Annotated in this window: 51 protein-coding genes; 27 read left to right on the forward strand and 24 right to left on the reverse strand. The window is 53.1% G+C overall.

Going from position 1 to position 53546, the window contains the following annotated elements; all coding sequences use genetic code 11:
* Positions 1–593: 593 nt before the first annotated feature.
* Complete coding sequence (locus EDC56_RS16205; protein WP_123713619.1) at positions 594–1541, forward strand: glucosaminidase domain-containing protein; 948 nt, start codon at positions 594–596, stop codon at positions 1539–1541.
* 17 nt (positions 1542–1558) lie between these two features.
* Here EDC56_RS16205 and EDC56_RS16210 read toward each other — a convergent pair whose 3' ends face one another.
* The 3 genes from EDC56_RS16210 to EDC56_RS16220 form a co-directional block, all read right to left on the reverse strand.
* Entirely contained in the window at positions 1559–2896 is a 1338-nt protein-coding gene (locus EDC56_RS16210) for a cytochrome P450 (protein ID WP_123713620.1), read from the reverse strand.
* A 170-nt stretch (positions 2897–3066) separates the two neighbouring features.
* Positions 3067–4056: a hypothetical protein gene (locus tag EDC56_RS16215; protein ID WP_123713621.1), complete on the reverse strand. Its 990-nt coding sequence runs from the start codon at positions 4054–4056 to the stop codon at positions 3067–3069.
* Between the two features lie 156 nt (positions 4057–4212).
* Entirely contained in the window at positions 4213–5208 is a 996-nt protein-coding gene (locus EDC56_RS16220; RefSeq protein WP_123713622.1) for a Rieske 2Fe-2S domain-containing protein, read from the reverse strand.
* Between the two features lie 326 nt (positions 5209–5534).
* Here EDC56_RS16220 and EDC56_RS16225 point away from each other — a divergent pair, with 326 nt between their 5' ends.
* The 3 genes from EDC56_RS16225 to EDC56_RS16235 all read left to right on the forward strand — a co-directional run bounded on the left by EDC56_RS16225 (position 5535) and on the right by EDC56_RS16235 (position 7849).
* Complete coding sequence (locus tag EDC56_RS16225; protein WP_123713623.1) at positions 5535–6413, forward strand: SDR family NAD(P)-dependent oxidoreductase; 879 nt, start codon at positions 5535–5537, stop codon at positions 6411–6413.
* Between the two features lie 84 nt (positions 6414–6497).
* Positions 6498–7127, forward strand: coding sequence for a TetR/AcrR family transcriptional regulator (locus tag EDC56_RS16230; protein ID WP_162844221.1), 630 nt, complete (start codon positions 6498–6500; stop codon positions 7125–7127).
* Between the two features lie 41 nt (positions 7128–7168).
* Positions 7169–7849, forward strand: coding sequence for a nitroreductase (locus tag EDC56_RS16235; protein WP_245980721.1), 681 nt, complete (start codon positions 7169–7171; stop codon positions 7847–7849).
* On the opposite strand, the gene EDC56_RS16240 is transcribed toward EDC56_RS16235, so the two are convergent.
* Together EDC56_RS16240 and EDC56_RS16245 are read right to left on the reverse strand one after the other, a co-directional pair.
* Positions 7791–9194, reverse strand: coding sequence for an MATE family efflux transporter (locus tag EDC56_RS16240; protein WP_123713625.1), 1404 nt, complete (start codon positions 9192–9194; stop codon positions 7791–7793). The genes EDC56_RS16235 and EDC56_RS16240 overlap by 59 nt on opposite strands.
* Positions 9195–9211: 17 nt before the next feature.
* A complete protein-coding gene (locus EDC56_RS16245) occupies positions 9212–10381 on the reverse strand; it encodes a ketoacyl-ACP synthase III (protein WP_245980722.1) in 1170 nt (389 codons plus the stop codon).
* Between the two features lie 81 nt (positions 10382–10462).
* Here EDC56_RS16245 and EDC56_RS16250 point away from each other — a divergent pair, with 81 nt between their 5' ends.
* Entirely contained in the window at positions 10463–11260 is a 798-nt protein-coding gene (locus tag EDC56_RS16250) for a response regulator (RefSeq protein ID WP_123713626.1), read from the forward strand.
* A 3-nt stretch (positions 11261–11263) separates the two neighbouring features.
* Here EDC56_RS16250 and hexR read toward each other — a convergent pair whose 3' ends face one another.
* Together hexR and EDC56_RS16260 are read right to left on the reverse strand one after the other, a co-directional pair.
* Positions 11264–12127 (reverse strand): transcriptional regulator HexR, encoded by an 864-nt coding sequence (gene hexR, locus EDC56_RS16255; protein ID WP_245980723.1) that lies wholly within the window; start codon positions 12125–12127, stop codon positions 11264–11266.
* Between the two features lie 293 nt (positions 12128–12420).
* Positions 12421–13860: a recombinase family protein gene (locus tag EDC56_RS16260; RefSeq protein ID WP_123713628.1), complete on the reverse strand. Its 1440-nt coding sequence runs from the start codon at positions 13858–13860 to the stop codon at positions 12421–12423.
* Positions 13861–14033: 173 nt separating this feature from the next.
* Between EDC56_RS16260 and uvrD the strand changes: the two genes are divergently transcribed.
* Both uvrD and EDC56_RS16270 read left to right on the forward strand, forming a co-directional pair.
* Complete coding sequence (gene uvrD, locus EDC56_RS16265) at positions 14034–16193, forward strand: DNA helicase II (protein ID WP_123713629.1); 2160 nt, start codon at positions 14034–14036, stop codon at positions 16191–16193.
* 85 nt (positions 16194–16278) lie between these two features.
* Positions 16279–17406 (forward strand): TRAP transporter substrate-binding protein, encoded by a 1128-nt coding sequence (locus EDC56_RS16270; RefSeq protein WP_123713630.1) that lies wholly within the window; start codon positions 16279–16281, stop codon positions 17404–17406.
* On the opposite strand, the gene EDC56_RS16275 is transcribed toward EDC56_RS16270, so the two are convergent.
* The 3 genes from EDC56_RS16275 to EDC56_RS16285 are packed head-to-tail and all read right to left on the reverse strand — an operon-like array spanning position 17403 to position 19746.
* On the reverse strand, positions 17403–17813 hold the full coding sequence (locus tag EDC56_RS16275) for an acyl-CoA thioesterase (protein ID WP_123713631.1): 411 nt from the start codon (positions 17811–17813) through the stop codon (positions 17403–17405). The two genes, EDC56_RS16270 and EDC56_RS16275, sit on opposite strands and share 4 nt — an antisense overlap.
* A 33-nt stretch (positions 17814–17846) precedes the next feature.
* Positions 17847–19214, reverse strand: coding sequence for a TRAP transporter large permease (locus EDC56_RS16280; RefSeq protein ID WP_211333730.1), 1368 nt, complete (start codon positions 19212–19214; stop codon positions 17847–17849).
* Positions 19207–19746 carry a TRAP transporter small permease subunit gene (locus tag EDC56_RS16285; RefSeq protein WP_123713632.1) on the reverse strand — a complete coding sequence of 180 codons (540 nt, stop codon included), beginning with the start codon at positions 19744–19746 and terminating at the stop codon, positions 19207–19209. Before EDC56_RS16285 ends, EDC56_RS16280 begins: the two co-directional genes overlap by 8 nt.
* Before the next feature lie 71 nt (positions 19747–19817).
* Between EDC56_RS16285 and EDC56_RS16290 the strand changes: the two genes are divergently transcribed.
* The 11 genes from EDC56_RS16290 (at position 19818) to EDC56_RS16340 (ending at position 31170) form a co-directional block, all read left to right on the forward strand.
* Entirely contained in the window at positions 19818–20018 is a 201-nt protein-coding gene (locus tag EDC56_RS16290; protein ID WP_123713633.1) for a hypothetical protein, read from the forward strand.
* 72 nt (positions 20019–20090) lie between these two features.
* On the forward strand, positions 20091–20552 hold the full coding sequence (locus EDC56_RS16295) for a DUF4265 domain-containing protein (protein ID WP_123713634.1): 462 nt from the start codon (positions 20091–20093) through the stop codon (positions 20550–20552).
* An 80-nt stretch (positions 20553–20632) separates the two neighbouring features.
* The gene (gene yaaA, locus EDC56_RS16300; RefSeq protein WP_123713635.1) at positions 20633–21400 is read left to right on the forward strand and encodes a peroxide stress protein YaaA; all 768 of its coding nucleotides are present in this window, start codon (positions 20633–20635) and stop codon (positions 21398–21400) included.
* On the forward strand, positions 21393–21992 hold the full coding sequence (locus EDC56_RS16305) for a DUF938 domain-containing protein (RefSeq protein ID WP_245980724.1): 600 nt from the start codon (positions 21393–21395) through the stop codon (positions 21990–21992). Before yaaA ends, EDC56_RS16305 begins: the two co-directional genes overlap by 8 nt.
* Positions 21993–22125: 133 nt before the next feature.
* Positions 22126–23256 carry an enoyl-CoA hydratase/isomerase family protein gene (locus EDC56_RS16310; RefSeq protein WP_123713637.1) on the forward strand — a complete coding sequence of 377 codons (1131 nt, stop codon included), beginning with the start codon at positions 22126–22128 and terminating at the stop codon, positions 23254–23256.
* A gap of 102 nt (positions 23257–23358) precedes the next feature.
* A complete protein-coding gene (gene sthA / locus EDC56_RS16315) occupies positions 23359–24750 on the forward strand; it encodes a Si-specific NAD(P)(+) transhydrogenase (protein WP_123713638.1) in 1392 nt (463 codons plus the stop codon).
* Between the two features lie 184 nt (positions 24751–24934).
* On the forward strand, positions 24935–27733 hold the full coding sequence (locus EDC56_RS16320; RefSeq protein ID WP_123713639.1) for a hybrid sensor histidine kinase/response regulator: 2799 nt from the start codon (positions 24935–24937) through the stop codon (positions 27731–27733).
* Positions 27734–27884: 151 nt separating this feature from the next.
* Entirely contained in the window at positions 27885–29153 is a 1269-nt protein-coding gene (locus tag EDC56_RS16325) for a PP2C family protein-serine/threonine phosphatase (RefSeq protein ID WP_123713640.1), read from the forward strand.
* A gap of 18 nt (positions 29154–29171) precedes the next feature.
* The gene (locus EDC56_RS16330; protein WP_123713641.1) at positions 29172–29504 is read left to right on the forward strand and encodes an STAS domain-containing protein; all 333 of its coding nucleotides are present in this window, start codon (positions 29172–29174) and stop codon (positions 29502–29504) included.
* An 11-nt stretch (positions 29505–29515) separates the two neighbouring features.
* On the forward strand, positions 29516–30712 hold the full coding sequence (locus EDC56_RS16335; protein WP_123713642.1) for a nucleotidyltransferase family protein: 1197 nt from the start codon (positions 29516–29518) through the stop codon (positions 30710–30712).
* A 5-nt stretch (positions 30713–30717) separates the two neighbouring features.
* On the forward strand, positions 30718–31170 hold the full coding sequence (locus EDC56_RS16340) for an ATP-binding protein (RefSeq protein WP_162844222.1): 453 nt from the start codon (positions 30718–30720) through the stop codon (positions 31168–31170).
* Positions 31171–31220: 50 nt separating this feature from the next.
* Here the strand turns inward: EDC56_RS16340 and EDC56_RS16345 are convergent, their stop codons facing one another.
* The 3 genes from EDC56_RS16345 to EDC56_RS16355 form a co-directional block, all read right to left on the reverse strand.
* A complete protein-coding gene (locus EDC56_RS16345; protein ID WP_123713644.1) occupies positions 31221–31760 on the reverse strand; it encodes a chalcone isomerase family protein in 540 nt (179 codons plus the stop codon).
* A gap of 72 nt (positions 31761–31832) precedes the next feature.
* Positions 31833–32729 carry a 4-hydroxybenzoate octaprenyltransferase gene (ubiA, locus tag EDC56_RS16350; RefSeq protein ID WP_123713645.1) on the reverse strand — a complete coding sequence of 299 codons (897 nt, stop codon included), beginning with the start codon at positions 32727–32729 and terminating at the stop codon, positions 31833–31835.
* 78 nt (positions 32730–32807) lie between these two features.
* Complete coding sequence (locus EDC56_RS16355) at positions 32808–33407, reverse strand: chorismate--pyruvate lyase family protein (RefSeq protein ID WP_123713646.1); 600 nt, start codon at positions 33405–33407, stop codon at positions 32808–32810.
* Between the two features lie 255 nt (positions 33408–33662).
* On the opposite strand from EDC56_RS16355, the gene EDC56_RS16360 reads away from it, so the two are divergent.
* Together EDC56_RS16360 and EDC56_RS16365 are read left to right on the forward strand one after the other, a co-directional pair.
* On the forward strand, positions 33663–35018 hold the full coding sequence (locus tag EDC56_RS16360) for an FAD-dependent oxidoreductase (protein WP_123713647.1): 1356 nt from the start codon (positions 33663–33665) through the stop codon (positions 35016–35018).
* A 211-nt stretch (positions 35019–35229) separates the two neighbouring features.
* The gene (locus EDC56_RS16365) at positions 35230–35502 is read left to right on the forward strand and encodes an HU family DNA-binding protein (RefSeq protein WP_123713648.1); all 273 of its coding nucleotides are present in this window, start codon (positions 35230–35232) and stop codon (positions 35500–35502) included.
* 64 nt (positions 35503–35566) lie between these two features.
* Here EDC56_RS16365 and recG read toward each other — a convergent pair whose 3' ends face one another.
* Positions 35567–37645, reverse strand: a complete 2079-nt coding sequence (recG, locus tag EDC56_RS16370) for an ATP-dependent DNA helicase RecG (protein WP_123713649.1) — start codon at positions 37643–37645, stop codon at positions 35567–35569.
* Positions 37646–37787: 142 nt separating this feature from the next.
* Between recG and EDC56_RS16375 the strand changes: the two genes are divergently transcribed.
* Positions 37788–38648, forward strand: coding sequence for an SDR family oxidoreductase (locus EDC56_RS16375; protein WP_162844223.1), 861 nt, complete (start codon positions 37788–37790; stop codon positions 38646–38648).
* 46 nt (positions 38649–38694) lie between these two features.
* Here the strand turns inward: EDC56_RS16375 and EDC56_RS16380 are convergent, their stop codons facing one another.
* The 5 genes from EDC56_RS16380 to EDC56_RS16400 all read right to left on the reverse strand — a co-directional run bounded on the left by EDC56_RS16380 (position 38695) and on the right by EDC56_RS16400 (position 43323).
* Complete coding sequence (locus EDC56_RS16380) at positions 38695–39078, reverse strand: RidA family protein (protein ID WP_123713651.1); 384 nt, start codon at positions 39076–39078, stop codon at positions 38695–38697.
* A 75-nt stretch (positions 39079–39153) separates the two neighbouring features.
* On the reverse strand, positions 39154–41268 hold the full coding sequence (gene spoT / locus EDC56_RS16385; protein ID WP_123713652.1) for a bifunctional GTP diphosphokinase/guanosine-3',5'-bis pyrophosphate 3'-pyrophosphohydrolase: 2115 nt from the start codon (positions 41266–41268) through the stop codon (positions 39154–39156).
* A 141-nt stretch (positions 41269–41409) separates the two neighbouring features.
* Positions 41410–41670 carry a DNA-directed RNA polymerase subunit omega gene (gene rpoZ / locus EDC56_RS16390; RefSeq protein ID WP_123713653.1) on the reverse strand — a complete coding sequence of 87 codons (261 nt, stop codon included), beginning with the start codon at positions 41668–41670 and terminating at the stop codon, positions 41410–41412.
* A 142-nt stretch (positions 41671–41812) separates the two neighbouring features.
* Entirely contained in the window at positions 41813–42436 is a 624-nt protein-coding gene (gene gmk / locus EDC56_RS16395; RefSeq protein WP_123713654.1) for a guanylate kinase, read from the reverse strand.
* Positions 42437–42441: 5 nt separating this feature from the next.
* Positions 42442–43323 (reverse strand): YicC/YloC family endoribonuclease, encoded by an 882-nt coding sequence (locus EDC56_RS16400; RefSeq protein WP_245980725.1) that lies wholly within the window; start codon positions 43321–43323, stop codon positions 42442–42444.
* Positions 43324–43531: 208 nt separating this feature from the next.
* Between EDC56_RS16400 and rph the strand changes: the two genes are divergently transcribed.
* Positions 43532–44251 carry a ribonuclease PH gene (gene rph, locus EDC56_RS16405; protein ID WP_123713655.1) on the forward strand — a complete coding sequence of 240 codons (720 nt, stop codon included), beginning with the start codon at positions 43532–43534 and terminating at the stop codon, positions 44249–44251.
* A 51-nt stretch (positions 44252–44302) separates the two neighbouring features.
* On the opposite strand, the gene EDC56_RS16410 is transcribed toward rph, so the two are convergent.
* Entirely contained in the window at positions 44303–45076 is a 774-nt protein-coding gene (locus EDC56_RS16410) for an exodeoxyribonuclease III (RefSeq protein WP_123713656.1), read from the reverse strand.
* Positions 45077–45353: 277 nt separating this feature from the next.
* Here EDC56_RS16410 and pyrE point away from each other — a divergent pair, with 277 nt between their 5' ends.
* Both pyrE and EDC56_RS16420 read left to right on the forward strand, forming a co-directional pair.
* The gene (gene pyrE / locus EDC56_RS16415; RefSeq protein ID WP_123713688.1) at positions 45354–45995 is read left to right on the forward strand and encodes an orotate phosphoribosyltransferase; all 642 of its coding nucleotides are present in this window, start codon (positions 45354–45356) and stop codon (positions 45993–45995) included.
* Positions 45996–46049: 54 nt separating this feature from the next.
* Positions 46050–46670: a DUF4124 domain-containing protein gene (locus EDC56_RS16420; protein WP_123713657.1), complete on the forward strand. Its 621-nt coding sequence runs from the start codon at positions 46050–46052 to the stop codon at positions 46668–46670.
* Between the two features lie 22 nt (positions 46671–46692).
* On the opposite strand, the gene slmA is transcribed toward EDC56_RS16420, so the two are convergent.
* The 4 genes from slmA to coaBC form a co-directional block, all read right to left on the reverse strand.
* Positions 46693–47304 (reverse strand): nucleoid occlusion factor SlmA, encoded by a 612-nt coding sequence (gene slmA, locus EDC56_RS16425; protein WP_123713658.1) that lies wholly within the window; start codon positions 47302–47304, stop codon positions 46693–46695.
* 99 nt (positions 47305–47403) lie between these two features.
* Positions 47404–48303, reverse strand: coding sequence for an acetylglutamate kinase (gene argB, locus EDC56_RS16430; RefSeq protein WP_123713659.1), 900 nt, complete (start codon positions 48301–48303; stop codon positions 47404–47406).
* A 37-nt stretch (positions 48304–48340) separates the two neighbouring features.
* A complete protein-coding gene (locus EDC56_RS19995; RefSeq protein WP_123713660.1) occupies positions 48341–50764 on the reverse strand; it encodes a phosphomannomutase/phosphoglucomutase in 2424 nt (807 codons plus the stop codon).
* A 71-nt stretch (positions 50765–50835) separates the two neighbouring features.
* Positions 50836–52032 carry a bifunctional phosphopantothenoylcysteine decarboxylase/phosphopantothenate--cysteine ligase CoaBC gene (coaBC, locus tag EDC56_RS16440; protein ID WP_123713661.1) on the reverse strand — a complete coding sequence of 399 codons (1197 nt, stop codon included), beginning with the start codon at positions 52030–52032 and terminating at the stop codon, positions 50836–50838.
* 102 nt (positions 52033–52134) lie between these two features.
* On the opposite strand from coaBC, the gene radC reads away from it, so the two are divergent.
* The 3 genes from radC (at position 52135) to rpmG (ending at position 53421) form a co-directional block, all read left to right on the forward strand.
* On the forward strand, positions 52135–52809 hold the full coding sequence (gene radC, locus EDC56_RS16445) for a RadC family protein (RefSeq protein ID WP_123713662.1): 675 nt from the start codon (positions 52135–52137) through the stop codon (positions 52807–52809).
* 193 nt (positions 52810–53002) lie between these two features.
* Positions 53003–53239, forward strand: coding sequence for a 50S ribosomal protein L28 (rpmB, locus tag EDC56_RS16450; RefSeq protein ID WP_123713663.1), 237 nt, complete (start codon positions 53003–53005; stop codon positions 53237–53239).
* Positions 53240–53250: 11 nt separating this feature from the next.
* Positions 53251–53421 carry a 50S ribosomal protein L33 gene (gene rpmG / locus EDC56_RS16455; RefSeq protein WP_123713664.1) on the forward strand — a complete coding sequence of 57 codons (171 nt, stop codon included), beginning with the start codon at positions 53251–53253 and terminating at the stop codon, positions 53419–53421.
* The last annotated feature ends 125 nt before the right edge of the window (positions 53422–53546 follow it).

Below are 53546 nucleotides of genomic sequence, written 5' to 3' on the forward strand. Positions count from 1 at the left end.
AGAGGTTAAAACTATGTTACTTGGCAACTAAATCCTCGTATCTTATAGCTCGATTCGCAACTACTAGTTTATAAATTACTACCTAGTTAGACTACCAGTTGGAATAAGTTTGTTCACTTTGAAGCTGTTGTAAAGCTAAAGGCCAATACCTACATGATACATGTAGGTATGGGATAATTACTTCAAGTATGCAAGTTTAAACTGCGACTAAAGTATCTCGAGGCTGTTTTTTAACCCTCGTCGAAGTAAAGCTGAGACCTAGCAACATTAAGGTATTGAAAATAAAATATTTACCTTGCATTAAGATAAACTAGTGCTTAAAGCTATTTAGCTGTACATCGCTTGGCTGTATTCGTGAGGTGTTGCTATTAGGGTGAAGGTTAAATTGTCGAGTCTGCTTGAATAATTATTTCCCTTGAGCAAATGAACAACACGAGATTAACAAATGGTAGTGTGTCGTGCAGGCTTATTACGTTATGGTACGGGCGGTTAATTATTGATCATGTTGACGGCTTGCAGCCGCTGCTGATCTTTGGCTCGATACTTTCAGTCTTGTACTGAAGCGAAGGTTTTAATGAGGGTAGGTCGTATATATGCAGTGGGTTAAACGTTTTTGGTGTCGTACAGTAATAGTGTTGTCGTTGTGCGGTGCCGCAGCAGGCTTGATGCTGAGCATGAATTCTGCGCAGGCCGAGGTGCAGACCTTTCATACTCTCGATGAATACCTCGCCATCTTGAAAAGCCACGATTATAAGTTGGGACAGTGGCGTGAGGGTGACAATGCAATTGCGCGCATTTATCTGGAGGCGGTACCGACGTTGTGGGCCGGTGGTATTAGCCAGGGGGTGACCGTTGCGGAGAAGAAGACAATCTTTTTCACCAGCCAGCTGCCCTTATTGCTGAAGGCTAATGAGACTATCATGATCGATCGTACCCGCCTGCTGGATGTGCGCCGCGACCTTGCTGCAGGCAAATCGCTGAGCCATTCGGAACAGCAGTTTGTTGGTCAGGTCAGCAAAGTATACAAGATGCCCATCGAGCAGCCGACGCTGGCTAAGATTGACCAACTACTGCAGCGCGTGGATATCGTCCCGGCCTCCATGGCGCTGAGTCAGGCAGCCATTGAGAGTAATTGGGCTACCTCACGTTTCGCTACCGAGGGCAACGCACTGTTCGGCCAGTGGACCTGGGACAAAAAAGCGGCGATCAAGCCAAAACAGCAACGTAAAAGTTTGGGGAATTACGGTATCGCAGCCTTCGATACACCGCTACAGTCGGTGTTGGGCTACTACAAAAACCTCAATACTCATTCTGCCTATCAAAAGTTTCGCGATAAGCGGGCGCAGCTGCGTCGGCAGGGCAAGCCGTTGACGGGGTTGGAGCTGGTACAGACACTCGATCATTACTCTGAACGTGGTCAGGCTTATGTCAATGAGCTGAGTGGCATGATCCGCAGCAATAAGCTGCAGCAGACCGATCAGTCTTACCTGCGCGATATGGAACCTGTTTATCTTACTCCAGAGGCTCCGACAGGCAGTTAATGGTGTGAGCTTTCCGGCTAGTTGTTGAGTTTGATATTAAACGAGGTGACCTCGGCCGGTTTGCCAAACAATTCGGATTGGATATTGAGGTCGATCGCCTCCATGTTGGGGTAGAGCGCGAACAGCTCATCCATGGCATGACGAATGATCGTCAGGGCGATGCGCCGCCCTGGACACATATGCTCCCCATAACTGAAACTGACGTTCTTCTCCTGCCGCTTGGCGCGCCGCTCACTCAGCTGTTGACGGCTGAGCCCGGCTGGGATCTTGGTGCGTGCGGGGTTTATTTTCAACGGCTCGGCAAAGGCGTTTTCATCGAGATTGGCGGAGATAAAACTCATATAGATGAGGCTGTTGGGTTCTATTTGGTGGCCCATCAGTGGTCCGCCCTGTTTGGAGAAGCGCGGTAGCATGCCGCCCAGTTGTTTTTGTGCGACACGGATATACTCGGCGATGGCCTCACGCTTCTCTTCATCGCTCCTCTCCGATGCGAGGAAGTAACTCTTGATCTCTTCTGCGTCGTTGTGCTCGTCACCGCTGAGCACGAGGTTGAGGCACAGTGCTAGGAAGTTGCCGGTGGCGCCGAGCCCGGCCTGAAATAGCCCATTGACCAACTCGATGTAGTTGACCATTAACTCCTTTTCGCTGTCGAGTCGCAGCTTTTTGGCGAAGTCATAGAAGAGGCAGTTATCGCGTTTGCTGCTGTCCTCATCTTCAACAAAGGCGCGCAGTTGCGGCAGGATGAAGGACGAGAGTTTGTCGTGGGCAGCCAGAGCACTGATTTTTACTTCTTCAGGGGCGATCAGGTTAATTAACTGAATAGCCTCGCCGGCCCACTCTGTGGCGTCTTTTTTCTCCGTGTCATTAGCAAACTCTAAGCCTAAAATATGTGCTGTAACGAGAAAGGTCAGCGGCATGGTGAAGTCTTTACTGAGGTCGACGATACCATTGTTGGCCTTGGCTTTAGCCTCTAAGGCAGGGACTAGGTCGGCAATCGTTTGACGAATATAGCCGATGTGTTGATCGACGCCGCCGCCGTTGAAATGATTGCGGATATCCTTGCGCAACTCGAGGTGCATACCGCTGTTATTACCGAGGTTACGGGAAAAAATCTCACCAATCTTCTGATCGGTTTCGCTGGCCTTCTCCATCGTCTCGAAGAAGTCGGCAAAATGCACCATGTGGCCGGCTTCGTTCTTTAATACCTCGTTAACTCCAGGGTGGTCGCTGACGACATACATGTTGAGCTCCCCGGGAACATCCAGCTTGATTAGCTCGCCACTGACGCGACACTCGTTACAGTAATTCTCGTAACTGGTTTGAAAATCAATAAAGTCCACATGTTTGATGCCCATGACGCGTCCCAGCCTTCACTTAATTATTAAAAGTAGAATGGAAGTCTACCTATTTATAGTGAGTAGTTGTAGAGACAACGGACGCCAAAGGGTGAGATTTGTATCGAAAAGCGGTGTATTGAGCAGCGATGTGGTTCATCGCTGCTGCATTATCAATAGGATTACTAGCCTTAAGGGTCTTCAGCGCGATGCTTTCTATAGGCAATGAGGGCGATCAACAACAGTACGGCCAATAACCAGTAGAGCCATCGCCATCGTTCGCCCTGTGTTTGTTCGGGAACAGCTTTGGCTGCGTCTAATAATGGTTTCCAGAGTTGCGAAAATTGTAGCTCTAGGCTGGCAAGCTGGGCGTCATTGAGGGCAAGCTGGTGGCGTTGCAGGCCATAGCTCAGGCTGTTGTAGATAAGTTGGCTGCCCCCTTGCGGATCATCGAGGACCAGCAGTCGCGCAGGGAACACATCGACGGCGAGGCTGGCTTGCTGCTGGATCAGAGGAGCGCTGAGCATCGGTGCGGCGATTAATAACAGCTCGGTTTCGGGAAGGAGGCCCTGGCTGCTGCCGTGTTGCAGGTCTGCATAGTTGATGCTGGCGGCGAGCTGCAGTTGAGTACTTTGTTCGATGTGCTTCGTCAGCGCTTGTTGGATGGCCGCGACGGGGAGTGGGCTGTGCCGGGTGATTAACCCTTCTCTTGGTTGTACTTTGCTGTTGCCACCCCCCTCTGCTGCGAGCTGATTGATCGACTGCCATGCCGCTAGCCGACGGAGTGACAGGTCGTGGCGCTTTAGCAGGTAGTCGGCACTGTTGGTGATCATGCTAACACTACCATCCTCAGCCTCCATGAAGGCGATGGCTTGCAGCGCGTCGAGGGCGGCGAGGGGCTGTTGTTGAAGGGTGTTGAGGGCGAGCTCGCGGGGAAGATAGAAGACGACGTTACTGGTGCCGAGATCGAGACCGGCGTATTGGGCGGCACTGCGGTGATCGTAGTTGCTGATCTCGAGGAGCTCAGGGTGTTGTTTGAGGTGTTGTCGAAAACTCTCGCTCATGCGCTGTGCTGAGCTGTGTACAGGCTGTTGAATAATCCCGTAGTCGGCGCCGGTAGCGCAGACAATGCTGGAGAACAGCGTAATACAGAGGCCGAGATAGCGTGGCAGAGCTTTCATGATGACATCCCATTCAGGTGTAGGCTGATGCACGGCAGGAGCACCGTTGGCCCCCCGTTGCTCAAGTATAGCGAAAGGCTATAAACCTATAACAGGGAGAAATCATCAAAGTAAGAAAGAGTTCGCCCAGCGCCGGGGGCTGGGCGAGGGTGGGGATTAGCTATGGTTGTCTGGGCTCTCGTCGTAGAAGCGTTTAAACCACTTGCGATACTGTGCGATGGGGCCATCACCGTCGCAGAGGATGGGTTTCTCTTGGTAGATCTTGTGTCGCCAAATGGGGATATCTTCCTCGACACCGGAGGTGATTTGGTCACGCATGCCGTTGGCCATGATTTCCTGTTCCTCAGTTTGGCCTTTGCGGTGGGTAAAGGCAAAGGTCATGCTCATATTCTGGCCGTCGATGGGGGTGATTAGGCCGATCATCATGGTATAGAAGATACCGCTGAAGGTCTGCCAGGTTTGCCCCGGGCCGTTATTGGCGGTCTCCAGCACGCTGTCGATGAAGTCGACCTCACTCATGGTGCCATCTTCGTTCATTGCCGGGGTGCGCATATCGAAGCGAGCGGCCCGTTGTGGACCGTCATAGACGACCTCACCTTCGGGCATTTCGGCGGAGTTATGCACATAGAGGAAGTGGGCGAGGTCGGCGGCATTCTCCGCGGTTTCCTGCACTGTGGTGGGGATCTCCCAGGTGAAACTTTGAAACTCGGTCCACTCGTCGTCGTGCTCCTCGAACTCAGGGTGTTTAACGACCGGGAATAGTGGCGCGATGCGCTCCGGGTGGTACCAGACCCAGATGACGCGGTTGGCCTCGACGACGGGGTACTGAAAGAGACAGCCTTTCTTCTGCGCCCTTGGCGGAATGTTTTTGGCGTAAGGGATGTGGTCGGCTTTCCCCTCGCCATCAAACTGCCAGTGATGAAACGGGCAGCGGATATTGTTGCCGACGACTTCGCCACCGTGACCGACGTGGGCGCCTAAGTGTGGGCAGTGTGCTTCCGAGACGTGGGCGATGCCATCCTCGCCGCGATAGAGGACGATGTCTTGACCGAAATACTTTAATGGTCTGACCTCGCCGATGGCCAGCTCGGCACTGAAACCAATGCCGTACCAACCGTGGGGAATAGGGAATTGGTAGCGTTCTTCACTCATGTCTCTCTCCATAGGTGCGCAAATTTTTTTTATTGTTCGTTAGCAAGCGCCGGCTGTTATTTGATTTTTGGTCGCCATGACGCATCGCGTGGTTGCTGATAGCGTTTGACCCTAGCGAGTGTTGTTATCACTTGCCAAGTAGCGCGTTAGGATGCTAAAAAGGTAACAGCTGTGTAAATATAGTTATAAGTATATGTTCGAGTCAATAGCTTTGCAGTGGCAGTGAGTGCCGGCCTTTACTACAGGGTTGTTCAATCATAATAAGAATCGCCGAGGCGAGAACGGTGTTCATACCGGTCTTGGCAGAAAGAAAAAGGAAGCAAACGATGCAAGACTTTAATAATAAGGTAGCGGTAATCACCGGTGGTGCCAGCGGAGTGGGGCGCTCAATCGCTTTTAAGTTGGGTGCTGAGGGCGCCAAGATCGTCATTGCCGATGTTGACAAGAAGGCCTTAGAGCAGAGCGAGCAGGCGTTGACGGCGGCGGGCATTGAAGCCTTAGCTGTGGTCGCCGACGTAACCAAGCAGGAATCCCTCGAGGCCTTAGCTGAGGCCGCTATAGAGCGCTTTGGCGGCATGCATCTGGTCTTTGCCAACGCTGGTATTAGCTCGGGCGAGGGTGGCAATATGTGGGAATACAATAAGAATGACTGGGAGTGGGGCTTTAACGTCAATGTCTGGGGGGTGGTCAACAGCATCAATGCCTTTATCCCACGACTTGTTGAGCAGGGCGAAGAGGCTCATTTCGTGGTGACTGGCTCGGGTAATGGCGGTCTTTTCTCGCTGCCGGACCAGCCGATCTACACCGCGACTAAGGCAGCGGTGATGATGATTACGGAAAATCTTTATCATCAGTTATTGGGGCAGGAGTCACCGGTTAAGGTTAACGCGCTATTCCCTGGTCCTCATGTGGTGGACACCGGTCTTTTCGATTCCGATCGCGTGCGTCCGGAGGAGCTGCCGATCGACCCGAACAAGGTTGACTCGGGGATTCACAGCGTCGATGACATGAAGAATATGATGAGGGAGTACGGTATGGAGCTGGAGACGACCCATCCAGACCATGTTGCTGATAACGCTTTGAAAGGGTTGCGTGAGGAGCAGTTCTGGATCATGGAGCTCAGTGAGAAATCAGCCAAGGCGGTACAGGATCGCGCTGAAATGATTCTCAAGGGCATCAACCCAACATTGCCTAACATTCTGTAATAATTGGGCTAAAACTGCTAGAGTGGCGTTGCTTCGGTCTTTGTCGGCCGTCAGCGCCCGATACATTTTAACAAGGTTGACCCGGTGCCCCCTGAACAAGTAACGACAGCACCTGAGCCGAGCCGGCGTGAGCGCCGTAAGCTCGAGGTACAGGCGAAGATAACCGATGCCGCCGCGACGCTGTTTGCCAGCCGTGGCTGTGAAGAGGTGACGGTAGAGGAGATCTGCGAGCATGCCGATGTAGCGCGGAAAACCTTCTATAACTACTTTCCCAGCAAGCAACAGTTGATCCAGCATCTCTGTCTGACGGTGCTGACCGATCGTCCGCGCGATACCATGCTACAGGCGATCGCGCAGTACCCATCGACGACACAGCGGCTGGATTATTTCTTCACCACGATGCGCGCCAACCTCACGGCCTACCGCGAGCTGGAGCGTACGCTGATCCTGCACTCGATGTTTCAGTTGGCGGAGAACTCGAGTAGTGGGGGCAGCCAGATTATGGCGCAGAACCAGGTGTTCCTCGATCTCTATCGACAGGGGCGGGAGCTCGGTGACGTCAGTGATCGGCACAGTGTTGAGTTTTTTGCCGAGGTGACGGTCGGTGCCATCAATGCGATGATGATTAACTGGATTCATCGCGATAATTTCCCACTGTTGCAAAGAATGCAAGAATTGCAGCAGTTTGTCTGCGAGATGATCCAAGCAGAATGATTTAACTAGATAATAAATAAAATAAATTAGAGCCGTTACAGATGATGAATAATGACTTATCAACAGCTTTTACAGAACTCGTAACGCGTCGTCGCTCGGTGCGTGGCTTCCTGCCTACGGCGGTGGAGCAGCCGTTGTTGGAGCGTGTCTTCGAGCTGGCCCAACGCTCTCCCTCTAATTGCAACACCCAGCCCTGGCAGGTTTATGTGGCCAGCGGTGAGGTTGTCGAAGCGCTGCGTCGGCAGCTGCCAGAGGCGATGATGAGCGGCCACATGGAGCTGGATTTTCCCTTCGACGGTGTTTATCAGGGGGAGTATAAGTGCCGTCAGCACGATGCTGCGGCGCAGCTTTATCAAGCAATGGGTATCGAGCGGGGAGATAAAGCGGGGCGCGGTGAGGCGTTTATGCGTAACTTTCACTTTTTCGGCGCGCCCCATGTCGCCTTCCTGTTCCTGCATCAAGACTTTGCCATGCGGGAGGCTGCCGATCTCGGTATGTATGCACAGAACTTAATGCTGTCTCTGAGTGCCCATGGTCTGGCCTCTTGCCCGATGACGGCGTTGAGCTTCCATAGTGGCATTGTCAGGGCGGCCCTCGATGTGCCTGACGACTATAAGTTGTTGTTTGGTATCGCGCTGGGGTACGAGGATGAGCAGTGTGCGGCTAATCGCTGTCGTGTCGGTCGTGCGCCGCTGTCCGAGGCGGTACACTTTCGTCGCTAGTACTTATTGCACGACGTTGCCTGAGGTCGTCGAGCATTATCCACAGTACTGGGATGGCGATGAGGATGTTGGAGATCGGCATCGCTAGCCAGATGCCGTTGACACCCCAGAGCCAAGGCAGAATGATCAGCATCGGGATCTGAATAGCAATATTGCCGCTGTTTACCAGTAGAGCCACATAGGTCCGGTGTACCGCCTGAAAATAGATGCCGCTGACAAAGATAATACCATCGAGGAAAATGGCAAAGAGGTGCAGTCGCAGCCCGTTCACCGTCATCTGCAGCAGTTGCTCATCGTCGCTGTTGAAGATGCGGGCGATGGCATCGGTATCGATGTAGATGATCGCTGAGATGACGCCACCGATGGCGGTGACCCAGCACAGTGCCATGATGACTGTGGCGCGTACGCGCCGCTGCTGACCGCTACCGACGTGGTAGCTGAGAATCGGCTGAATGCCAGTGGCGATGCCCTCGGCAAAGTAGCCGTAGAAGGCAAAAATGTAGGAGGCGATGGAAAAGGCAGCAACCGCGACGACGCCACCGTGCTGTAAGAATAGCCAGTTATGCGCCACCATGAAAAAGATGAAATAGCCGAACATCACCAGGCTGGGCAGGCCGCGGTGTAAGATCTGTTGGCAGCTCCGTCGTTGCGGGCGCAGATCACGGCGCCGAAACGGTATTGGCCAGTCATCGCGCTGCAGATAATAGAGGCTCAGTAAACAGACTACGGCTTGGGCGAAGACGGTGGCTAGGGCTGCACCGGTCATGCCCATCTCTCTGATGATAATCAGCCAGTAGCCGACGATCAGGTTGAGCAGGGCGCCGATGCACAGTATCCAAGTGGTTAGACTGGGCTGGTCGCCATTACGCAACAGTAGGGGCAGTGCCGCCGCCGACAGTACCACGGGTGCGAACAGGGCGAAGATACGCAGGTAGTCTTCGGCGTAACCGGCCGTAGCACCGCTGGCCCCCATCAATGCGACGAGGGGTGGGCTGAGCAGGTAGGTGAGGGGGCCGAGCAGTAGCGAGGTGAGCAATAGCAGTGACAGAGTGTTGCCGATGATGTGACCGGCCTTGCCGTCATCTCCACGGCCGCGATAGAGGCCGATATAGCTGCCAGCCCCCATGCCGATCATCATGCCGACGCCGATCATGACGGCGAAGATAGGCCAGGCAATGCCGGCTGCGGCCAGCCCTTCGGCGCCGACCGCCTGACCGATGAAGATGCCGTCGATCACCGAGTAGATGCCGTTGACGATCATCGCCGTGACGGCGGGGCTGACATAGGTGGCGAACAGCTTGCCATCGGAGGCGGTGTGCATGATCGACTCGGAGCGAGTGGCCACCGGTACGCTAGTGGTTGTTAAAGTTTGGGCGAGCGCGCAAAGTTGACGGTGCCTTCGGCAGTCGCTTGCAGGCAGCCTTCAACGGCGCTACTGACCAACTCGCTGGCGCTCTTATCACAGGGCGGCAGTTCGTCGTCGATGGTGCGAATTGGCGTGACCCTGTCGCCCCACTTGATGACCACCCCGGCGTAGGTGAGGCCGGCGCCGAAGGCAGCGGAGAGGATGTTGCTGCCGGCTTGAATGCGACCCTCTTCGACGGCTTCACAGAGGGCGATGGCGACGCTGGCGGCGGAGGTGTTGCCGTACTTGTGAATGTTGACCATCACCTTCTCCATCCCGACGCCCATTTTCTTGGCCAGGGTCTGGATGATACGCAGGTTGGCTTGGTGGGGGATGATGACATCGATGTCGCTACCACTCATACCGGCATCGCTGAGTGCGGTCTGGCAGGCGCTGTTCATACCGTTGATGGCACGTTTGAAGATCTCAGGGCCTTCGAAGGCGATGTTGTAGCAGGCGCTGGTGTGGAAGCGGTCGACATAGGTGCCGGGCCCCTGTACCTCGAGGATATCGCGTCGTTCAGGGTCACAGCCGAGTTTCGCTGCGAGTAGGCCGCAGGCATCGTCGCTGGCTTCGAGAATGACGGCCCCTGCTCCGTCACCGAACAGTACCGCACTGGCACGATCGGCCCAGTTGATGTAGTAGTTGAGACGATCGGCGCCGATGACCAGGACGCGGCGATTGACGCCGCTCTTGATCATCGCGGTGCCCATCTGTAGGCCGTAGAGGAAGCCACTACAGGCCGCGTTCTGGTCGAAGGCTGCGGCGTTGCAGGCGCCGATATTGCGCTGCACGGCGGAGGCGGTGTTGGGTATGAGGCTGTCGCCGCTGGCGGTGGCCAAAATAATGAGATCGAGGTCGCTGCCCTCAAGACCCGCCGCTGCGAGGGCGCGTTTAGCCGCCAGTGTTGCCAGCTCAGAGAGTTCGACGTGGGTGATGCGGCGTTCCTGGATGCCAGTACGCGAGAGGATCCACTCGTCACTGGTGTCAACAAACTTGGAGAGGTCGTCATTGGTGAGAACGGCGGGTGGTACACATTTGCCCCAACCGGTAATTTTGGCGTAAGTCATGAATAAACCCGAATAAATTAGGTGGACGAGAGAGCGATCTGGCGCGCATGTTAACACAGATTAGCGTTGTTTTGCTGAACTATACTCAATCGTGAGTATAGGAGAACTGCGCTATCAGTGTGCTTGCGGAGTGAGGAAATGATGCTGGGGTGGAGGTACGGAGAAGGTGGTGCGCAGCCGTATGAGTGTATCTTGCTGGTCGAAGACACCTTGAGTAACCGACAACTGACCCAGATGATACTGCAGCAGGCGGGCTTTCTGGTCGAGCTGGCGAGCAGTGGTGAGGAGGCGGTGGTGGCGGCCTACAACAAGCGCTATGAGTTGATCCTGATGGATTGTGTGATGCCCGGTATGGATGGCTATCAAGCGACAGAGAGGATACGCCGCGAGGGTGGTTGCAGTAGTCGGGTGCCGATTATAGCGCTGACTGCGAATACGGTGGCAGGCGTCGAGGAGGTCTGCAGGGAGGCGGGGATGAATGGGGTACTGAGTAAGCCACTTGAGTTGACGAGATTGCGCGATCTGTTGCCGGGTGTTTTTCGCTCTGGCGAGGCCTCGGTTAGTGCTGATATGACGACGTATGTGCAGCGGCCTCATTGCCATGCGGTGCTTGCTAGTGGGCAACGAATCGGTGGTCTATACGATCGATTGGGAGTGGCGCGCTTTGAGCTGTTGCGGCGGACCACGCTCGCTAGCCTCGAGCTGCTAATTCAGGAGTTGCTACTGGCACATCGGTGCGATGATCGGGCGCTGTTGCAGCGTCTGCTGCACTCACTGAAGTCATCGGTAGCGAACTATGGCGCCGATGAGCTGGTGACGTTGGCGCAACAACTGGAGTATTGCTGCCTTGATCAGGCGCTATCGGCACGGCAATTACAACAGTTGCAGCACTTGCTGCAGCAGTTCACCGCAGCGCTAGCCGACTATCGGCGTTGAGGGCTAGCGATAGAGTTTGTTCTTGATCCGCAGTGGTTGCAGGCCACGCTTTATTTTCCTCAGGTGTTCTGTCAGCTCATCGCCGCGTGAGTTGGCGACGCCGACGGCGAGAATGTCGATGATAGAGAGGTGGGCGATGCGTGAGGAAATGGGGGTGAATATCTCAGTATCCTCATCGACATCGATGAAGATGGGAATATCGGCCTTGCTTGAGACCGGGGTACCACTGGGTGAGAGCGAGATCACCAGGGCACCAGCATCCTGCGCCAAACTCATGGAGTCGAGTAGGGTTTGCGTGCGGCCGGTCTGTGAAATCGCCACGACGATGTCGCCTTTATTTAGGCTGAGTGCAGCCATGGTCTGAATGTGGGCGTCGGAGTAGGCGGCAGAGATCATTTGTAGGCGGAAGAATTTATGCTGTGCATCCATCGCGACGGAAGAGGAGCCGCCAAAACCATAGAAATCAACACGATTAGCACCGCTCAGGGCAATCACCGCCTGCTCGAGTGCCTCGGGATCTAGGGCGTCGCGCACGCGGGTGAGTGTCTCTATGGTGGCGTCAATGACCTTGGTGGAGTAGTTCATCACCGAGTCGTATTCGTCAATCGTATATTCGACAAAGCTAGGAGCGGCGGCAAGCTGTTGGGCGAGTGTCAGCTTGAAACTCTGAAAACCATCACAGCCGATGGCGCGACAGAAGCGTACCACGGTAGGTTCGCTGACATGGGCCTCTTGTGCCAGGTCGACGATGCGCATGTGAATAATGTCGTGCGGTTGTGACAAGACATACTCGGCGACTTTGCGTTCTGAGCGTCGCATATTGCTCATATTGCTGTCGATCATATGCAAAAGGTTGGTTGTTTTCACAGGGTTACCGTTACTTGTTGATCGCATTGGAGGGACGGAATTGCATTTTAGCAGTATATACCTTTGCTTGTGGCGTAAGCACTTTTTCCATCAATCTTGTCGTAAATGTACAAAAAACAACCGTTACGAGGTAGTTTATTTTAATAAAGTGTATGCTTGCGTATTTTTCTTCTTCGCTATCTTGTTGTTAATTAAACTAATAATAGTTATTACTGGATATGAGTTTAGATTGAGAGGAGTGGTTATCTAGATGCGTTAGCAGAATAATTGTACGATTTTCGTTCAGCACTCCCTTATAGGCTAATTTTGATGACGTTTTGCTTGCTGGATAGCAGCATGATGCGCATTTCAGCACTGTCTTGATCTAGCCATTCAAGGGTGACTTCTTCAACGCCGTTAGCGAGAAATTCTCGGTAATCTTCAAGTGTAATATTTTTACTATCTTGAATTTTTTTTAAGCTTGAAATCGATTTTTCAATCTTGTATTTTTTGTAGTGTATCTCGTCATTTTCGCCGAGTAATTTATCCAATAATTTTTTGTATTCTTTTAGCTGATCTCTGGTTGTTTCTAGATCGCCACCACCACTGATTGCGCTACTAAGGCGGGCGATAATTCTTCTTGCTTCATCGATCTCTTTTTTCTTGTCGTTTTTATTATTTTCTAATAACCCGCTAGGTTCGATGTCTTTAATAAAATTAAACATTGCTTGCTCAGCATTGTCGACATTGATGGACCGAGGTAGCGACATGCTGTGATGACCCTGACCTCGGTTTCTACAGCAAAGCCTGCCACGATTATTTTTTCCTTTTGCTGCTAATGTTATGTAGTTGTTGCAGTGTTTACATTTTAACAGTTTTAGGCCTGAAAATAAGTAGCTATTAGACGTCTGTGTGGTTTTCTCTTTATTCGTTTTCAGTCTATGTTGTATGAGACTATATTGTTCTTTTGTAATTAGCGCAGGGTAGTAATCGGCTAAAGAGTAGTCGAGGCTTGCGTGATGTACTTTTGCCTCGCCGTAGAGTGCGCTGTTGCCCAGTATTTTGTGGATTGAGCTCGCCGACCAGCGGGTGTTTCTTGGTGATTTTATGCCTTTCTCATTGAGTTTTTTGGCGATGCTAGTGCAGCCATAGCCTTCCATGTAGAGTTCTGTTGCGGTGAGGATGGCTGCTGATTTTTCGTTGAGAATAAACTGACCATCTTTTTTGCTTATCCAGGAAGGTATGTTGCCTATCGGTTTGTTTTTTGTTTTTCCTTCTAGTACGTTTTTTATGTTGCTATCGATAGATTTTTTTTTGGCTTTTGAGCGAATGTTTTTTTTGTTTTTTTCAATTTTTAGTAGTGCGGACAGGGCGAATAAGATGCCACCGTTAGTGGCCTCGATTGCAGCACGGTGGTAGCGGCTGCCGTCGCTGCAATAGATATGTACACCAAGATCGATAAGCTTTTGTAACGCCTTGAAAGCACTATCAATATCTAGAAGGTGGCCGAGCAGTGAGCTATTGTCGATGGCTAGGACGCTGCCGGGGTTGATGCTTCCTGTTTCTGCTGCGGTGCAGAAGAGTATCAGTGCGTGACCGTGGCAGGCATTGCTTTTATTGATAGTTTCGTCGTTAAATTGGCCGCGAGAATAACCGCTTTCACGCTGTAGCTGCTCGAGGAAGGTTCGCCCTGAGCTGCTGACAGTGCGTAGGCAGAGGGTGCTGTAAGAATAGATGTAGCGGTTATCGTGCATGTTCTATTGTTACCTGGGGTCAAAGGGCGGTTTAGGGGGTGGCTTAAGGAGGGCGGCTTTATCGCAGTGTAAAGAAAATTTGCGCGTAGCTATCTATAGCGAGCCGATGTTCTGGCATAATAGCGCCTCGCAGACTGATTGATCGATAAACTACCTGGCCGGCAGATTAAATTATGACAGACCTACTCGCCTCTTTAAATGATGAGCAGCGCCAAGCCGTATCGGCGACACCCGGCAATCAATTAATCCTTGCCGGTGCCGGTAGTGGCAAGACTCGGGTGCTAGTGCACCGTATTGCCTGGTTACTACAGAATACTGATATTACCCCCTACGGCATTATGGCGGTGACTTTCACCAACAAGGCCTCACGTGAGATGCGTGAACGTATCGAAGAGGTGCTCGGTTTTCCGGCGCGAGGGATGTGGGTAGGTACCTTTCACGGTCTCGCGCATCGCTTATTGAAGGCACACTTCAAGGATGCGAAGTTGCCGGAAAACTTTCAAATATTGGACTCGGACGATCAACTACGACTGCTTAAGAAGCTGGTCAAGCAGCTGAATATAGACGACGAGCGCTTCCCTACCAAGGAGATCCAGTGGTGGATTAACGGCCAGAAAGACGAGGGCCGACGGGCGGCACACATTCAGGCCTGGGATCCGCAAACTGAGGCGCAGTTGACGGTCTATAGTGCTTATGAAGAGGCTTGCCTGCGCGGTGGTTTCGTCGACTTCGGTGAATTGCTGCTACGTGCTCATGAACTGTTGCGCGACAACCAGCACTTGCTCGAACATTATCGCGAGCGCTTTCAATACGTGCTCGTCGATGAGTTTCAGGATACCAATACCATTCAGTATGCCTGGCTGCGTCTGCTGGCTGGCGAGACCGGTGCGGTCACCGCGGTCGGTGATGACGACCAGTCGATCTACGGTTGGCGCGGCGCTAAGATCGAGAATATACAGCAGTTTGAGCAGGAATTTAGTGGCGTCAGAACCACGCGCCTAGAGCAGAATTATCGCTCCACGGGCTCCATCCTCAAGGCTGCTAACGCGGTGATAGAGAACAACGACGATCGTCTGGGTAAGGAGTTGTGGACTGAGTCCGACGACGGCGAGGCTATCTCACTGTATAGCGCCTTCAATGAGCAGGATGAGGCACATTTTATTACCGAGCGCATTGAACAGTGGGTCGAGCAGGGGCATCGCCGCGATAGTAGCGCCATACTCTATCGCTCCAATGCCCAGTCTCGAGTACTCGAGGAGGCGTTGATTCGCGCCGGTATTCCCTACCGTATTTATGGTGGTCAGCGTTTCTATGATCGCCTGGAAATTAAAAATGCCCTAGCCTACCTGCGGCTGGTGATTAGCCGCAATGATGATACTGCCCTCGAGCGAGTGATCAATGTGCCGACACGTGGCATTGGTAACAAGACTGTCGATGTGGTGCGTGAGTTTGCCCGCGATCACGGCTGCTCTATGTGGGAGGCTATGCAGCAGGTATTGCAGCATAAACTGCTGACCGCGCGGGCGGGTAATGCGTTGATTAGCTTCATGCACCTGATTGATCAGATGGATCAGGCGACCGATGATCTCAGCCTCGCCGAGATGACCGAGCAGGCGATTGAGATGAGTGGTTTAAAAGACCATCACCTGAAGGAGAAGGGGGAGAAGGCGCAGGCACGCTTGGAAAACCTCGATGAATTGGTGACGGCTGCGAAGGTGTACGATGCCGATGAAGAGCAGCCGGCCAGTCCGCTGCGCCAATTCCTCGATGATGCGGCACTCGATGCCGGTGAACAGCAGGCCGAGGAGAACATCGATAGCGTGCAGTTGATGACACTACACTCGGCAAAAGGCTTAGAGTTTCCGCAGGTGTTCCTGGCGGGGGTCGAGAAGAATATCTTCCCGCATAAGATGTCGTTCGATGAGCCCGGCCGCCTCGCCGAGGAGCGTCGGCTCTGTTATGTGGGTATTACGCGGGCGATGGAAAAGCTGTATATCTGTTATGCGGAGAGTCGTCGGCTGCACGGAAAAGAGAGTTTCAACGGCCCCTCGGCCTTTATTCGTGAAATACCTAGCTCGGTGATCGAGGAGGTGCGTCTGCGCACCCAGGTGACTCGCCCGGTCAGCGCGGTGAAGGGCTTCTCTAGTGTTCATGCGGCGGCAGATCTCGGTGTTAAACTCGGCCAACGGGTGTTTCACCAGAAATTTGGTGAGGGCGTCATCATGGCGGTTGAGGGAGCGGGTGGTAATGCGCGATTACAAATCAACTTCGACTACGAGGGCAGCAAATGGCTGGTGATGCAGTACGCTAACTTGCGGCCGATGGAGGAATAACACACGGGGACCTAGTCATCGTTAGGGTGGCTGGGTTAGGCTCTGGGATGGGCGATAACAATTACTAACGAATAATAAAATAACGATGAATAAACAACAGATAAACGGATTTATGCCGGCGGTTATCCTCGCCTTACTCGCTCTAGTGATGTTACTGGGTGGGCTCTATGTACGCGCAGTGACCACGCAACAGGATGATTTACAGTACGCCAGTAGCGCGCCGCAGCAAGTCTACCACTGGAAGATGGTTACCACTTGGCCGAAGAATTTTCCCGGCCTAGGTATGGCCCCCGAGCGTATTGCCGAATGGGTCGACAAGATGAGCGACGGCCGCCTGAAGATAACCGTTTATGGTGCTGGAGAGATGGTGCCAGCACTGCAGGTGTTCGATACGGTATCGGCGGGGACGGCACAGCTGGGGCATGGTGCGGCTTATTATTGGAAGGGTAAGATACCGGCAGCGCCACTGTTTACGGCGGTGCCCTTCGGTATGACGGCGCAGGAGATGAACGCCTGGCTGTATCATGGTGGTGGCATTGAGCTGTACCGAGAGCTCTACGCACCGTATAACTTGATTCCGATGGCGGCGGGTAACACCGGGGTGCAGATGGCTGGCTGGTTTAATCGTGAGATTAATTCGCTGGAGGATATCAAGGGGTTGAAGATGCGTATCCCGGGCTTGGCCGGCGAGGTCTTTAACCGTGTCGGTGGCACGGCGGTGAATATTCCCGGCGGAGAAATCTTTACCTCGCTGCAGACGGGAGTCATCGATGCCACCGAGTGGGTAGGCCCTTATAACGATCTGGCCTTCGGCCTCTACAAGACGGCGAAGTATTACTATTATCCCGGCTGGCATGAGCCGGGTCCGACGCTGGAATTGATCGTCAATAAGCAGGCTTTTGCCAGCCTGCCGAAGGATCTGCAAGAAATCTTAGAGGTGGCCGCGCGGGCGGTGAACCAGGACTCGCTCGATGAATATACCGCGCTCAATAATGCCGCATTAGAGGAGCTGGTGCAGCAGCACGGGGTGATACTGAAGGAGCTACCGGAGGATGTGCTGGCAGAGTTGAAGCGGGTATCGCTAGCGCTCTATGATGAGATGTCGGCCAGCGACCCGACGTTTGCGAAGATCTACGATTCGTTTAAAGCGTTTGCCGAGGGCACTAAGAGTTACCATCAGATTAGCGAGCGCGCCTACCTCAACGCCCGTTAACGGCCGCTCATCTCGAGTGACTCGATGATGCGGGTGCGACCGTTATCATCGAGGGCGACGAAGATGAAGGTGCCCTCTGTCACTTTGTGGGTGATCTGACGCGTCGGGTAGCTGGCCCAGACCTCGACGCGAATCTCCATCGAGCTGCGGCCGGTAGAAACGACGTCGCAGTAGCAGCTCACTACGGCGCCAACCTTGACCGGCACCATGAAGCTCATTTTCTCGATGGAGACCGTGGCGACGCGCCCTCGGGCGACGGTTGCTGCGATGACCGAGCAGGCCATATCCATTTGCGAGACCAGCCAGCCGCCAAAGATATCGCCGCTGGCGTTGGTGTCGGCGGGCATGGCCATGGTCTGTAGGGCGAGCTCGCCGACCGGCTTGGGTTTTTCGTCGTTTATGCTCATGGTCTTATCACCTGTTATTGTTGAGCGCCCCGCTTAGTCGTATACCTGTGCAGGTAGCCAAGTGGCCAGTTCGGGCCAGTAGGCGAGTAGGGCTAGCAACACTAGTTGTATCACAATAAACGGAGCGACGCCCCGGTAAATATCGGTTGTTTTTACCTGTTCCGGGGCAACGCCGCGTAGGTAGAACAGGGCGAAGCCAAACGGTGGTGTGAGGAAGGAGGTCTGCAGGTTGAGTGCAATCATTATGCCTAGCCAGACGGGGTCGACGCCCATGGAAAATAATATGGGGCCGACGATGGGCACGACGATGAAGGTGATCTCGATAAAGTCGAGGATGAAGCCGAGCAGAAAAATCACTAGCATTACTACCAGCGTCGCGGTGAACACGCCGCCGGGTAGCTCGGCGAAAAACGCACGAATCAACTCGTCACCACCGTAGCCGCGGAAGACTAGTGAGAACAGCGCCGCGCCGAGTAGGATCATAAATACCATGCTGGTTATCTGCATGGTCTCTAGGCAGATCTGTTGCAGCTTGCTGACGTTGAGCTGATGCTTGCAGAGAGCGAGCAGTGTCGCGCCGAGGGCGCCGATAGCGGCGGCTTCTGTCGGCGTAGCGGCACCAGCCAGGATCGAGCCAAGAACGATGACGATGAGCAGTAGCGGGGCGAGGATAACGCCGAGCGAAGACGGAGGTGTTGCTTGCGGTTGAGCTTGCTCGTTGCCTTCGGGTAGCGGCTTGAGCCAGTTGTGTGCGATTAAATAAAGCATGTAGAGACCGACGAGCAGCAGGCCGGGGATGATGGCGGCGACGAAGAGGTCTCCCACGGAGATGGTGTCGGGGGTGAAGTTGCCCTGTGCGAGTTGTGCCTGTTGGTAGGCGGTGGCGAGTACGTCACCAAGTAAGACTAAGGCGATAGAGGGGGGAATGATCTGCCCGAGGGTGCCGGTGGCGCAGATCAGGCCGCTGGCGAAGCTCGGTTGATAGCCGCGCCGCAGCATGCTCGGTAGCGACAGTAGGCCCATGGTGACGACCGTGGCGCCGACGATACCGGTGCTGGCGGCAAGCAGGACGCCGACTAAGATAACCGACAAGCCGAGCCCGCTGGAGCGGTTGCCGAGGTTGGCGGCCATCGCCGTTAGTAGCTCCTCGGCAATCTTGCTGCGCTGCAAGATGACGCCCATTAAAATAAACAGCGGTACTGCCATCAGCGTACTGTTGCTCATGGTGCCAAACAGTCGATTGGGTAGTGCGCTGAGGAAGTCGGCGTCGAAGTGGCCGAAGACGATACCCACGGCGGCAAAAAGTAGTGATGATCCGGCTAAGCTAAAGGCGACAGGGTAGCCGAGCAGTAGTGTCAGGCAGACGAAGAGAAACAGCAGTAGCGACATATATTCAATCATCACAGTCTCCTTTAGCGCTGCGCATCAGTCGCTCAAGGTTGCGTAGGACCTCCGCCAGCGCCTGCACGCTGAGCAGAATAGCCATCGCTGGGATGAGGCTTTTGAGTAGATAGACGAAGGGGAGCCCGCCGGGGTCGGAGGAGCCCTCTCTGACAGCCCACGACTCGCTGACAAAGGAGCAGCTCGCGAATGCGATGAAGAGCATCGTTGGTAGTAGTAGAACGATGGCGCCGACGCTGTCGACCCAGGCGCGGGTGAGTGTAGAGAAGCGTCGGTAGAAGATGTCGACGCGCACATGTTGACCCTGTTTTAGGGTGTAGGCAGCACCGAGCATGAACAGGCTGGCATGAAGATAGTTCGCGGCTTCTTGCAGGGCGATGGAGCCGATGTTGAGGCCGTAGCGTAGCAGTACCACCAAGCTGACGACGATCATCATGACGATGCTCAGCCAGCTAATCCAGCGGCCGGTGACATCGGTGAAGTGATCGATAGCGTTGGTGAGACTGGCGCAGTAAGAGTGAGCGTCAGACATGAGTTTAACATTCCAGTGTTATGATTATCTGGGCATTATAAGCCTTGTCGACGCTGTAACCTACGGTTACTGTGATCTTTATTGTGTCGGCGTTGGGTTCCTCGGTATTTATCGCAGCGGTGCTGTTGTCGCCGCTCAACGGGGGGATCCTCGGTGTGCCGATTGACGGGGATATCGACACACTTCAAGCGGTTATTTTGTTAGAATGGTTTATCAAACGAGCCTCTGCCTCGTCGCCGGTATGCGGCGGGGCAGAGGCTCGTGTTAAATAATAGCTCGTTGCTGTGGAACATCTTTCCTGTAGCGGCTGTTTTCCATTGAGACGTATGGTCAGTGAGTGAGTGATGAAGCAACATGCAATAATTGAACTGCCCGCCGGGCAGCGAACCGACGGCAGTACGGTGATGGAGAAGGTGGCGATCCGTCGCCTCGCTGATGGTCGAGTGGAGATGCTGCACTCTCCTGGTTTCGTCAAGGGAGCCGCGCGCGGTGACACCCTGAAATTCACGAAAGAGGGCTTCGAGGTCGAGGAGCGCGCGGGCTTAGTGGCGATTCAGATTTACCTGCGCGATGACATAGAGAAGATCGAGCCGAAGCTCAGTGCGGAAATCAAGACGATGGACGGTTGCCGTGATATTTGCACCGAACGGATGCTGGTCTACTCGGTACCAGTAGAGGCGGGCTTCGCCGCTATCGAAGGGGTGATGAAGGAGGTCGCCGAGCAGTACGCACAGCTGCAGTGGTTTTACGGTAATGTCTACGATGAACAGGGCGAGCCGATGAACTGGTGGATGAACGAGAAATAAGCTGCTATTGAGCAGTGTTGAGTGATAGCCGGGCGAGATGATGACCCTGTTGTCGGCATTACAGATAATACGAGGTGAAGATGATCATAGTAATTTCTCCGGCCAAGAAGCTGGATTATGATAGCCCGGCGGTGACCGCCGCACACACCCAGCCACGCATGTTAGATCGTGCCGCCGAGCTGATCGAACAACTCCGTCCCCTCGCGCCGCACCAAGTCTCGGAGCTGATGCATATCAGCGACAAGCTGGGCACGCTTAACTACGACCGTTTTCAGACTTGGCAACCCCCGTTCACGCCGGCGAATGCCAAGCAGGCGCTGTTGGCGTTTCGCGGCGATGTCTATGCGGGCATGGATGCGGATAGCTTTAGCGAAGATGATTTCGCCTTCGCTCAACAGCATCTGCGCATGTTGTCGGGGCTGTACGGCCTGTTGCGCCCCCTCGATTTGATGCAGCCATATCGCCTCGAAATGGGGACGCGCTTTGCAAACCGTGCCGGTAAGAACCTCTATGAATTCTGGGGGGATAGTATCACCGAGCTGCTGAATGCCGACTTTGCCGAAGAGGGCAGTAAGGTGTTGATCAATCTCGCCTCAAACGAATACTTTAAGTCAGTCAAACCTAAGCAGCTCAACGCGAAGGTGATTACTCCCGTGTTTAAGCAGCGCAAGGGTGATGACTACAAAGTGGTGGGGATCTATGCGAAGAAGGCGCGTGGCATGATGAGTCGCTATATCATCGAGAATAGGCTGACCGAGGTAGAGCAGATTAAGTCTTTCGAGCTTGATGATTACCGCTTCAACAGCGGCCTATCCAGCGAACAAGAATGGGTGTTTAGCCGTGGCTAAAGCCTACTCGGCAGCCTGTGATAATAACAAGGCGGCGATCCTTGCGGTCTTGCAGCAGGCTTTTTCCAGCGCGACTACAGTACTGGAGATTGGTGCCGGTACCGGCCAGCATGCGGTGTTTTTTGCGCCGGCTTTGCCCCACTTGCAGTGGCTGGCGACGGAGCGCGAGGCGGTTTGTGCGACCACGCTGCCGTGGCTGGACGAGGCACAGTGTGACAATCTACACGGGCCGATCAGCCTCGATGTCAGTGCGACACCGTGGCCCGATGAGGCGCTGTCCGCCGACGCTTTGTTTACCGCCAATACACTGCATATCATGAGTTGGTCGTCGGTGCAGCAGCTGTTCCGCCGCCTGGCTGCATTACCGCGTTTACAGCGATTGTGTATCTATGGCCCTTTTAACTATGACGGCGAGTATACTAGTGACAGTAATGCACGCTTCGATCAGTGGCTGCAGCAGCGTGATCGCCATAGCGCTATTCGCGATGTTGAGGCGGTGCAGCAGCTGGCGACGGAGGCGGGGTTCCACCTATATGCCGATCATGCGCTACCGGCGAATAACCGTTTACTGGAATGGCATCGGGATAGCTGACAAAGCTTTACCATGCGTCATCATGGCGCCATCATTTCTGTTGTAAACTAAATAGATAAGCAATAATAGGTCACCACAACATGACTCACCTTAGCCAGCACTGACTGAGTGGGGTGAATGGGGGGATAATATAATGCCACAACTACTACCGCTGCCCTCGGTCCTCTGCGATGAGGTCGTCGTTGCCGCCGGCAAGATTGGCGTACTGACACTCAACGCACCGGCCCGGATGAATGCACTCAATGGCGAGATGATTGCGCTGTTACGTGAGAGCCTGATCGCCTGGCAGACAGACCCGGAACTGCTAGCAGTGATGTTGTTCGCCGATAGCCATAAAGTTTTTTGTGCTGGCGGCGATGTTCGCGCGGTGCGTGAGGAGGCCCTGCTGAGTGGCGGCGACTACTGTGAGGCGGCCGAGCGCTTCTTCGAGGCAGAGTACCGCCTCGACTATCTGTTGCACCGGTACCCAAAGCCGGTGATCGCCTGGGGTGAGGGTGTGGTCCTCGGGGGCGGTTTAGGGTTGCTGGCTGGCGCTAGCCATCGCGTGGTAACGCCGAGCAGCCGTTTGGCGATGCCTGAGCTTGCCATTGGCTTTTATCCGGATGTCGGGGCCGGTTACTTTCTCAATCAGATGCCAGGCCGAAGCGGCTACCTGCTTGGCTTGACCGGTAGTTTATTTGCCGCGGCCGACGCGCTGTATACGGGTGTTGCGGATTATTGCCTCGCCGATGAAAGCCGCGCGCTATTTATTGAGCAACTGCATCAGCAAGCCTGGCTAGCGGGGGATCAGCCGAACAGCGCCGAGCACAATGCTCTGCTGCTCAGCGAACTGTTGGCCGCTATGCAGGTTGAGGCCGGAGATAGCTGGATTGCGGCCGATCAACAGGAGATTGACCGGCTCTGTGGTGGCGATGATGGCCTAGCGATTATCGAGAGTTTATTGAGTTATCGCGGCGAGAGCCAGACGATACAGAACGCTGTTCGAGAGGCGACGAAGGGCTCGCCGCTGGCGGCACGGGTAACCATAAAACAGCTGCTGGATAGTCGTGATAAGACGCTGGCGGAGGTCTTTATCGGCGAGCTGGGGCTATCGACTAAACTGGCGCAGCACCGAGAATTTCAGGAGGGGGTAAGGGCCCAGCTCGTGGATAAAGATAAACAGCCTCAGTGGCAGCATCAGCACCCGGCAGAGGTGTTGGAGGCAGAATTAGCGGCACTATTTACGCCGCCCTGGCCGGTCAGCCCGTTAGATGATTTATGCTAACTAACGATGGCCATAGAGAATGTAGGTAACAGCAAGGCCGCCGCGATGGCGGTTGTCGTTGCGTGAGAAGTTGAATCGCTAGATTAATTGGGAAGTAATGGGATGAGTTACGATTTTGATGTCATCGTTGTAGGGGCTGGACCGGCGGGCGAGAGTGCCGCTATCAATGCGGCCAAGCATGGCAGTAAAGTGGCGATAATTGAGAACAGGGAGCACGTTGGCGGCGGCTGTACTCACAAGGGGACGATCCCCTCGAAGGCGCTGCGTTCGGCGGTCAAGCAGTTGGTGCGCTTTAATCGTCATCCACTTTTTCACGAGGGCGTCGACTCTAGTTGGTTTGACTTCCCGAAGATCATGAAGAACGTGCAGAGCGTGATTCGTGAACAGGTCAATATGCGTGAGCGCTACTATGGTCGCAATCGCATTAAAGTCTTCAAGGCGACGGCGAACTTTGTCGATCAGCATACTGTTAATCTCGTCAGCGATAACGGTGATCAGCAGCAGCTTACCTCGTCGGACTTTGTCATCGCCTGTGGCTCGCGTCCCTATCGTCCGGAGAGTGTTGATTTCAACCACCCCCGAGTTTATGACAGCGATACCATCTTGGACATGAAGTTCAACCCGAAGAAGCTGATCATCTTCGGTGCCGGTGTCATTGGCTGTGAGTATGCCTCCATCTTCTCCGGGCTCGGTGTGAAGGTGGAGTTGGTCAATGGTCGTGAGCGCCTGCTGGAGTTTCTCGACGACGAGATCTCTGATGCGCTGAGCTATCAGCTGCGTGATCACGGTGTGATGGTGCGCCACCGGGAGGAGTTTGCCAGCTTGGAGACCTTTCCCGACCACGTCGTATTGCACCTGCAATCGGGTAAGCGAATCATTGCCGATGCCTTGCTATGGTGTAATGGGCGCAGTGGTAATACCGATACATTAGCTTTGGAAAACATTGCTTTAGAGGCCGATCATCGCGGTCAGGTCAAGGTTAATCAGCGTTACCAGACCGAGGTAGAGAACGTCTATGCCGTCGGTGATGTCATCGGCTGGCCGAGCCTAGCGAGCGCCGCCTATAATCAGGGGCGCTCGGCTGCAGCGGCTGCACGAGGTAAGGAAAGCAATCACTTTGTCGCTGAGGTGGCGACCGGTATCTACACCCTGCCCGAGATCAGTTCTGTTGGTTCGACAGAGCGTGAGCTAACGGAGAGCAAGGTGCCTTATGAGGTTGGCCGGGCCTTCTTTAAAGATTGTGCGCGCGCGCAGATCAGCGGCTCTAATGTTGGCATGTTGAAGCTGTTATTCTGTCCCGATAGCTTGGCTTTGCTGGGCATTCACTGCTTTGGTGCCGAGGCGACGGAGATCGTGCATATCGGTCAAGCCATTATGAACCAGCAGGGAGAAGGTAATACCATCGAGTATTTCATCAAGACCACCTTCAACTACCCGACGATGGCCGAGGCCTATCGTATCGCGGCGCTCAACGGCATTAATCGCCTCGATTAACGGCCCCTCTACGCACCGAGACTATTCTCGGTGCTCTGCTATTCTTTAATAAATTCAATACGACACACCGAGGCTGCGGACGTTGTCTCTAACCCTCTTTGACGCTGCTAGTGTTTCGAACGCTATTGGTCGAGGCTGAGCAGCCCTCCCTTGCTCGAGAGAACTGCAACAAAGTCGATATAAGATGAATCTTTTAGACAGGCTGTCTCTAAAGAAAAAGCTGAGCCTATTGGTGGTGATACCGCTGCTGTGCAGTGCGTTAATCTTTAGCCGTTATATTGTCTCGCAGTACCAAGAGTTACAGGATGTGCAGTCGGTGGCACAGCGCTACGCACTGTTTGTCAAAATAGAGCGGCTAATGCAGGTGTTGGCAGAGGAGCAGAGTGTGGTGAACCGTCTCGCCAGCAGCCCTGAACCTCCTCTAGTACTGATGGCACAATGGCGTTCTCATCGGCAGCAGACAGAGCAGGTTTATCTCGATTGGGCTAACTATCCTGTCGATGAACTGGCACGGTTGACCAATCATTGGCCACTGGCTCGCTATGTACAGATGGTCGAGGAGGTGGCGGTTGAGCTGCGCGATTGGCCGGTTGTTCGTGATTATGAGGGCTATGAACAATGGTCGATGGTGATCACGGCACGCCAGGACGAGTTACTCTCTTTTATCGCAGGCCTACCCGTTGAGGTAGATACGGTGACCTTGCGCAACGGCTTGACTGCCTATATTTACCTGTTACGAATCGCCGCCTACGCACAGCAAGAGCAGTTGCTGGTTGAGCGTTATTTATGGCGTTCACAGTTGTCGCAACAGTCGCAGCGGCGGCTGATTGTACTGTCGTCAAGGCAGCAACTCTACCTAGACCAATACTTAAATCATTTTGCCAATGCCGAGCAGGTTGAACGGCTACTAGCGGTATTTTCAGCGCCAGCCTTTGCCGCCGGTAATGCGGTCAGGGCGAAGGTTGTTGCCGGCAGAGAGCCGCTAGATGATGCGCAGGTTTTGTTGGCGGCCAATCGTACTGTGTTGATCACGGATGTGGCCGGTAGTGTGGCGAGCGATATTGTTGCTATGGCAAAGCATTTATATCGGCAACAGCTGGTGACTTTTTGCGTTAATATTATGATTGTCATGCTGATGCTGGTGGCGATGTTTAGCCTGGGTCGGTTGATCAATCGGCGCACCCTCAGTGCGGTGGCAGAGATAGGTAGTAGCCTGGAGGCTGTTGAGCAGACTAAGGACTACAGTCGACGGGTCAATATTCAGGGGCGAGATGAGTTCTCAGCGCTGGCGCAGTTACTCAATGGCTTGATCGAGGCGCGTAGCGATAGCGAGCAGAAACTGGTTTCAGCGAAGGAGCAGGCAGAGCAATCCAGCGCCGCTAAGAGTGTTTTTCTAGCCAATATCTCCCATGAGATCAGGACGCCGCTCAATGGCATTATCGGTATGAGCGGTATTTTGAAGCGCGCTGCTTTACCGCAGAATGCTCGAGAGCAGATCGATATTATCGAGCGGTCGTCTAGAGACTTATTGGAGACCGTTAACCGTGTGCTTGATGTATCGAAGTTGGAGTCTAATAGCCTATTGCTCTATGAACAGCCGATGCTTATTGATGATGTGTTTCAGCAGGCGGTTGTCAAATATAGAGAGAAGCTGTTTGCGCAGGGTTTGCGTTTCGATGTCGATATTGCACCGGAGCTGCCTGAGCGACTGGTGCTGGATGCCAAACGCCTACTGCTAGTGGTCGATAACTTGTTGTCGAATGCGCTTAAGTTTACCGAGCGTGGCGGTGTTTTGCTTCGGGTGCGTGTGCAGCGGCTGATGTCGCAGAGAGTGATTATTACGTTAGCGGTATGTGACAGTGGTATTGGCATAGCCGAAGATCGCCGAGAGCATCTATTTGAGGCCTTTAAGCAAGCAGATGACTCACTAAGCCGGGGGTACGAGGGGGCGGGTTTAGGGCTGGCAATTTGTCGCGGAGTGATGACGTTAATGTCGGGAAGTATCGAGCTCAGTAGCGATGTTGGTCAGGGTACAACGGCAACAATTACGTTTCCTGCAAAAGTATCGTCACCGGTGAGTAAACCGTCGAGACTGCTTGCCGGTCGGCCGGTGTTACTCTGCATCGATGATGACTGTAGTCGTGATATTCTATCCCGCTTGTGTCGCTATCATCGAATGAAGTTGCTGGTGGCGTCGACAGATGAGTTGCTACAGCGTTACCTGCAGGAGCTGGCGGGTGGTTTTGTTCTCTTGCAGGGCGAGCTAGGAAGGCTGTGGACGGCACGTTTACAGGCGTTATTGTCGCGGCAGGATGCGCCGGATATCTTTTTTCTCAGTGAGCAAAACACAGAGACCCTGCTGCAACAACAACCGATATTATCGGCCTGTCATATTGTTGCAAGACCGGTGAGGGGAGCAGAGTTAATTAGCTTGTTTGAGGCGACTAGGGTCAGTAAAGAAGACTGTTTAGCGGTGTTTAAGCCAGACAAAGTGCAGGTCGCTGAACCAACGGTGGAGGAGCTTTCATGTCAGCTTATCGCGCGGGCTGACAAGGAGAGAGAGAACGGGTTGTCGATCTTGCTGGTCGAAGATAACGCGATTAATCAGCAGGTGGCGAGTATTGCGCTGGAAATGGCCGGCTTTAGCGTACTATTGGCCGCCGATGGTCAGCGGGGGGTGGCCTGCTGGTTGCAGGAGCAGCCGGATCTTATCTTGATGGATTGTATGATGCCGGTGATGGATGGCATTGAAGCGACGAGTATTATTAGGGCGATTGAGCTGGAGTTATCGATGGCGCCGACGCCTATTGTGGCATTGACGGCGACGACCTTGGACAGCGATATTCATCGTTGTAGAGAGGTGGGTATGGACGGTTATATTGCCAAGCCTTTCGAATCCCGACAGTTGGTCGCCATGATTTATAAACTAGTGCCGCCGAGGTTACAGGATAAACAGGTTATTCCTCGTGGGGATCGATCGTAACAGTGGTTGCGAATTGCAGCGGTATTAGCCTAGCGTTATCTATTTGGAACGAAAAGGCTATAATCACTGAGTGGCGTGAATCACGTTGACAGGGTGTTGTGATGAAGGGGCGGTTATCGATTGGTGAGAGAGGTACAGCGACAAAAAATCGATGCGGGTTGATAGCCGAGAGTTTTGTGTCTCAGTGGCACTGCGCAGTCGTTATTTTAATTTTGGTGCAGGCGCTGTGAAGGTGTTAATTGTTGACGACGATATTATTGCGCGTAGGCATTTGGCGCATATTTTTGATACATTAAATATTAATTACGACCTATATGCCGACGCCGCTCAGGCGTGGCGGGCGATCGTCGCAGGAGAGCATTATCCAATCATCTTGAGTGATTGGTTGATGCCTGAGATGGACGGTATTGAACTATTAAAAAAAGTGCGATCAATGGATTTAAAGTATCGCCCGCAATTTATTCTGTTGACGGCTTTAACGGATACTGAGTATTTAGTTAAAGGGTTAAATGCAGGGGCAGACGACTTTATTCGCAAGCCAATAATTGCAGAAGAGCTGCATGCAAGGCTGCAGGCAGCAATGCGTTTGAGCCGGTTACAGTTAACCTTAAAGCATCATAATATCGCTCTTTCTGATGCCCTAACTCACCTCGAGAAAGATCTCGACTCGGCGGCGAAACTATTGGCTTCACTGATGCCAAAATATAATATTAATGATGACATTGAATTTTCCTCGCTATGTAAACCCTGTCAGTTTTTGGGTGGTGATCTCTACGGTTATCGAGCCTTAACAAAGCGACAGACGGCGTTTTATCAGATTGATGTTAGCGGTCATGGTGTGCCAGCGGCGCTGTTTTCATCGATGATTAATCATGATTTGGTGAGGGGGCATGGTGAGCAAGAGTTGTTGTTGCAGGAGTTAGCAGATGGGGAAATAATTATTAACGCCCCTGTGAGCGTAGTGGCGGAGCTGAACCGCCGCTATCTGGCTGAGCTTGCTTCGGACATTTACTTTACGATGAATTATGCGTTGATTGATAGCGCCTGTGGCCGGGTTAGGCTATGCCAAGCAGGCCACCCCTCACCGATATGTTACCGCCAACAAACGGCGAGCACGGAGCTGATCGGCGATGGGGGCTTTGCTGTGGCGCTAGTAGCTGAGGCGGTTTATGAGGAGAGAGTGGTACAGCTTAGTGCAGGTGATCGTTTATTTTTATATTCAGATGGAATAATAGAGGCGGAAAATTCCGCTACACGGGTACGTTATGGTGTGGAGCGACTGCAGGCGGAGATAAAACGTCATGGCGCGTGCGATATAACGACTATTATTAATAAAGTATACGAGAGTGTGTGTCAGTGGCGGGGCCACGATCAGTTAGATGATGATGTGACAATACTTGCATTACAGTGGAATGGTTGATTACAACGGAGGAGATTAATGGCCTACTCGACGACGGTACTCGATAGCGACTCAACGCTGTTAGTGGTGAAGAGCCATCGAATCGATGCGAGCACGGCGGGGGAGTTTCAGGACTATGTCGCCAGTGTGATAAAACGTCAGGGAGGCGTGTTGATTTTAGATATTAGTCGTGTCGACTTTATGGATAGTACAGGGCTTGGAGCGTTGGTTTCACTGTTGAAAATGTTCGATGTTCGCGATGATATGCGTGTGGTAGGAGCGCAGACGCTGGTCAAAGATCTAATGCGGTTGACGCGCATGGATCGTATTTTTAAAAATTACGAGACCGTTGAGAGCGCTTTGGCGTCATAGGCTGTTTGAAGATGAAGGCGATGATATTGGCCGCGGGTAAAGGGACGAGGGTCTGGCCTGCGACGAAGACGATACCCAAGCCGATGATCCCGATCCTAGGGCGACCGATTATGGCGTCATTAATTGAGCTTTTTAAAAAGCATCAGATCGATCAGGTGGTGGTGAATACGAGTTATCTAGGGGCGGTGATTGAGCGTTGTTTTGGCGATGGCGATCAATACGGTGTCGATATTTGTTACTCCTACGAGGGGGAGTTAATCGATGGTGAGCTGCACGATAAGCCTCTTGGCTCGGCAGGTGGTATGAAGAAGGTGAATGACTTTTGCGGCTTCTTTGATGATACTTTTTTAGTGACTTGTGGTGATGCCTGGATTGACTTGGATATTAATGCGGTGCTGCAAAAACATCGAGAAAAAGGCGGTATTGCAACAGTCGTGCTGCAACCCATCGCGAGAGAGGAAGTCTATAAATACGGTGTGGTAGCGCTAGACGCTGACGATAGAGTGCGTTGCTTTCAAGAGAAGCCGTCGCCTGAAGAGGCTGTCTCTAATATGATTAATACCGGTATTTATATTTTCGAACCGGAAATTTTTAATTATATTCCCGCTGATATTGAGTACGATATTGCCGCAGATTTATTGGTTAGTCTCGTTTCTTTGGATGTGCCTTTTTATGCGACGGCACAGGACTTTCAATGGCTAGATATTGGCAGCATTAGCGATATTTGGCGAGCAACACGGGCGATATTAATTGGTGAGATAACTGGCTATAGAATCCCCGGGAAACTTGTGCGTGAAGGGCTTTGGCTCGGAATTAATGTCGCGGTGGACCTCGATAAGGTGACCATTAATGGTCCAGTGGTGATTGCTTCTGGAAGTAAAATCGAGGCGGGGGTGACGATCAATGGCCCGACGGTGATCGGTGCTAATTGTGTATTAGAGAGTGGCTGCGTTGTCTCTGAATGTTTAATTGAAGATTATACTCGGGTGGCCGCGGTAGCCGATTTATACGAAAAAGTTATTTTTTCAGGTCACTGCATTAATCGTGAGGGAGACTTTGTGAGTCTTCAGGATTGGGATATTGTCTGGACTATTCGTGATAGTCGCTGTGAAGCGGGGTGTTCGGCTATCGATGATAGTGAGCTATACCGGCTGGCGAAAAACATACAGATTTCTGAGAGCGATGGTCGCTCGGGCGCTAGTAGCTAGTGTCGGTGAAGTTACTGGAAGAGATTGTCGACAGTAGCGCCATTGTTGCAGAGATCGGCAGTGAGTATTGTTATGTCAAAGAGCTTTTTATTGCGCTCAATGATTATCTTGCGGTGCATTGTTTTCTGCCGGAGCAGTTGGCGAAGCTTGAGCTGTGTATCGCTGAGGTGGCTAACAATAGTATTCGTCATGCCTATCAGCTACAGAGCGGTCAGCCCATCTGGCTGGCTGCGAAGGTTGAACAGCATCGGCTGAATATACAGGTGATTGATCGAGGCATGTCGCTGCCCTGGTGGCGCCTGTCTCAACAGCTTGACTGGGAGCAGGTGCAGGTTGAAAACCCCGATAGCTGGGCCGTGGATGGCCGTGGCCTACAGATTGTCAGAGATCTGATGGACGAGGTGTCCTATGACAGTATAGAGGGTAATAATATCTTTACGATGACGATGCGACGTTAGCCCCCTGTTGATAATAAGAGGGCTAAATCGATGCTCTTAGCAGGTTAGCTTTAGAGGTCGAGCATATCTTCACGCAGGTTGTCATCAATACTGTCTTTGCCAAGCCAGATACTGAAGAAGATGTCTTTGAAGGCCTTGCCCTTGATAGTGGTGAGGGCCTTGCCGTTTTGACTCACGACGATGGCCTGGTCGCTGTAGGCGAAGTCCAGTGTGTCGTCTTCGTTGACGGGGGCCGATAAAGCATCGAGTAGCTGCTTTATCTCGGGAGCGATAGCAGCGGTATTGTCGTTGGTGACCTTGTTAAAGCCATCGGTGGTCGCACTATTGAGCTTTTCACTGGTGACGAAGCCTGAGGTGATGACGAGGCGGATCAGCATTGGCTGGTCGCTGGTATAGTTACTATCTTTGCCATAGTAGGCGGCTTTGTAGAGCTTTAAGAATAACTTCTTACGCGTACCGTCACCAATTTTTGATAATTGTTGGCCTGCAACAGTCAATGTGTCGGGGAGCTTGTCGGCTGCCCAGGTAGGGCTGGCTGCGGCTAGGGCGAGAAGCCCGGCAAGCAGTATGGAATTAATCTTCTTGATCATAGTTGTACACCTTTATTCAGCAGACTGTTATTAATAAGGTTATTGTTTCGCTGTCACCAGAGTGATCGATGATTACATTAAAAGATAGTGAAGTAAAATGCCGATAAAGATCGCCATGCCTACCCAGTGGTTGTGTAAGAAAGCCTTGAAACACTTTTCTCGCTCGCGGTCTTTAATCAGGTACTGCTGGTAAGCGGATAGACCGGCTGCAACCGCTAAACCTAAATAATAGTAGATGCTGAGGTCGAATTGGCGACCGGCGAGTGCCATGGCGAGTAAAAATGTTACTTGTAATGAGCCGGTAATGAGGCGGTCGGCATCGCCGAATAATATGGCTGTCGACTTGACGCCAATTTTTAAGTCGTCCTCTCGGTCGACCATGGCATAGAAGGTGTCGTAGACCACGATCCACAACATGGCGGCGACGAAGATCAGCCACATTGCCTGGGGCAGCGTCTCCGTTTCGGCACTGAAAGCCATCGGGATGGGCCATGAATAGGCGGCACCGAGTATGACCTGCGGTAGGTTGGTGATGCGCTTCATGAAGGGGTATGTGGCGGCGAGCGCCATGCCGCCGAACGAGAGTAGGACGGTCATCTTATTGGTGAAAAGTACCAACAAAAATGATAGTAGGCACAGTATGGCGAACAGTGTCATTGCCTCTCGTGTACTGATGGCCCCTCTGGCGAGTGGGCGCAGCTTGGTGCGTTCGACATGACCGTCGAAATCACGGTCGGCGTAGTCGTTGATGATACAGCCGGCGCTGCGCATTAGTATGCCACCGAGGAGAAAGATGATGACGTTGGCGATACTGGGGTGGCCTTCGCCAGCAAGCCAGAGACTCCACATCGCCGGCCAAAGTAACAGATAGATACCAATGGGACGGTTGATCCGAGTGAGGGCGATGAAGTCGGCAAGACGGTGTTGTTTGAACTCGAGCAGGCGTTGTTTCAGGCGTGTGGCGGTCATAGTTGAATGATCTATCGGTGGCAAGAGCGTTAACTATACGATACTGCGATCGAGCATGGCAGTGTGAAATTGCATATCTTACGGTATGTTGTCTGAGGTTTGAGTTTCGGGGATGAAGTTGTTGAGGAATACCTCACAGACCAGCAGCGGCTTACCCGAGAGCTCGAACTTAGATCGGCGTCCCCAGAGTTTGCCTTGGCCCTGTAGGTTTTCTGGTAGTAGCCGGCTATCGCTGGCGATCTGCGCCACTTCGAAGCTGTGTCGGCGCATGGACTTCTCATTAAACAGCCATTGCCCCAATGGTGTTGTTTGCAGGTATTTGAGGGCGCGGTAGCGGCCACTCAGCGTGCTGTGTGGGATGATGCTACGGGCATAGACCCAGGGTTGATCGTGGCAGAGTAGGGCGACCTCGCGAATCAAACAGATTTGGCGAGGAGAAATATTGAGAGCACGGGCCTCCGACAACGTGGGGCGCCCCCAGTCTTGGCGTAGCAGCTCCACTCGGAAGTGATTGTTTGAGGCACGGATCAAGCGCTGAGTAAGCGAAGACTCGTCGAGCAGCCAGCGGCGAGTAGCGGAGCAGAGGGTTTCTAACCTAAATTGGCGATGATTACGCCAATGATCGGTGTTGGGCTGGTAGTGAGATTGGCAATGATCGTAGAATATACGGGTGTTCATAGGGTGCTGCTGCCGCTGTGTTTTGGGCCTGATGGGTTCGCAATGCCGATGTTGTGATGTTAGATTGTGTGGCGCTTTCTTCGGTAACACCGTGGTAGCGGTGATCAGCTTATGTTGAGTACCCGTGTACCGATTTAAGCATGGCCGATAATAGAGTAAATTAGAGCGACAGTGTTAGCGCTGGGTAATAAAAGTTTCAGTCATGTTGAGGCCAACAGGGTCTTAGCGTGTCGTCGATAAGAAGGTAACGAGAAAATGGCAAAGTGGGAATGTATCGTCTGTGGCTGGATCTACGATGAGGTAACCGGTGATCCTGAGAGTGGTGTAGCCCCAGGTACTAAGTGGGAAGACATACCTGAAGACTGGCTGTGCCCTGATTGTGGTGTTGGTAAGGACGACTTCGAACAGATCGATGGTGGCCCGGCTCCACAGGCTGAAAGCGAGGCGGAAGAAAGCAGTGTTAAGCCAATCGTTATCATTGGCACCGGCCTTGGTGGCTATAACTTGGTGAAAGAGTTACGTAAGAGCGACCAGGAAACGCCGGTGATCATGATTACCGCCGACGATGGCCGTAGTTATTCTAAGCCTATGTTGTCGACGGGTTTTACCCGCAATACCGATGCCGATGGCCTGATGATGGCCGATGCCGGCAAGATGGCGCTGCAGTTCAACGTCAGCATCTGGACCAATACCGAGGTGACGGCCATCGATACCGCTAAACAAGTGGTGACGGCGGCGGGCGTTGAGGTTGAGTACGGTTCTCTGGTGCTGGCCTGGGGGGCCGATGTTATTCGTCCACCGATCGGTGGTGATGCGACTGATAGCGTCTTTTCTTGTAACGATCTCGTCGACTATGCCACTTTCCGTGCGGAGCTGAAGAAGCGCAAGGCGAAGAAGGTCGTGATCATCGGTGGTGGCCTGATCGGTTGCGAGTTCACTAATGATCTACTCAATGGTGACTTTGACGTTGAGACAGTAGACCCATTGGGTTATTGCTTACCGACACTGCTGCCAGAGGCGGCGGGCAAGGCGGTACAGGCTGCGCTCGAGGAGAAAGGCGCCAAGTTCCACTTCGGTCCGCTGGTGACCGAGGTGAATAAGCAAGGTGATGCACTGGGTGTTACCCTGAACAATGGCAGTGTACTTGATGCGGATATTGTCGTCTCTGCTGTAGGTGTTCGCCCTCGCTTGGCTTTGGCGGAGCAGTCTGGCATTGCGGTGAATCGCGGTATCGTGGCCAATCGCTTGCTCGAGACTAGTGCCAATAATGTCTACACCTTAGGGGATTGTGCTGAGGTGGGTGGTAACGTGCTGTTTTATGTTGCGCCGTTGATGGCAGGCGCTCGCGCATTGGCGAAGACGCTAGCCGGCACGCCGACTGAGGTCAGCTATCCTGCGATGCCGGTCACTATCAAGACACCGGCCTGTCCGGTCGTTGTTGCGCCAGCGCCCCGTGATGCTGAGGGTGAGTGGACTATCGAGCAGTCGGGCAATGACGTGGTGGCCGAGTTCCGTAATCCACAGGGCGAGTTAATTGGCTTCGCTTTGACTGGTAAGGGAACCGCAGAGAAGGTACGCTTGCAGAAAGAGCTGCCGGCTATTATGGCCTAAGAGGCTTACCGCTGGGCTATCGTCTGACGATTCCCCAGCGGTACGATAAAGGGATTTATCGCTTGCAAACTGTTGCAAGCACATTACAAACTCGTTAACTTGTATAGCGATATTAAATCCGTCATGACTGCACTGTCACTAGCATTGCCAAGCATGATATCGATTTCTCAGATCCATAAGAATTAAAAGACAAAAACCAAGGAGTTGTACTATGCGTAAGCCAGAATTGGTTGCCGCGATTGCCGATAAGGCTGATTTAAGCCAAGAAAAAGCTGCCCAGGCCCTGACCGCTATCCTCGATGAGATGACGACGGCGCTGAGTCGTGACGAAAGTATTTCATTAGTTGGCTTTGGTACGTTTGAGCAGCGTCACCGTGCGGCACGTACCGGCAAGAACCCACAGACCGGTGAGCCTATCGAAATTAAGGCGAGTAATACCGTGGGGTTCAAACCAGGCAAAGCATTGAAAGAAAAAATTGCCTAACGATAACGATATGTTTGGCAATAAGAGAGCGGCTTAGGCCGCTCTTTTCTTTTCTGTAATAAACCTAGGCATGCCCGTAGCGTGTCGCCTCTGGTAGCCAGCGCGTGACCACTCCCTCGATACACTCCGGGTGGCGGCTGACGAGCTCCTCTGCCGCCTGTTTTACCGGCTCAAGTAAGCTACTGTCACGGCTAAGGTCGGCGACCTTAAACTGCATCAGGCCCGTCTGTCGAGTCCCGAGCACCTCCCCAGGACCGCGTAACTCGAGGTCTTTTTCGGCGATATAGAAGCCGTCGTTACTCTGTCGCATCGCCAGTAGTCGTTCTTTGCCCTGCTTCGACAACGGTGTCTGATACATCAGTACGCAGTGGCTGGCGACGGAGCCACGGCCCACTCGGCCGCGTAGCTGGTGCAGCTGTGCGAGGCCGAGGCGCTCGGGGTTCTCGATTATCATCAGGCTAGCGTTGGGCACATCGACGCCGACCTCGATGACGGTAGTGGCGACGAGTAGTTGCAGCTCATGGGCCTTGAAGCGTGCCATGATATCGGCTTTCTCTTGCGCCTTGAGTCGCCCGTGTACGAGCCCGACAGCGAGTCCGTTGAGCTGTTTGGTTAGCTCTGCGTAGGTGTCTTCGGCGGCCTGTGCCTGCAGCTGGTCGGACTCTTCGATGAGGGTACAGACCCAGTAGGCCTGCCGGCCATCTCGGCAGCTCTCGCGAATTCGCTCGATCACCGCATCGCGCTTATTGTTGGCCATGACCACGGTATTGACCGGTGTGCGCCCGGGAGGAAGCTCGTCGATGATAGAGCAATCGAGGTCGGCATAGGCGCTCATTGCCAGGGTACGGGGTATCGGTGTGGCGGTCATGATTAATTGATGGGGGTAGCGCCCTAGGTGGGCACCTTTTTCACGCAGGGCGAGCCGTTGATGGACGCCGAAGCGGTGTTGCTCGTCGATGATCGCGAGGCCGAGCTTGGCGAAGTGAACCTCCTCCTGAAAGAGTGCGTGGGTGCCGACGATGACCTTGGCCTCACCGCTACTAATCAGTTTGAGTTGGTCCTGGCGCTTCTTGCCTTTGACTCTGCCGCTGAGCCAGCCAACTTTGACGCCGAGTGGTGTAAACCAGTTACTGAAGTTGTGCAGATGCTGCTCTGCTAATATTTCGGTGGGTGCCATGATCGCGACTTGGTAGTCGCTGCTGATGGCGGCGCAGGCCGCAATGGCGGCGATGACGGTTTTACCCGAGCCAACATCGCCCTGTACTAATCTCAGCATTGGCAGTTCACTGGCAATGTCGGTAAGAATTTCGTTTTGTACCTTCTGTTGGGCATTGGTTAGGGCAAAGGGAAGACCGTCGAGAAAGCGTGGCAGCAGCTCGCCCTGCATGTTCAGTCGTGGTGCCGGTTGCTGTTGAGCGATATTGCGTAACTGCAGCAGGCTGAGGTGGTGTGCCATTAGCTCCTCGAAGGCCAGGCGCTGCTGGATGGGGTGTTGGCCGGCGGCTAGTAATGTCATGTCCGCGTCGACAGGGGGGTGGTGCAGAAACCGTATCGCCTCCGCTAAGCTGGTGGTCGCTATGGGCCCGATATCGCGTGGTAGCCATTCGCGCAGCTGTTGTGGGCCGAGCATTGTCAGGGCTTGCTTGACCAGCTTGCGCCAGCCGGCCTGATGCATGCCCTCGGTCGAGGGGTAGACCGGGGTTAATTGCTCGGGTTGGTCGATGGTATAGGCGCTGTCGATTAGCTGGTATTCGGGGTGGTAGAACTCGATGCCACTGGCGCCTCGCCTCGCCTCGCCAAAGCAACGCAGCCGGTCGCCAGTAGTGAGGTTGTTTTTCTGACTTGCGGTGAAGTGGAAGAAGCGCAGCGTTGCTAGGCCGGTACGATCTTGGATTTTACAAACGAGGCTGCGGCGTCGCCCCATGACGACGCTACACCCCTTAATCTCCCCCTCAATGACGGCCTCGACGCCGACCTGTACACTGGCAAGCGGGGTGACGCGGGAGCGATCCTGATAGCGCATAGGCAGGTGAAACAGCACGTCTTGTATGCTTATTACGCCGACTTTGGCCAGTTTCTCCGCTACCTTTGGGCCAACGCCCTTGAGTGTGGCAACGGGTATTTGATCGAGGCTCTGAGTCATAGTGCTGGACCGCGATGAAGTAATCGAGTGATGGGCGATATCTCTGTAAGATGGAACAGAGAATCTAAAATAACACTGGATATATCCACAGTTCAACTATCTTTAGGGCATGCTGTGGGCTGTGGTGGCAAAGGAGGGAGTAATGGCGCGCATTTTAATTGTTGGCTGTGGTCGGCTGGGTATCATGGTGGGTGATCAGCTGCTGCGGCAGGGACACGAAGTAACGGGCCTGCGTCGTCATCCGGAGCAATTGCCGCAGGGGTTCTTTGCCGTTGCGGCCGATATTACAGACCCGGCGAGCTTAGCGGGCTTGGCGAGGCAGTGCTTTGACTATGTGTTGGTGGCGACGACGGCGGGAGAGTTTAATGATCAGGCTTATCGGCGGGTCTATGTTGAGGGGCTAGGGCACCTACTTGCGGCTTTAAGTAAACCGATAAAACGGCTTTTTCTGGTGTCGAGCACCAGCGTCTACCACCAGAGTGCGGGTGAGTGGGTCGATGAGGCCTCCGTAACACAGCCGAGTAGTTTCTCTGGGGTGCGTCAGCTCGAGGCGGAGGCTCTGGCTCAAGAGAGCTCTATACCGGTGACGGTGATTCGTTTCTCGGGCATCTATGGTCCCGGGCGCTACCGCTTGATTGAGCAGGTGTTGCATGGCCAGGGCGCAAGCGGCGAACTCTATACTAATCGTATTCATATCGACGACTGCAGTGCCGTGATCTGTCATTTGTTGGCGTTGAGTGAGCGAGGCGATGAGGGTGATGATCAGCTTTATGTTGCGACAGACCATCTACCGGTGACCATGCTGACGATCAAACAGTGGTTGGCAGTACAGTTGGGCGTTGAGGGGGGCACTTTATCAGCAGCAAGTGTTGCTAATCGACGCTCGAGTAAAAAGCTGAGCAACAGTAAGTTACTCGCAACGGGTTACCGTTTCCTTTACCCGAGCTATCTTGAGGGTTATAGCCAGGTGTTAGAGGGGTGGCGACAGCAACATAGGTTATGAGAGGCAGAGTGGGCCATGCTGACGGTTGCAGCAGGCCCAGCAAAAGTTATAGCACGAGAATCATTTCAATCTCGACGGGGACACCCTTGGGGAGGGCGGCAACTTGCACACAGGCGCGTGCAGGGTAAGGTTGCTCGAAATAGCTTTCCATGACCTGATTGACGGCGCTAAAGTCGTTGAGGTCGGTGAGTGATATGTTGACCTTAACGGCATCTTTGAAGGTGCCGCCGGCGGCCTCAGCAATCGCCTTGAGGTTGTCAAAAACCTGTCTGGTTTGTGCTGTGATGTCACCCTCTACGAGTTCCATGGTGCCGGGGATAAAAGGGATTTGACCGGAGATGTAGACGGTATTGTCGGCTTTGACGGCCTGCGAGTATGGGCCGATAGCGGCCGGTGCGTTTGAGGTGTTGATGGCGGCTTTATTACTCACGTGTGAACTCTCTATGCTGTGGTGAAAAGAAAGAGCCCAGCAGTGGGCTGGGCTCGTTGATTCGCTAGGGGCTGATTAGTGTTGTACGCGGTTAACCTTTACGGTCCCTTTGATTGCTCGGATGTGCTTGATGACGCGGGCCAGGTGGATGCGGTCACGGACGGTGACGGAGATGCGCATAGTGGTGAACTGTGCATCGCTTTCGCCGGTGGTGATCTTATCAATATTGGCCTCGAGTGCATTAATGCGTGTCGCCAATAAGGCGAGCATGCCGCGGCGATTCTCCAGTTGCAGGCGCAATTCGGCCATAAACTCGCCCTGTACTTCGCTGGCCCAGTTGAGCGGAATGCATTTGTTGGGGTTGTGGCGAATCTCGTCGATGTTGGTACAGCGATCGCGATGCACGACGATGCCTCGGCCGGCGCTGATGTGGCCGACGATTGAGTCACCAGGAATAGGCGAACAGCAACGTGAGTAGCTAATGATCAGGCCTTCGGTGCCGGAGATGACAACGGGCTCAATGCTCCTATTAATGCTGCCATCACTGCCCATATTCTGGATCAGGGTCTGTGCGGTGAGGAAGGCGACACGATTACCGAGGCCGATATCTTCCAGCATCATGTCGAAGTTGCTGTGCCCGCTCTGCGCCAATAGCGGCTCGATCTGCTGAGCCGTGAGGTCGTCGAGGCTAGTGCCTAAATTGTTCAGGGCCTTCTCTAGTAGCTTGCGGCCCAGGGAGATCGATTGGGCGTGTCGCTTGGTCTTGAGGAAGTGACGTATGGTTGAGCGAGCCTTACCGGTAGTGACGAAGCTGAGCCAAGTCGGGGCAGGTTGTGCCGAGGGCGAGGTGATGATTTCGACGGTTTGGCCATTCTGTAGCGGTTCCGACAACGATGATAGTCGCTTGTTGAGGCGAGCGGCGACGCAGCTATTGCCGATATCAGTGTGCACGGCGTAGGCGAAGTCGAGCGCGGTAGCACCCTTAGGCAGCTCCATGATCTTACCCTTTGGTGTAAAGACATAGACTTCGTCGGGGAATAAGTCGATCTTCACGTTCTCGATAAACTCGAGCGGGTTGCCTGCGGTCTGTTGAATCTCCAGGAGTCCCTGCACCCATTTGCGCGCTTGAGCATGGCTCACCGATAATGGCGCATCCTCATCCGTTTTATAGAGCCAGTGCGCAGCAATACCATTATTGGCCATTTCTTCCATATCGCGGGTGCGGATCTGTACCTCGATAGGGATGCCGTGGGGACCGAATAAAACGGTGTGCAGCGATTGGTAACCGTTTGACTTAGGGATGGCGATATAATCTTTGAACTGCTCGGGCACCGGCTTGTAGAGACTGTGGATTACGCCAAGAGCGCGATAGCAGCGGTCGACATCGTCGACGATGACGCGGAAGGCAAATACATCCATGATCTCTGAGAAGGATTTGTGCTTGGCGCGCATCTTCTGATAGATGCCATAGAGGTGCTTCTCGCGACCGATGACCTCGGCGCGGTGACCAAGCTCTTCGAGGCGTTCGGCGATGGTGACTCGAGTCTTGGCGATGAGCTCGCTGCGGTTGCCGCGAGTGGCGTCGACGGCGGCCTTGACGCGGGTGGAGCGCATCGGGTGGAGCGCCTGGAAGCCGAGCTCTTCGAACTCAAGCCTAAACTCATTCATGCCAAGGCGATTGGCAATCGGTGCGTAGATTTCCAGCGTCTCTTTGGCGATGCGGCGCTTCTTCTCTGGTCGCAGTACGCCGAGTGTGCGCATGTTATGCAAGCGGTCGGCGAGTTTGACGAGAATGACGCGGATGTCTTTGGCCATGGCCAAGGCCATCTTTTGGAAATTCTCCGCCTGTTGCTCGGCGCGGGTTTCGAAGGTGATCTGAGTCAGCTTTGAAACGCCGTCGACCAAATCGGCGACGGTCTCACCAAACTGTTCGATCAGTGCCTGCTTTTCTATGCCGGTATCTTCGATGACGTCGTGCAGCATCGCGGCCATTAGGCTCTGATGATCCATGTGCATCTCTGAGAGAATGCTGGCGACGGCAAGGGGATGGGTGACATAGGGTTCGCCACTGCGGCGCAGCTGGCCATCGTGGGCTTGTTCCGCGTAAAAATAGGCACGACGAACTTGCTGGATCTGCTCCGGCTCGAGATATTCGGAAAGATTCTCGGTAAGAGATGCTATGTTCTGCACTAGTGCCCCATATCGATACGGTTATCGCATACTACTTATAATCAGATGACCTGTATTAAACCATTTGCACTATATTACAGCGTAAAACGGAATATCAGTATAGTGATGACGGTACATCATTACCGTCATCATTGCTCGATATTATAGCCTTTCGTCGGCGGCAAATTCAGCTTCGGCCTCAGCAAAAGCTTCCTGACGCTCTTCTTCAGCCATCTTGTCATGGGTGGTGAGGCCCTTGGCGATTTCGCGCAGGGCAATAACGGTCGCCTTGTCTGAATCTTCTTCCACCTTAGGCTCTTTACCGCCGGTAGCTAGTTGGCGTGCACGCTTGCTAGACACCATGACCAATTGAAAGCGGTTTTCAACGTGATCTAAACAATCTTCTACAGTAACTCGTGCCATAATTTTCTCGCGATATTGGATAGAGGTGGCCCCCCAAAAGATAGTCTGTAGGGCCCAATTGGAGGATTATACAAAAAACGACGGCGACTGCCTAATATTGGTTGAATATTAGTCGATAGTATTTCCTATGTCGCCGACGCGCTTAATGTTGGAGCAGGCCTTCGATGAGCTTTTCCTGGCGCAGATGTTGTGCCTTGGCGATTAGACGCTGTGCTCTTATGATGCAACGCAGGTCTTTGAGTGCGTTGTCGAAACACTCGTTGATGACGAGGTAGTCGGCGTCTGCATAGTGAGACATCTCACTGATTGCCTCGTCCATGCGGCGCTGGATGACCGCCTCGTCGTCTTGGCCTCGATTGGTAAGGCGCTCGAGTAGGGCTTGTCGTGACGGCGGCAGGATAAAGATGGATAGTGTCTCTGGCAGTAGGCGTTTGACTTGCTGCGCGCCCTGCCAGTCAATCTCGAGAATGACGTCGAGGCCCTGAGCCAGGTTACTTTCGACCCACTGTCGGGAGGTACCATAGAAGTTGCCGAATACCTCAGCATGCTCGATGAACTGTGATTCAGCTAGCATGGCCTGAAACTGTTGTGGGCTGACAAAGTGATAGTTGACGCCGTCTATCTCGCCGGGGCGAGGTGGTCGAGTGGTGTGGGATACCGACACATTAACGAATTTTTTGCTTTCAATAAGTGCTTTAACCAAGCTGGTCTTGCCAGCTCCGGAGGGGGCTGCAATGGTGTACAGGGTGCCGCGTTCGCTGCTCATGTTAATTACTCTATGTTCTGAATCTGTTCGCGCATCTGTTCGATGAGCACTTTTAGTTCTACCGCGGCTTGTGTCGTTTTGCTGACGATAGACTTAGAGGAAAGGGTGTTGGCCTCGCGATTAAGTTCCTGCATCAGGAAATCGAGGCGACGCCCGCAGGGGCCGCCCTTATGGAGGACACGCCGAACCTCGGCAATATGGGTGTCGAGGCGGTCGAGCTCTTCGGCGACGTCAGCCTTCTGCGCCAGGTGTACCATTTCCTGGGCGATTCTGTCGTGATCAAGCTCGCTCAGCATCTCCTCGAGGCGCTCTAATAACTTGTTGTGTTGTGCGAGTAAAATACCATCCATCTTGCCGCGCACTTCGACGGTGATGTGGGTGATGCTATCGAGGCGGTCGAGGATGACCTGTTTCATCGCCTCGCCTTCGCGTATGCGGCTGTCGGTTAACTGACAGATCGCTTGCTCGAACAGGGCGCTGGCATCGCTCTGTATCTGTGCATCATCGAACTCTCTCTCTCCGAGTACGCCGGGCCAGCGCAATACGTCCAAGGCGTTGGGGGGGGATAGTGTCTCATCGAGCTGTTGCAGCTGAGTGACCGCAGTGAGCAATTCACTCGCCAACTGATTGTTGACGTTGAGTTGTTGCCGTTCGTTGTGCAACTGAAAACGTAGAGCGCACTCTACTTTTCCACGTGCTAGGTGCTTACGTAGTGATTCGCGAATGAGTGGCTCCAGGCTGCGTAGAGCTTCCGGCAGCTTGAAGCTGGGCTCTAGGTAGCGCTGATTGACGGAGCGCAGCTCCCAGGTCAGTTGCCCCCAACTGTAGTCGCCTTGTTGGCGGCTGAAAGCTGTCATGCTCTTGATCGGACTGTGATTTTTACTCATCGGCAAGATCGATGTCCCGGTTGATATCATTGGCAGGAGAGTTGACCGCCCATTTTAACTCAGCTTGCCGGTGCTTCCTATCCCATCGTGGCAATGAGGGCTAAATAGTTGTCGTGTTGTCTCGTGAAAGTGAGCTTTAGCAGTCGTAGCTAGCTTCGCGTATACTGTGCTGCCATTTCTTATCGTACTAACTACGAGGTATTCTCCCGTGTCTAGACCCAGCGGTCGCGAACCCAATCAGCTTCGCCCAGTAAAAATCACCCGAAACTTTACCTGCCATGCCGAGGGCTCTGTGTTGGTCGAGTTCGGTAATACCAAGGTGATCTGTACTGCCAGTGTCGATAAAGGGGTGCCTCGTTTTATGCGTGGCGAAGGTAAGGGCTGGGTTACTGCCGAATACGGTATGCTACCTCGCTCAACCGGTAGTCGCATGGGGCGAGAGGCTGCACGTGGTAAGCAGGGAGGGCGCACCGTCGAGATACAGCGCCTGATTGGTCGCTCACTGCGTGCGGCCGTGGACATGAAGGCGCTGGGCGAGTACACCATCAATATCGACTGTGATGTTATTCAGGCTGATGGCGGCACGCGTACAGCCTCGATTACTGGTGCCTGTGTCGCCATGGTTGATGCCTTCAGCAAGATGTTGGCCGACGGCGCCATTAAGCAGAACCCGCTCAAGCAGATGATTGCATCGGTATCGGTGGGTATCTATAAAGGTATGCCGGTATTGGACTTAGATTATCCTGAAGACTCTAACGCGGAGACGGATATGAATGTGATCATGACTGAGAGTGGCGGCTTTGTCGAGGTGCAGGGAACAGCAGAGGGGGAGACCTTCAGTCGCGAAGAGCTGAACGCGATGTTGGCCTTGGCGGAGCAGGGTATTGCCGAGCTGGTGTCGTTACAGAAGCAGGCGCTGGCCGACTGATAGGCTAGTGAGCGGCGACGTGTCGTTAAATGACGGCCGCCGCCACCTCTATTAGCCTGAGATGAGTTCGTAGTCGTAGTCCATGATTAACGGAGCATGGCTTGAGAACTCTTTGCTCTTATAGGCTGCACCGTATTCGACGGTCGAGCGCATGCCGTTAGAGATAACCTGTAGGTCGACGCGCCAGCCATTTTTGCCGCGCTCGCCGTTGGGCCACCAAGTGAATTCGTCGCTGTCATTATTGATGGTACGGAAAGCATCAATATAACCCAGCTCATGGTACAGATTATCCATCCACTGGCGTTCGAAGGGCAGGAAGCCGGAACAGTCTTCGTTATCTTCCGGTGACTGAAGGTCAATATCTTGGTGTGCCATCTGCCAGTTGCCGCAGATAATAAATTCACGACGCTTGTTGCGAATCTTGTTGAGGTGGCCGGCGAGCTGATCGAAAAACACTGCCTTCTCTTCCACCGCGGTAGGCGAACCATCGGCGACGTCGGGTGCTAGGATACAGCCGATACTGATGTTGTCGTAGTCGGCTTGAATATAGCGGGCATGCATATCGCTCTCACCGAAGCCGAGTCCGGTCATGATTGCCTTGGGGATCTGGCGGACATAGATAGCCACCCCGTTGACACCACTGGGGGAGTCGAAAAAATAGCCGTAATAGCCTTCGGGAAAGAAGACGTTGTCGGTTAGGTCGTATTCCTGGCAGCGCAGGTCTTGGATGCAGATGATGTCAGCATCTTGTTCTACCACCCACTCAAAGAAGCCGTTTTGGGTGGCTTGTTTGATACCATCGGCACAAAAGCTAATTATTCTCATGACTTCCTCTTAGTTAAGAAGCGCGTATTCTACACTGTGTACTAGATTTGGTGGACATAATAGCGCAGTAGTTTTATAAAAAACTGATGCTTAGCATAAAATATGCGGTTGTTTAGTTCCACTTAGCTTGTAAGTAGTTGCGACACCCGCATCTCGACACGTTAAACTATGCCCCAACAAAGGTCTTATCATTGTTAGCTTGGTTATTGTCAGCCTAGTTCAAAGATAGCCGTTTTTGCGTATTATTGAAGAAAAGACAGTCGTTTTAGAGGTTTTTATGCAGCAGTACCGGAAGGATTTTATTGATTTGGCGATTCGCTACAAGGCCCTTGGCTTTGGTGAGTTCACTCTGAAGTCGGGACGCGTTAGCCCCTACTTCTTCAATGCCGGTCGTTTTGATAGTGGTGCAGGGCTGGCCATGCTTGGCCGCTGTTATGCTGAGGCGATCGCGGCGAGCGGGGTAGAATTTGATGTCTTGTTTGGTCCCGCCTACAAGGGCATACCGCTGGGGGCGACGACGGCAGTAGCGCTTGCTGATCACCACCAGAGCGATGTGCCCTTTGCCTTTAACCGTAAAGAGGCAAAGGACCATGGTGAGGGTGGTACGATTGTCGGTGCCGAGCTGAAGGGCAAGGTGCTAATTATTGATGATGTGATTACTGCCGGCACCGCCGTGCGTGAGGTTATTGATATTATCCGTGCAGCGGGAGCCGAGCCAGCCGGTGTTGTTATTGGCCTAAACCGTCAGGAACGCGGTAAGGCAGAGCTATCGGCGATCCAAGAGGTAGAGCAAGACTTCGGTATTCCTGTGGTGAGTATCATTACGTTGCAGGATATCGTTGATTATCTCAACGCCGGGGTTGAGCAAGCCGATTTAATCACTCGTATTGATGATTATCGCCAGGCTTACGGTATTTAAAGGCACCCTGACTTTGTGCCATGTCGTTGTATTTGCTCGAATGAGGAGGTTGCTGTGGCGAGCAGGAATAATGCTGTTTTAGTCGTTGCGTTGCTACTAGTGAGTGTCGCCGCGCAGGCGGACTATTATCGTTATATTACCGATGAGGGGCAGACCGTGGTGGTTGGTCAGCTCAATAGTGAGGCTATTCGCCTAGGCTATGAGCAGCTCAGTGACAAGGGACAGGTCATCAAGGTTGTTGAGCGTAGTAAGAGCAATGAAGAGAAGGCGCGGCTGCGTGCTGAGCAGTTGCGTGCTGAGCAGCAGCAGGCCTGGGATAAATCGCTACTGCTGAAGTACTCGACAGTGGAAGATATTGAGGCGTCTGCCGTGCGTGCGCTCAGAGAGATTGATGTTCGCCTGGGGATATTGCGCAGTAATCGCTCGGTGCTGAAAACGCAGCTTAATAGTGAGCAGGCGAAGGCGGCCGATATTGAGCGTCGTAGTCAGCAAGTTCCTGAGGATTTACAGTTAAGGATTAAAAACTTAGCTATAGAGCTCGACACTACCAAGGAGACGATCGCGCGCCACCAGAGGGAGAAGCTCGAGCTACAGAGCTCCTATAAGCGAGACGCGGTACGCTTTGCTGAGCTGAAGTCTATAACTGAGCTGCGAAATACCTACCACCAGAATTAGTGTTGTCTAACAGCTGCGGTACTTAGCGGCTGTTAGCGGCGGTGTTCTTGAAGAAGCCTTGCATCAGCAGTGGCCACTGCTCCTGCCAGAACTCGGTGGGCTTTTTACTGAAGTTACTGCGTACGTATTGATTAATGCGACCGTCGACGACGGCAATCAGTAGATTGGCTGCGACACTGACGGTGACCGTCGGGCGTAGGCCTTCGCGCAGTTCTGCTTCACGTAAAATCTGCTTGAGTTGTGTCTCTAAGCGCTCGAAGAACTGGGTGACACGAGCGTGTAGTTTATCACTTTCTCCGGTGAGCGCATCGCCGGTGAGAATTCTAGTGATGCCGGGGTTTCTCTCAGTGAAGGCGAGTAGTAAAGAGAGGATGGCCTCGCAGCGGCTCTCTGCCGTAGCATACTCATCTCGAATGATTGAAACGCGGGTAAAAATAGTTTCCTCAATAAACTCGATCAACCCCTCGAACATTTTGCTCTTGCTGGGGAAGTGACGATAAAGTGCCGCCTCGGATACGCCCACCTGCTTGGCTAGTGCCGCGGTGGTGATTCTCGCGCCCGGGCTGGCCTCCAGCATGTGCGCAAGTGCCTCAAGGATTTGCTGTCGTCGTGAAATTTTTTGTGTCTGTGTCATTTTATCGTCGCTTTACCTAGCCCAGCAGGCTTTCGATTTTTCTCAACAGGCGCCGTGCGACTGCATGGCGCATACATCGTTGTCTTACTTCGGCGCTGTTTAGCGTCGGTTGGTAATCAAGGTGCCAACACCGTCATCGGTGAATATCTCGAGCAGAACTGCGTGGGCTACACGACCGTCGACAATATGTGAAGCGGAGACCCCTGCTTTGACGGCGTCTAGGGCGCACTGGATCTTTGGCAGCATACCGCCGTAGATGGTGCCGTCGGCAATTAGCTCATCAACCTGCGGTGTCGTTAGTCCAGTGAGGATATCACCATTCTTGTCGAGTAGGCCGCTCACATTGGTCAATAACATGAGCTTCTCTGCCTCTAAAACTTCTGCTATTTTCCCCGCTACCAAGTCCGCGTTGATATTATACGACGAGCCGTCGGCACCGACACCAATAGGAGCAATGACGGGGATAAAATCACCGGCAATGAGCGTGTCGATGACGTTGCGGTTGATATAGGCTACCTCGCCAACGTGGCCGATGTCGATGATTTCGGGCACTAACATGTCGGGTGTTTGTTGCTTGACCTCAAGTTTTCTTGCTTGAATGAAACTACCATCTTTACCGGTAATACCAATCGCCTTGCCGCCGTGCTGATTGATGGTGTTGACGATTTCCTTGTTGACGGAGGCGCCCAGGACCATTTCAACAACATCCATAGTCTCGCTATCGGTGACGCGCATACCGTTGACGAAGCGAGTTTCTATATTGAGTTTGTTGAGTAAATTGCCGATCTGTGGGCCGCCTCCATGCACCACAATAGGGTTGATGCCGACGGTCTTCATCAGAACTATATCACGGGCGAACTGGGCGTTTAGCTGTGGATCCGTCATCGCATTACCGCCGAATTTAACGACGATAGTCTTACCGGCAAAGCGCTGGATATAGGGAAGGGACTCGGTTAAAACGTTAGCCACATTAGCGGCAGCTTTGATATCTAATGACATTCTCTGACCTTGATGCTGAGCTCGCTGTGCCGTGGGCTCAGAAATTAACAGCGATTTTGTTCTTTATTGTTAACAGCTGTTGCTGAAACATGTTTTGTATTCTATCGATCACATCGTGGCTGTCACCTTCGAAGCGGAAGGTGAGTGCGCCGCTAGTATTGGAGGCGCGTACAAGCCCCCAACCATCGGGAAATTCGACTCTTAAGCCATCGATGCTGACTATCTTACCATCACTGAAATCGCCCGTATCGATAAGCTGTTCGATGATGGCAAATTTAATCGACTCTTCAACCTTAATAATGATTTCCGGTGTGCTGATGGTGTTGGGCAGCTTATCGAGCAGCTCGCTGAGATCCTGCCCGCCGGTTGAGAGAATCTCTATTAACCTGGCGGCACTATACAGGCCATCATCGAAACCAAACCAGCGCTCTTTGAAGAAGAAGTGTCCGGTAAACTCGCCGCCGAGTAGTGCGCCGGTAGAGCGCATTTTGTCTTTAATGAGCGAGTGACCGCTCTTCCACATGACGGGGCGGCCGCCATAGGAGGTTATTAAGGCGTTGAGTTGTCGCGTGCACTTTACGTCGAAGACGACGTCTGCGCCAGGGTTACGAGAGACAACATCCTGGGCAAATAGCATGAGGAGCCGGTCGGCGGGGATGATCTCACCATTGCTATCAACGACGCCCAGGCGGTCGCCATCACCGTCGAAGGCGATGCCTAGGTCTGCCTCGTGCTCCTGAACGGCCGTGATGAGATCGGCCATGTTGTCGGCAACGCTGGGGTCAGGGTGGTGGTTAGGGAAGTTGCCGTCGACTTCGCAATAGAGGGGGATGACTTCACAGCTGAGTTCTTCAAAGAGCCTTGGGGCTGCTTTGCCGGCGATGCCGTTGCCACAGTCGATGACGATTTTGAGTGGTTGGGCGATGGCGATATCAGTGATGATGCTGTCGATATAGTCGGCGTCGATACAGGCTGCCGAGAGAATCCCCTCACCTTCGGCGAAATGGTTTTTTTCGATACATTGATAGAGCGCTTGGATTTGCTCACCATGCAGTGATTTCTGCTCAATCACTATCTTCAGGCCGTTGTATTCTTTTGGGTTGTGACTACCGGTGATCATCACACCGCTGGTGAATTCGCTGAAGTGAGTGGTGAAATAGAGTAACGGTGTTGCGACATCGCCTATGTCGAGGACGTTGATTCCTGTGCTGAGTAATCCCTCGATCAGTGCCTGCTTGATCGCAGGGCTGGAGAGTCGGCCATCACAACCGACGGCAATATGCTGCTGTTGCTTATCGAGGCAGGCAGAGCCTATCGCCTTGCCAACCTGTACGACGGTAGTCTGGTCAAGCTGGCTGCTGGCGATGCCACGAATATCGTAGGCGCGGAAGATAGAGCGGTCAGGCAGAAGCAATATATCATCCTCGTCCACCTCGTCCACCTCGTCCACCTCGTCCACTTCGTCCAAAATGTTTTTTGGGAGAGCCTCTTCTATTAGCTGACCGGTTCCTTGATTGCGAGTGTCTTCGGAGGAGGGAGCAGTGGTTGTCGTTAGTTTATTACTGTTTGAGGGGGGCGTGGTTTGTTTAATTGTCGAGGCTTGTTTGGTGCTGTCTATGGTGGAGCTTGGGCGTGTGGAGCGTTTCGTCGCACTGAAGTTGGTGATTAGATAGCCAAGTAAGCAGATGGCGGCGATGCAGGCGGCGGCGAGATAGCTCAGTAGCGATAAGTTACTGTGGTCAAGCTGACTGTTGGCGAGTGCGCTACTGGAAAGCTGAGCGCTAAGGCTGATGCCAGGTACCTTTTTCGAAGGTAACTGGGCATGATAAAGGCCCGGCACGATTACCCCGCTGGAGGCGATGAGCTTGCCTTTAAAGGAGAGTGCATAGGAAGCCTTATTGTTCGTGCTAAGTGACAATTTAGCCAATTCGGTGAGGTCGTAGCTAGCCAGCAATATCGCTGAGACCTGTTGCTCGCTGTTATCAATGGGAGCACTCAGTAATAGTGTGTCGCGCTCGTTGAGTCGGTAGGTGTCATGGATAAGCTGGTGTTGGCTGATGGACTTGTTGACGACATCGGCTTCGATGTTGTTACGTAGAATGTTGTGACTATCTAGCGTCAAGCCACCTTCTTCGACGGTGAGGAGCCGCGCCTCGGTGGCGGGTATGATGCCTGCCACGATGGCGTTCTTTAGCTCTACCTGCTCGTTGTGGTTGCTGGCACTTTTGGCCCGCCTTTCGAGACCGCGCTGGAGCAAGACTATATTGTGGTCAAATAGTTGCATCTGACCGCTGCCATAAGCGTCGGTCAGCCGTTGCTGTTGCGTCTGTTCGAAGGGGGTAATGAGCTGATTGTTGATGAACTGGAAGCAGGCAATAACAACGGCCGCAATGAGTAGGGGGGTGATAACGACGGCCAGTAGAAATGCAGATGGCTTCAGGGAGAGTTTGGGTCGCACCATTATCGTGTCCTAGCTTTTGTTATTGTGTTGAATATAAAAAGGGGAGGCGAAGCCAGCTCCCTAGATAGAGGTTAATGTACTTTGGTTGCAATCTTGGCAATGAGTAGGCGACCGAGTTGCTGTTTTGAGGTTTGGGCTATCGCCTCGCTGTCGCCGCACTTACTGAAGATGGTAACGGCGTTGTCGTTGCTGTTAAAGCCAATGTCGCTGTTGGCGACGTCGTTAGCAATAATCATATCAAGTTTTTTACGTTGCATCTTATCGCGTGCGTAGCGCTCGACATCTTGGGTTTCGGCGGCAAAGCCAACGGTAAAAGGACTATCGTCGCGGGCGGCGACGGTGCTTACGATATCGACATTTTTGATCAGTGTTATATTTAGTGTGTCGGTGGTTTTTTTAATTTTTTGTTCGGCGCTGCTGACGGGACGATAATCGGCGACCGCAGCAGTGGCGATGAATATATCACAGTCATCAATGAGTGACAGGGTTGCTGCGCACATCTCGCTGGCGCTAGTAACGTCGATCCTGTGCACGCTGTCGGGGGTGCTCAGGTGGACAGGACCTGCAATAACCGTCGTAATAGCACCGGCCTCGGCTGCGGCTGCGGCGATGGAGAAGCCCATTTTGCCTGAGCTATGATTACTGATATAGCGTACCGGATCGAGAGCTTCTCGGGTTGGCCCTGCGGTAATCACCACGCGTAGGCCGTCGAGGCTGCGGCTCTGAAACTGTGCGGCGACGCTGGTGGCAATTTCCTCCGCTTCTAGCATGCGCCCTGGCCCCGTATCGCCGCAGGCCTGCTCACCTTGATTGGGACCGATTAGTTGCATACCGCGAGAGCGTAGTTGCTGACAGTTATGTTGCGTAGCAGGGTCTCGCCACATTGCCTGATTCATCGCGGGGGCAATGATAATTGGGGCGCTAGAGGCCAGCACAACCGTACTGAGCAGTGTTCCTGCAGAGCCAAGGCTAAGCTGCGACAATAGGTCAGCAGTCGCTGGGGCGATCACAATACAGTCGGCCCAGCGTGCCAGTTCAATATGCCCCATAGCGGCCTCCGCCTCGGGATCGAGCAGGCTGTGATGCACAGGGTTACCTGATAACGCCTGGAGTGTGAGTGGGGTGATGAACTCCATTGCGGCAGCGGTCATGATCACCTGAACATTGGCGCCAGCCTTTTTAAACAGGCGGATAAGCTCTGCGGATTTATAAGCAGCGATGCCGCCGCTGACGCCGACTAAAATGTTTTTGTTGGTAAGTTGTTTCATGACACCTACTGACTACACTGGAATGTTATGGCTAAGATACCATTGGCTGATGCTTATTCGAAATGACTTTATCCATCATAATCAACAAGGAGGTTGATTAACATGGCGATTGTGAATTGGACTGCGGCACAGCGACCACGAGAAAAGCTATTATTTGGAGGCGCGGCATCGTTGAGCGATGCGGAGCTTCTGGCGATACTCTTGCGTACCGGTGTGGCGGGGTGTTCGGCAGTAGAGTTGGCGCAGTTGATGTTGCGTCGTTTTGGTGGTTTGAGGGCTGTGCTGAGGGCGGACCAGCAGGCGTGCTGCCAGATAAAAGGTGTTTCAGAAGCAAAGTTTGTTCAAATTCAGGTGGTTACGGAGCTCTCGAAGCGAGCGATGGCGGAGGCCATGTGTACGGAGGGGGTATTGAGCAGTTCGTATGCAACGAAAGAGTACTTACGTTTGTATCTGCGTGAGACCGAGTACGAGGTCTTTGTTGTGATGTTTTTAACGAATGCACATGCAGTAATTGCCACAGAGGAGATGTTTCAAGGTACAATCGACGGCGCCAGTGTATATCCCAGAGAAGTGGTCAAGCGTGGCCTTCATCACAACGCCGCGGCTATCATTTGTGCACACAATCACCCTTCGGGCACGCCCGAGCCCAGTGAGGCTGATATTCGCATTACTCTGCGACTAAAATCTGCCCTAGACCTGGTTGGGATTAGTGTGTTAGATCATATGGTTGTAGGGGATATGGAGGTAGTTTCGCTGGCGGAAAGGGGCGTGATTTAGGGGCTTTGTGAGCGAAATAAAGAGGGCGAAATAGTGTCAAAAAGTTGCTATTGATTTTTTGTTCTGGTATAAAGCGCCCCTCTTGTGCGGTCTGGTACAGGCAACGTGTGTTTCACGTTTGAGTATGCCGACCCTAAATCGAGTCTAGGTTTATTTAATTTATGGTGCCCAATTTGGGCGTGAGGCGATCTCAATGTCTAAAGTCTGTCAGGTTACTGGTAAGCGTCCAGTAACGGGAAATAACGTTTCCCACGCAAAGAACCGTACCAAGCGTCGTTTTTTGCCAAATCTTCAATCTCACCGTTTTTGGGTTGAGTCTGAAAATCGTTTTGTTAAGCTGCGTATCTCTACTAAGGGTATGCGTGTTGTTGATAAGAAGGGTATCGATGTAGTTCTAGCTGAACTCCGTGCTCGTGGCGAAAAAGTTTAAGGAATTTAATCATGGCTGCAAAAGGTGCACGTGAGAAGATCAAGCTGGTATCAAGTGCTGGTACAGGTCACTTCTACACTACAGATAAGAACAAGCGTAACACTCCAGATAAGATGGTATTCAAGAAATACGATCCTGTAGTGCGTAAGCATGTTGAGTACAAAGAAGCTAAGATCAAGTAATAGCTTCCCCCGCTGGCTCTTGCCAGTATAGAAAAGGCCGCCATCGAGCGGCCTTTTTTTTGCCTGCGTTTTGTCGTTGAGGATTTGTGGTCTGCCTTTTGTAAGTATGTTTACGTGTTTTTTGT

The organism is Sinobacterium caligoides (genome assembly GCF_003752585.1).
GTDB classification, from domain to species: Bacteria; Pseudomonadota; Gammaproteobacteria; order Pseudomonadales; family Sinobacteriaceae; genus Sinobacterium; species Sinobacterium caligoides.

Bases quoted from the DNA above. Each gene is read 5' to 3' on its own strand.
- EDC56_RS16205 (WP_123713619.1), top strand. From the start codon at position 594: ATGCAGTGGGTTAAACGTTTTTGGTGTCGTACAGTAATAGTGTTGTCG.
- EDC56_RS16210 (WP_123713620.1), bottom strand. From the start codon at position 2,896: ATGGGCATCAAACATGTGGACTTTATTGATTTTCAAACCAGTTACGAG.
- EDC56_RS16215 (WP_123713621.1), bottom strand. From the start codon at position 4,056: ATGAAAGCTCTGCCACGCTATCTCGGCCTCTGTATTACGCTGTTCTCC.
- EDC56_RS16220 (WP_123713622.1), bottom strand. From the start codon at position 5,208: ATGAGTGAAGAACGCTACCAATTCCCTATTCCCCACGGTTGGTACGGC.
- EDC56_RS16225 (WP_123713623.1), top strand. From the start codon at position 5,535: ATGCAAGACTTTAATAATAAGGTAGCGGTAATCACCGGTGGTGCCAGC.
- EDC56_RS16235 (WP_245980721.1), top strand. From the start codon at position 7,169: ATGATGAATAATGACTTATCAACAGCTTTTACAGAACTCGTAACGCGT.
- EDC56_RS16250 (WP_123713626.1), top strand. From the start codon at position 10,463: ATGATGCTGGGGTGGAGGTACGGAGAAGGTGGTGCGCAGCCGTATGAG.
- EDC56_RS16260 (WP_123713628.1), bottom strand. From the start codon at position 13,860: ATGCACGATAACCGCTACATCTATTCTTACAGCACCCTCTGCCTACGC.
- uvrD (WP_123713629.1), top strand. From the start codon at position 14,034: ATGACAGACCTACTCGCCTCTTTAAATGATGAGCAGCGCCAAGCCGTA.
- EDC56_RS16270 (WP_123713630.1), top strand. From the start codon at position 16,279: ATGAATAAACAACAGATAAACGGATTTATGCCGGCGGTTATCCTCGCC.
- EDC56_RS16275 (WP_123713631.1), bottom strand. From the start codon at position 17,813: ATGAGCATAAACGACGAAAAACCCAAGCCGGTCGGCGAGCTCGCCCTA.
- EDC56_RS16280 (WP_211333730.1), bottom strand. From the start codon at position 19,214: ATGATTGAATATATGTCGCTACTGCTGTTTCTCTTCGTCTGCCTGACA.
- EDC56_RS16285 (WP_123713632.1), bottom strand. From the start codon at position 19,746: ATGTCTGACGCTCACTCTTACTGCGCCAGTCTCACCAACGCTATCGAT.
- EDC56_RS16295 (WP_123713634.1), top strand. From the start codon at position 20,091: ATGAAGCAACATGCAATAATTGAACTGCCCGCCGGGCAGCGAACCGAC.
- yaaA (WP_123713635.1), top strand. From the start codon at position 20,633: ATGATCATAGTAATTTCTCCGGCCAAGAAGCTGGATTATGATAGCCCG.
- EDC56_RS16310 (WP_123713637.1), top strand. From the start codon at position 22,126: ATGCCACAACTACTACCGCTGCCCTCGGTCCTCTGCGATGAGGTCGTC.
- sthA (WP_123713638.1), top strand. From the start codon at position 23,359: ATGAGTTACGATTTTGATGTCATCGTTGTAGGGGCTGGACCGGCGGGC.
- EDC56_RS16320 (WP_123713639.1), top strand. From the start codon at position 24,935: ATGAATCTTTTAGACAGGCTGTCTCTAAAGAAAAAGCTGAGCCTATTG.
- EDC56_RS16325 (WP_123713640.1), top strand. From the start codon at position 27,885: ATGCGGGTTGATAGCCGAGAGTTTTGTGTCTCAGTGGCACTGCGCAGT.
- EDC56_RS16330 (WP_123713641.1), top strand. From the start codon at position 29,172: ATGGCCTACTCGACGACGGTACTCGATAGCGACTCAACGCTGTTAGTG.
- EDC56_RS16335 (WP_123713642.1), top strand. From the start codon at position 29,516: ATGAAGGCGATGATATTGGCCGCGGGTAAAGGGACGAGGGTCTGGCCT.
- EDC56_RS16345 (WP_123713644.1), bottom strand. From the start codon at position 31,760: ATGATCAAGAAGATTAATTCCATACTGCTTGCCGGGCTTCTCGCCCTA.
- ubiA (WP_123713645.1), bottom strand. From the start codon at position 32,729: ATGACCGCCACACGCCTGAAACAACGCCTGCTCGAGTTCAAACAACAC.
- EDC56_RS16355 (WP_123713646.1), bottom strand. From the start codon at position 33,407: ATGAACACCCGTATATTCTACGATCATTGCCAATCTCACTACCAGCCC.
- EDC56_RS16360 (WP_123713647.1), top strand. From the start codon at position 33,663: ATGGCAAAGTGGGAATGTATCGTCTGTGGCTGGATCTACGATGAGGTA.
- EDC56_RS16365 (WP_123713648.1), top strand. From the start codon at position 35,230: ATGCGTAAGCCAGAATTGGTTGCCGCGATTGCCGATAAGGCTGATTTA.
- recG (WP_123713649.1), bottom strand. From the start codon at position 37,645: ATGACTCAGAGCCTCGATCAAATACCCGTTGCCACACTCAAGGGCGTT.
- EDC56_RS16375 (WP_162844223.1), top strand. From the start codon at position 37,788: ATGGCGCGCATTTTAATTGTTGGCTGTGGTCGGCTGGGTATCATGGTG.
- rpoZ (WP_123713653.1), bottom strand. From the start codon at position 41,670: ATGGCACGAGTTACTGTAGAAGATTGTTTAGATCACGTTGAAAACCGC.
- gmk (WP_123713654.1), bottom strand. From the start codon at position 42,436: ATGAGCAGCGAACGCGGCACCCTGTACACCATTGCAGCCCCCTCCGGA.
- EDC56_RS16400 (WP_245980725.1), bottom strand. From the start codon at position 43,323: ATGAGTAAAAATCACAGTCCGATCAAGAGCATGACAGCTTTCAGCCGC.
- EDC56_RS16410 (WP_123713656.1), bottom strand. From the start codon at position 45,076: ATGAGAATAATTAGCTTTTGTGCCGATGGTATCAAACAAGCCACCCAA.
- pyrE (WP_123713688.1), top strand. From the start codon at position 45,354: ATGCAGCAGTACCGGAAGGATTTTATTGATTTGGCGATTCGCTACAAG.
- slmA (WP_123713658.1), bottom strand. From the start codon at position 47,304: ATGACACAGACACAAAAAATTTCACGACGACAGCAAATCCTTGAGGCA.
- argB (WP_123713659.1), bottom strand. From the start codon at position 48,303: ATGTCATTAGATATCAAAGCTGCCGCTAATGTGGCTAACGTTTTAACC.
- EDC56_RS19995 (WP_123713660.1), bottom strand. From the start codon at position 50,764: ATGGTGCGACCCAAACTCTCCCTGAAGCCATCTGCATTTCTACTGGCC.
- coaBC (WP_123713661.1), bottom strand. From the start codon at position 52,032: ATGAAACAACTTACCAACAAAAACATTTTAGTCGGCGTCAGCGGCGGC.
- radC (WP_123713662.1), top strand. From the start codon at position 52,135: ATGGCGATTGTGAATTGGACTGCGGCACAGCGACCACGAGAAAAGCTA.
- rpmB (WP_123713663.1), top strand. From the start codon at position 53,003: ATGTCTAAAGTCTGTCAGGTTACTGGTAAGCGTCCAGTAACGGGAAAT.
- rpmG (WP_123713664.1), top strand. From the start codon at position 53,251: ATGGCTGCAAAAGGTGCACGTGAGAAGATCAAGCTGGTATCAAGTGCT.